Annotated in this window: 56 protein-coding genes and 1 riboswitch (2 of these 57 only partly in view); of the genes, 28 read left to right on the top strand and 28 right to left on the bottom strand. The window is 70.2% G+C overall.

Features of this window, described 5'->3' with window-relative positions; genetic code table 11:
• Positions 1 to 144 carry the start of an SAV_6107 family HEPN domain-containing protein gene (locus tag ACQ7HM_RS16735; RefSeq protein WP_434217352.1) on the bottom strand. Its footprint begins 342 nt before the window's first position, so only the first 144 of its 486 coding nucleotides appear in the window; the start codon lies at positions 142 to 144; its stop codon lies beyond the left edge, outside the window.
• 303 nt (positions 145 to 447) lie between these two features.
• Here ACQ7HM_RS16735 and ACQ7HM_RS16730 point away from each other — a divergent pair, with 303 nt between their 5' ends.
• Genes ACQ7HM_RS16730 through ACQ7HM_RS16710 form a run of 5 tightly spaced genes read left to right on the top strand, consistent with a single transcriptional unit; the run spans position 448 to position 5512 of the window.
• Positions 448 to 1056 carry a GNAT family N-acetyltransferase gene (locus ACQ7HM_RS16730; RefSeq protein ID WP_434217351.1) on the top strand — a complete coding sequence of 203 codons (609 nt, stop codon included), beginning with the start codon at positions 448 to 450 and terminating at the stop codon, positions 1054 to 1056.
• Positions 1040 to 2719 (top strand): phytoene desaturase family protein, encoded by a 1680-nt coding sequence (locus ACQ7HM_RS16725; protein WP_434217350.1) that lies wholly within the window; start codon positions 1040 to 1042, stop codon positions 2717 to 2719. The genes ACQ7HM_RS16730 and ACQ7HM_RS16725 overlap by 17 nt, the downstream gene beginning before the upstream one ends.
• Positions 2716 to 3579: a carotenoid biosynthesis protein gene (locus ACQ7HM_RS16720; protein WP_434217349.1), complete on the top strand. Its 864-nt coding sequence runs from the start codon at positions 2716 to 2718 to the stop codon at positions 3577 to 3579. The genes ACQ7HM_RS16725 and ACQ7HM_RS16720 overlap by 4 nt, the downstream gene beginning before the upstream one ends.
• A gap of 26 nt (positions 3580 to 3605) precedes the next feature.
• A complete protein-coding gene (locus ACQ7HM_RS16715; RefSeq protein WP_434217348.1) occupies positions 3606 to 4322 on the top strand; it encodes an LppM family (lipo)protein in 717 nt (238 codons plus the stop codon).
• Between the two features lie 2 nt (positions 4323 to 4324).
• Positions 4325 to 5512 (top strand): glycosyltransferase, encoded by a 1188-nt coding sequence (locus ACQ7HM_RS16710; protein WP_434217347.1) that lies wholly within the window; start codon positions 4325 to 4327, stop codon positions 5510 to 5512.
• Positions 5513 to 5566: 54 nt separating this feature from the next.
• On the opposite strand, the gene ACQ7HM_RS16705 is transcribed toward ACQ7HM_RS16710, so the two are convergent.
• Complete coding sequence (locus ACQ7HM_RS16705; RefSeq protein ID WP_434217346.1) at positions 5567 to 6502, bottom strand: methylenetetrahydrofolate reductase; 936 nt, start codon at positions 6500 to 6502, stop codon at positions 5567 to 5569.
• 104 nt (positions 6503 to 6606) lie between these two features.
• Between ACQ7HM_RS16705 and ACQ7HM_RS16700 the strand changes: the two genes are divergently transcribed.
• From ACQ7HM_RS16700 to ACQ7HM_RS16685, 4 genes are read left to right on the top strand one after another with little or no spacing between them, the layout of a single operon-like run.
• A complete protein-coding gene (locus tag ACQ7HM_RS16700) occupies positions 6607 to 7740 on the top strand; it encodes a polyprenyl synthetase family protein (RefSeq protein WP_434217345.1) in 1134 nt (377 codons plus the stop codon).
• A gap of 14 nt (positions 7741 to 7754) precedes the next feature.
• Positions 7755 to 9275 carry a phytoene desaturase family protein gene (gene crtI, locus ACQ7HM_RS16695; RefSeq protein WP_434217344.1) on the top strand — a complete coding sequence of 507 codons (1521 nt, stop codon included), beginning with the start codon at positions 7755 to 7757 and terminating at the stop codon, positions 9273 to 9275.
• On the top strand, positions 9272 to 10861 hold the full coding sequence (locus ACQ7HM_RS16690) for an alpha-(1->6)-mannopyranosyltransferase A (protein WP_434217343.1): 1590 nt from the start codon (positions 9272 to 9274) through the stop codon (positions 10859 to 10861). Before crtI ends, ACQ7HM_RS16690 begins: the two co-directional genes overlap by 4 nt.
• On the top strand, positions 10858 to 11760 hold the full coding sequence (locus ACQ7HM_RS16685) for a phytoene/squalene synthase family protein (RefSeq protein WP_434217342.1): 903 nt from the start codon (positions 10858 to 10860) through the stop codon (positions 11758 to 11760). The genes ACQ7HM_RS16690 and ACQ7HM_RS16685 overlap by 4 nt, the downstream gene beginning before the upstream one ends.
• Here ACQ7HM_RS16685 and ACQ7HM_RS16680 read toward each other — a convergent pair.
• Together ACQ7HM_RS16680 and ACQ7HM_RS16675 are read right to left on the bottom strand one after the other, a co-directional pair.
• Complete coding sequence (locus ACQ7HM_RS16680; protein WP_434217341.1) at positions 11747 to 12649, bottom strand: cutinase family protein; 903 nt, start codon at positions 12647 to 12649, stop codon at positions 11747 to 11749. The two genes, ACQ7HM_RS16685 and ACQ7HM_RS16680, sit on opposite strands and share 14 nt — an antisense overlap.
• A gap of 44 nt (positions 12650 to 12693) precedes the next feature.
• Entirely contained in the window at positions 12694 to 13059 is a 366-nt protein-coding gene (locus tag ACQ7HM_RS16675) for an Rv2175c family DNA-binding protein (protein ID WP_434217340.1), read from the bottom strand.
• A gap of 111 nt (positions 13060 to 13170) precedes the next feature.
• Between ACQ7HM_RS16675 and ACQ7HM_RS16670 the strand changes: the two genes are divergently transcribed.
• Positions 13171 to 14391 (top strand): protein kinase domain-containing protein, encoded by a 1221-nt coding sequence (locus tag ACQ7HM_RS16670; RefSeq protein WP_434217339.1) that lies wholly within the window; start codon positions 13171 to 13173, stop codon positions 14389 to 14391.
• A 6-nt stretch (positions 14392 to 14397) separates the two neighbouring features.
• Here the strand turns inward: ACQ7HM_RS16670 and ACQ7HM_RS16665 are convergent, their stop codons facing one another.
• Both ACQ7HM_RS16665 and ACQ7HM_RS16660 read right to left on the bottom strand, forming a co-directional pair.
• Positions 14398 to 15798 carry a class II 3-deoxy-7-phosphoheptulonate synthase gene (locus ACQ7HM_RS16665; protein WP_434217338.1) on the bottom strand — a complete coding sequence of 467 codons (1401 nt, stop codon included), beginning with the start codon at positions 15796 to 15798 and terminating at the stop codon, positions 14398 to 14400.
• A 53-nt stretch (positions 15799 to 15851) separates the two neighbouring features.
• Positions 15852 to 16334 carry a polyadenylate-specific 3'-exoribonuclease AS gene (locus ACQ7HM_RS16660; protein WP_434217337.1) on the bottom strand — a complete coding sequence of 161 codons (483 nt, stop codon included), beginning with the start codon at positions 16332 to 16334 and terminating at the stop codon, positions 15852 to 15854.
• A gap of 33 nt (positions 16335 to 16367) precedes the next feature.
• On the opposite strand from ACQ7HM_RS16660, the gene ACQ7HM_RS16655 reads away from it, so the two are divergent.
• Positions 16368 to 17609, top strand: coding sequence for a glycosyltransferase 87 family protein (locus ACQ7HM_RS16655; protein WP_434217336.1), 1242 nt, complete (start codon positions 16368 to 16370; stop codon positions 17607 to 17609).
• Here ACQ7HM_RS16655 and ACQ7HM_RS16650 read toward each other — a convergent pair.
• The 11 genes from ACQ7HM_RS16650 to ACQ7HM_RS16600 form a co-directional block, all read right to left on the bottom strand.
• Positions 17531 to 18253 carry a lysophospholipid acyltransferase family protein gene (locus ACQ7HM_RS16650; protein ID WP_434217335.1) on the bottom strand — a complete coding sequence of 241 codons (723 nt, stop codon included), beginning with the start codon at positions 18251 to 18253 and terminating at the stop codon, positions 17531 to 17533. The two genes, ACQ7HM_RS16655 and ACQ7HM_RS16650, sit on opposite strands and share 79 nt — an antisense overlap.
• Positions 18254 to 18323: 70 nt before the next feature.
• Positions 18324 to 19301, bottom strand: coding sequence for an ROK family protein (locus ACQ7HM_RS16645; RefSeq protein ID WP_434217334.1), 978 nt, complete (start codon positions 19299 to 19301; stop codon positions 18324 to 18326).
• Entirely contained in the window at positions 19298 to 19678 is a 381-nt protein-coding gene (locus tag ACQ7HM_RS16640) for a hypothetical protein (protein WP_434217333.1), read from the bottom strand. The genes ACQ7HM_RS16645 and ACQ7HM_RS16640 overlap by 4 nt, the downstream gene beginning before the upstream one ends.
• Before the next feature lie 96 nt (positions 19679 to 19774).
• A complete protein-coding gene (locus ACQ7HM_RS16635; protein WP_434217504.1) occupies positions 19775 to 20920 on the bottom strand; it encodes an ArsA-related P-loop ATPase in 1146 nt (381 codons plus the stop codon).
• Between the two features lie 23 nt (positions 20921 to 20943).
• Complete coding sequence (locus ACQ7HM_RS16630) at positions 20944 to 21381, bottom strand: SRPBCC family protein (protein WP_434217332.1); 438 nt, start codon at positions 21379 to 21381, stop codon at positions 20944 to 20946.
• Positions 21382 to 21385: 4 nt separating this feature from the next.
• The gene (locus ACQ7HM_RS16625; RefSeq protein ID WP_434217331.1) at positions 21386 to 21799 is read right to left on the bottom strand and encodes a hypothetical protein; all 414 of its coding nucleotides are present in this window, start codon (positions 21797 to 21799) and stop codon (positions 21386 to 21388) included.
• Between the two features lie 111 nt (positions 21800 to 21910).
• Positions 21911 to 23029, bottom strand: a complete 1119-nt coding sequence (locus ACQ7HM_RS16620; protein ID WP_434217330.1) for a glycosyltransferase family 4 protein — start codon at positions 23027 to 23029, stop codon at positions 21911 to 21913.
• 14 nt (positions 23030 to 23043) lie between these two features.
• The gene (locus ACQ7HM_RS16615; RefSeq protein ID WP_434217329.1) at positions 23044 to 24351 is read right to left on the bottom strand and encodes a hypothetical protein; all 1308 of its coding nucleotides are present in this window, start codon (positions 24349 to 24351) and stop codon (positions 23044 to 23046) included.
• 29 nt (positions 24352 to 24380) lie between these two features.
• Positions 24381 to 25409, bottom strand: a complete 1029-nt coding sequence (locus ACQ7HM_RS16610; RefSeq protein WP_434217328.1) for an NlpC/P60 family protein — start codon at positions 25407 to 25409, stop codon at positions 24381 to 24383.
• Between the two features lie 199 nt (positions 25410 to 25608).
• Positions 25609 to 26202, bottom strand: a complete 594-nt coding sequence (locus ACQ7HM_RS16605) for a C40 family peptidase (protein ID WP_055789961.1) — start codon at positions 26200 to 26202, stop codon at positions 25609 to 25611.
• Between the two features lie 15 nt (positions 26203 to 26217).
• A riboswitch (cyclic di-AMP (ydaO/yuaA leader) is annotated at positions 26218 to 26418 on the bottom strand.
• 110 nt (positions 26419 to 26528) lie between these two features.
• On the bottom strand, positions 26529 to 26822 hold the full coding sequence (locus ACQ7HM_RS16600) for a hypothetical protein (protein ID WP_434217327.1): 294 nt from the start codon (positions 26820 to 26822) through the stop codon (positions 26529 to 26531).
• 219 nt (positions 26823 to 27041) lie between these two features.
• On the opposite strand from ACQ7HM_RS16600, the gene ACQ7HM_RS16595 reads away from it, so the two are divergent.
• On the top strand, positions 27042 to 28805 hold the full coding sequence (locus ACQ7HM_RS16595; RefSeq protein WP_434217326.1) for a DEDD exonuclease domain-containing protein: 1764 nt from the start codon (positions 27042 to 27044) through the stop codon (positions 28803 to 28805).
• A 49-nt stretch (positions 28806 to 28854) separates the two neighbouring features.
• Positions 28855 to 29130 (top strand): Lrp/AsnC family transcriptional regulator, encoded by a 276-nt coding sequence (locus tag ACQ7HM_RS16590; RefSeq protein ID WP_045823103.1) that lies wholly within the window; start codon positions 28855 to 28857, stop codon positions 29128 to 29130.
• 21 nt (positions 29131 to 29151) lie between these two features.
• Here the strand turns inward: ACQ7HM_RS16590 and trpD are convergent, their stop codons facing one another.
• Both trpD and ACQ7HM_RS16580 read right to left on the bottom strand, forming a co-directional pair.
• Positions 29152 to 30252: an anthranilate phosphoribosyltransferase gene (gene trpD, locus ACQ7HM_RS16585; protein ID WP_434217503.1), complete on the bottom strand. Its 1101-nt coding sequence runs from the start codon at positions 30250 to 30252 to the stop codon at positions 29152 to 29154.
• A gap of 82 nt (positions 30253 to 30334) precedes the next feature.
• Positions 30335 to 30805, bottom strand: a complete 471-nt coding sequence (locus ACQ7HM_RS16580; RefSeq protein WP_434217325.1) for a hypothetical protein — start codon at positions 30803 to 30805, stop codon at positions 30335 to 30337.
• 80 nt (positions 30806 to 30885) lie between these two features.
• Here ACQ7HM_RS16580 and ctaE point away from each other — a divergent pair, with 80 nt between their 5' ends.
• The 4 genes from ctaE (at position 30886) to qcrB (ending at position 35345) form a co-directional block, all read left to right on the top strand.
• The gene (gene ctaE / locus ACQ7HM_RS16575) at positions 30886 to 31497 is read left to right on the top strand and encodes an aa3-type cytochrome oxidase subunit III (protein ID WP_434217324.1); all 612 of its coding nucleotides are present in this window, start codon (positions 30886 to 30888) and stop codon (positions 31495 to 31497) included.
• A gap of 67 nt (positions 31498 to 31564) precedes the next feature.
• The gene (qcrC, locus tag ACQ7HM_RS16570; RefSeq protein WP_434217323.1) at positions 31565 to 32494 is read left to right on the top strand and encodes a cytochrome bc1 complex diheme cytochrome c subunit; all 930 of its coding nucleotides are present in this window, start codon (positions 31565 to 31567) and stop codon (positions 32492 to 32494) included.
• A gap of 35 nt (positions 32495 to 32529) precedes the next feature.
• Positions 32530 to 33720, top strand: a complete 1191-nt coding sequence (gene qcrA, locus ACQ7HM_RS16565) for a cytochrome bc1 complex Rieske iron-sulfur subunit (RefSeq protein WP_434217502.1) — start codon at positions 32530 to 32532, stop codon at positions 33718 to 33720.
• A complete protein-coding gene (gene qcrB, locus ACQ7HM_RS16560) occupies positions 33717 to 35345 on the top strand; it encodes a cytochrome bc1 complex cytochrome b subunit (RefSeq protein ID WP_434217322.1) in 1629 nt (542 codons plus the stop codon). The genes qcrA and qcrB overlap by 4 nt, the downstream gene beginning before the upstream one ends.
• 188 nt (positions 35346 to 35533) lie before the next feature.
• Here the strand turns inward: qcrB and ACQ7HM_RS16555 are convergent, their stop codons facing one another.
• Genes ACQ7HM_RS16555 through ctaC form a run of 3 tightly spaced genes read right to left on the bottom strand, consistent with a single transcriptional unit; the run spans position 35534 to position 37698 of the window.
• On the bottom strand, positions 35534 to 36127 hold the full coding sequence (locus ACQ7HM_RS16555; protein WP_434217321.1) for a GNAT family N-acetyltransferase: 594 nt from the start codon (positions 36125 to 36127) through the stop codon (positions 35534 to 35536).
• Positions 36128 to 36142: 15 nt separating this feature from the next.
• Positions 36143 to 36559, bottom strand: a complete 417-nt coding sequence (locus ACQ7HM_RS16550; RefSeq protein ID WP_045823108.1) for a cytochrome c oxidase subunit 4 — start codon at positions 36557 to 36559, stop codon at positions 36143 to 36145.
• Complete coding sequence (ctaC, locus tag ACQ7HM_RS16545; RefSeq protein ID WP_434217320.1) at positions 36556 to 37698, bottom strand: aa3-type cytochrome oxidase subunit II; 1143 nt, start codon at positions 37696 to 37698, stop codon at positions 36556 to 36558. Before ctaC ends, ACQ7HM_RS16550 begins: the two co-directional genes overlap by 4 nt.
• 267 nt (positions 37699 to 37965) lie before the next feature.
• Here ctaC and asnB point away from each other — a divergent pair, with 267 nt between their 5' ends.
• Positions 37966 to 39894 (top strand): asparagine synthase (glutamine-hydrolyzing), encoded by a 1929-nt coding sequence (gene asnB, locus ACQ7HM_RS16540; protein WP_434217319.1) that lies wholly within the window; start codon positions 37966 to 37968, stop codon positions 39892 to 39894.
• A 74-nt stretch (positions 39895 to 39968) separates the two neighbouring features.
• On the opposite strand, the gene ACQ7HM_RS16535 is transcribed toward asnB, so the two are convergent.
• The 3 genes from ACQ7HM_RS16535 to ACQ7HM_RS16525 all read right to left on the bottom strand — a co-directional run bounded on the left by ACQ7HM_RS16535 (position 39969) and on the right by ACQ7HM_RS16525 (position 42754).
• Positions 39969 to 40943, bottom strand: coding sequence for a carbohydrate kinase family protein (locus tag ACQ7HM_RS16535; RefSeq protein WP_434217318.1), 975 nt, complete (start codon positions 40941 to 40943; stop codon positions 39969 to 39971).
• Positions 40944 to 41131: 188 nt separating this feature from the next.
• A complete protein-coding gene (locus ACQ7HM_RS16530; protein WP_434217317.1) occupies positions 41132 to 41500 on the bottom strand; it encodes a HesB/IscA family protein in 369 nt (122 codons plus the stop codon).
• A gap of 141 nt (positions 41501 to 41641) precedes the next feature.
• Positions 41642 to 42754, bottom strand: coding sequence for a glycerate kinase family protein (locus ACQ7HM_RS16525; RefSeq protein WP_434217316.1), 1113 nt, complete (start codon positions 42752 to 42754; stop codon positions 41642 to 41644).
• A gap of 116 nt (positions 42755 to 42870) precedes the next feature.
• Between ACQ7HM_RS16525 and ACQ7HM_RS16520 the strand changes: the two genes are divergently transcribed.
• From ACQ7HM_RS16520 to ACQ7HM_RS16510, 3 genes are read left to right on the top strand one after another with little or no spacing between them, the layout of a single operon-like run.
• Positions 42871 to 43572 (top strand): DUF3043 domain-containing protein, encoded by a 702-nt coding sequence (locus ACQ7HM_RS16520; protein ID WP_434217315.1) that lies wholly within the window; start codon positions 42871 to 42873, stop codon positions 43570 to 43572.
• A 5-nt stretch (positions 43573 to 43577) separates the two neighbouring features.
• Positions 43578 to 45335 carry a nicotinate-nucleotide--dimethylbenzimidazole phosphoribosyltransferase gene (gene cobT, locus ACQ7HM_RS16515; RefSeq protein ID WP_434217314.1) on the top strand — a complete coding sequence of 586 codons (1758 nt, stop codon included), beginning with the start codon at positions 43578 to 43580 and terminating at the stop codon, positions 45333 to 45335.
• Positions 45332 to 46090: an adenosylcobinamide-GDP ribazoletransferase gene (locus ACQ7HM_RS16510; protein WP_434217313.1), complete on the top strand. Its 759-nt coding sequence runs from the start codon at positions 45332 to 45334 to the stop codon at positions 46088 to 46090. The genes cobT and ACQ7HM_RS16510 overlap by 4 nt, the downstream gene beginning before the upstream one ends.
• 34 nt (positions 46091 to 46124) lie before the next feature.
• On the opposite strand, the gene ACQ7HM_RS16505 is transcribed toward ACQ7HM_RS16510, so the two are convergent.
• Together ACQ7HM_RS16505 and gcvT are read right to left on the bottom strand one after the other, a co-directional pair.
• Positions 46125 to 47228 (bottom strand): branched-chain amino acid aminotransferase, encoded by a 1104-nt coding sequence (locus ACQ7HM_RS16505; RefSeq protein ID WP_434217312.1) that lies wholly within the window; start codon positions 47226 to 47228, stop codon positions 46125 to 46127.
• Positions 47229 to 47316: 88 nt separating this feature from the next.
• A complete protein-coding gene (gene gcvT, locus ACQ7HM_RS16500) occupies positions 47317 to 48429 on the bottom strand; it encodes a glycine cleavage system aminomethyltransferase GcvT (protein ID WP_434217311.1) in 1113 nt (370 codons plus the stop codon).
• Positions 48430 to 48540: 111 nt separating this feature from the next.
• On the opposite strand from gcvT, the gene ACQ7HM_RS16495 reads away from it, so the two are divergent.
• The 6 genes from ACQ7HM_RS16495 (at position 48541) to ACQ7HM_RS16470 (ending at position 55721) form a co-directional block, all read left to right on the top strand.
• The gene (locus ACQ7HM_RS16495) at positions 48541 to 50079 is read left to right on the top strand and encodes a leucyl aminopeptidase (protein WP_434217310.1); all 1539 of its coding nucleotides are present in this window, start codon (positions 48541 to 48543) and stop codon (positions 50077 to 50079) included.
• A 216-nt stretch (positions 50080 to 50295) separates the two neighbouring features.
• On the top strand, positions 50296 to 52170 hold the full coding sequence (sucB, locus tag ACQ7HM_RS16490) for a 2-oxoglutarate dehydrogenase, E2 component, dihydrolipoamide succinyltransferase (RefSeq protein WP_434217309.1): 1875 nt from the start codon (positions 50296 to 50298) through the stop codon (positions 52168 to 52170).
• Positions 52170 to 53084 (top strand): TIGR01777 family oxidoreductase, encoded by a 915-nt coding sequence (locus ACQ7HM_RS16485; RefSeq protein WP_434217308.1) that lies wholly within the window; start codon positions 52170 to 52172, stop codon positions 53082 to 53084. Before sucB ends, ACQ7HM_RS16485 begins: the two co-directional genes overlap by 1 nt.
• On the top strand, positions 53077 to 53847 hold the full coding sequence (gene lipB, locus ACQ7HM_RS16480) for a lipoyl(octanoyl) transferase LipB (protein ID WP_434217307.1): 771 nt from the start codon (positions 53077 to 53079) through the stop codon (positions 53845 to 53847). Before ACQ7HM_RS16485 ends, lipB begins: the two co-directional genes overlap by 8 nt.
• On the top strand, positions 53844 to 54911 hold the full coding sequence (gene lipA / locus ACQ7HM_RS16475) for a lipoyl synthase (RefSeq protein ID WP_434217306.1): 1068 nt from the start codon (positions 53844 to 53846) through the stop codon (positions 54909 to 54911). Before lipB ends, lipA begins: the two co-directional genes overlap by 4 nt.
• A gap of 72 nt (positions 54912 to 54983) precedes the next feature.
• A complete protein-coding gene (locus ACQ7HM_RS16470) occupies positions 54984 to 55721 on the top strand; it encodes a DUF4191 domain-containing protein (RefSeq protein WP_434217305.1) in 738 nt (245 codons plus the stop codon).
• Positions 55722 to 55746: 25 nt separating this feature from the next.
• On the opposite strand, the gene ACQ7HM_RS16465 is transcribed toward ACQ7HM_RS16470, so the two are convergent.
• Complete coding sequence (locus tag ACQ7HM_RS16465; RefSeq protein WP_434217304.1) at positions 55747 to 56208, bottom strand: RDD family protein; 462 nt, start codon at positions 56206 to 56208, stop codon at positions 55747 to 55749.
• Between the two features lie 119 nt (positions 56209 to 56327).
• On the opposite strand from ACQ7HM_RS16465, the gene glnA reads away from it, so the two are divergent.
• Positions 56328 to 56819, top strand: the start of a protein-coding gene (gene glnA / locus ACQ7HM_RS16460; RefSeq protein ID WP_055790003.1) for a type I glutamate--ammonia ligase. 942 nt of this gene lie beyond the right edge of the window; the window shows 492 of its 1434 coding nt (coding positions 1–492); it begins with the start codon at positions 56328 to 56330; its stop codon lies off the right edge, out of view.

The raw sequence follows: 56819 nt of genomic DNA, 5'->3' as shown, positions 1-56819 counted from the left end.
CGCCCGCAGCTGCTCCGTCGGTTCCGGTGCGTCGGTCGCGTGGGCCGCCATGGCCTCCGCCCGACCGAGCAGTTCACGAGCCCGCAGCGCGAGTCGTGGGTCGACCGTGGCGGTGCGTCGTGTCGTCGAACGTGTCCCGGTCATCGTCACACCCCTCTCGTGGTCTCTTCGTGTACCTGTGGAGGTTCAACCCCATCGGACGGATCAGTCATACCGGCGCCCACCGACAACGTGAGCAACAGAACAACCGCTGCCCACCGGAATCGGAGCGTGCCGAACGACGATCGGGCCGGCCCGGCCGCAGACGCTTCCCTCGTCCACCGCCGAACCGGCCGTCGGTCGTCGGGTCACGATGAGACTCGTCGCGGAGGTTGAGTACTCGAACACCCGTTCGACCTATTCAATATAGCTACCCCCCGACAAGGTCTCAAGAGGAGGCGGAGAACGGTGTCTGTTCGCCTGGTCGGCCTCGTCCCCGACGACGCCCAGGACTGGTTGAACCCCGCTCTCGACGTCTACGTCGAGGCCATGGGGTACCCCAGGGGGACCCAGACACACCGCTCCCCCCTGTGGCGCGATCACATGCGACGACCCGGGTGGACCGCGGTCGGCGCCTACCGCTCCCCCGACGACGCGACGGACGGATCACCGACGGGCGGGTCGCTGGTCGGCATCGCCTACGGCTACACCGGCGCCGGCGACCAGTGGTGGCACCAACAACTCTGCGCCGGTCTTCGGCACGGTGGGTACACCCGTGAGCAGATCGACGAGATCACCCGCGACTACTTCGAACTGACCGAGCTCCACGTGCACCCCCGACTGCAGGGCCACCGCATCGGCGAGGCGCTGCTCGCGCGACTCCTCGAGGGCCGCACCGAGAAGAGCGTGCTCCTCTCCACACCGGAGGTGCCCGCCGACGACAACCGCGCGTGGCGTCTCTACCGGCGGGTCGGTTTCGCCGACCTGCTCCGCCACTTCAGCTTCGCGGGCGACCCGCGACCGTTCGCCGTACTCGGACGCCGACTACCGATGGGCCCCCATGACGACCAGCAGTGACGCCCGCATCCACGACACGATCGTGGTGGGCGCCGGACACAACGGACTCGTCGCGGCGACGTACCTCGCCCAGGCGGGTCTCGACGTGGCCGTGGTCGAACGCGACACCATCCCCGGCGGCGCCGTGTCCACGGTGGCCCGGTTCCCGGGTTACCGGGTGGACCGGGGTTCCTCGGCCCACATCATGATCCGGCACACCTCGATCATCGACGACCTGTCGCTGGGAGCACACGGTCTGCGCTACATCGACTGCGACCCATGGGCGTTCGCGCCGGCCGTCGGCGATTCGCCGGCGATCGTCTTCCGCACCGATCTCGACGCGACCTGCGCCTCCATCGAGGCGGCGTGCGGCGCACGCGAGGCCGATGCCTACCGACGGTTCGTCGCGGTCTGGGGTCCGCGTTCGGCGGCGGTGATGCGGATGTTCGCCCACCGCCCGACCATCGGCGGCTTCGCGCGCTCGTTCTGGGGCATGCCGACCCGTGACGGCGTCACCGGCCGGGCCGCCGGGGCGAATCTGGCCCAGGAGTTCCTCCGCTCGGGAGATGCCCTGCTCGACAGCTGGTTCGACTCCGAGCGCCTCAGGGCCGCGCTGGCGTGGTTCGGCGCGCAGTCGGGGCCACCGATGAGCGAACCCGGTACCGCCCCGATGGTCGGCATCGCGGCGCTCATGCACACGGTGCCGCCCGGTCGCGCGGTCGGTGGCAGCGGCGCCCTCACCGAGGCACTCGTCTCGGCCCTGCGCTCGCACGGCGGCGAACTCGTCCTCGACGCGCCGGTCGAATCGCTGGCGTGGACCGGTGACCACTGGCGGGTGACGTCGACCGGTGGCGCGGTCCGCCGCGCGCGGTCGGTCGTCGCGGCCTGCCACATCCTCACCACCCTCGACGCGCTCGCCGCCGGCGGTGTCGCGCCCGAGCAGGTGCGCCGATGGCAGAGCCGGATCGAGGTCGGCCCGGGCATCGGCAGTGCGGTGCGCATCGGCGCCACCGCACTCCCCGACTACCCCGGTCTGCCCGCCGACCTCCCCGCCCACCGCGTCCACTCCGGCCTGGGACTCCTGGTCTCCGACCGGGCCCACCTGGCCGCGGCCTACGGCGACGCCCGCGCCGGGCAGCTCCCCCGCCGCCCGGCCCTGGTGGCCATGAGCTACTCCGCCATCGATCCGGGACTGGCTCCACCAGAACGGCATTCGATCACCCTGTGGTCGCAGTGGCACCCGCGGCACCTCGCCGAGAACCGCTCGTGGACCGACCTCGCGCACCGGGCCGGCGACGACATCGTCGCCGAGATGGATCGACAGGCCCCCGGGTTCTCGTCGACCATCGAACACGTGCACGTACAGACCCCCGACCGGATCGAGGACGAACTGGGCCTCGTCGGCGGCAACGTGATGCATGTCGAGATGTCGATGGACCAGATGTTCGCCTTCCGGCCCCATCCCGACCTCGGCGGCCATCGGGTGCCCGGCGTACCGGGCCTCTACCTCGCCGGCGCCTCGACCCATCCCGGCGGCGGCGTGAGCGGCATCAGCGGGGCGCTCGCCGCCGACCTCGTGCTCTCCGACCGCGCCGGACGCGCCGACGGCGTGCGCGAGGCACTGGGCTCGGCGTGGACGGCGGTGCGCCGCCGAGCACCGCTGGTCGGCAGGCCCCGGACGTGACCGCGCCGACGGCCGCGCGCGCCACCACCGGCACCGCCCGCGCGGTGTCGCTGGTCGCGGTCGCGGCCTGGGTGCTCGCCCAGATCGTCTACTCGCTCGTCGAGGGATCGGCACGCGACACCGCGACGATGGTCGTGCTGTGTGCGGGGTCGATCGCGATGATCGTCGACGTCATCGGACGCCGGGGCGTGGGTCGCGGTGTGACCGTCATCGCCGCGGTGTCGGCCATCGTCTTCGCCGCCGAGGTCGTCGGCACCCGGACGGGATTCCCCTTCGGCGCGTACGGCTACGCCACCGACCGCATCGGCCCGGCCGTGGCCGACGTCCCGATCCTCATCACCGCCGCCTGGTTCATGGGGGCGTACGCGGTCTGGCGGGTGGCGGCCCACGTGGTGCCGACTGCGCGGGCGGGACGTGTCGCGATCGGCGTCGTGGGCCTGGTGAGCTGGGATCTCTACCTCGATCCGCAGATGGTCGCGGCGGGGCTCTGGCGCTGGGACTCCACGGACTCGGGTCTGCCGGGGATGGAGGCGATCCCACTGACCAACTTCGCCGGATGGGCGGTGGTCGGACTCGTGGTCATGGGGGTGTTCGAACTCCTCGATCCGCCCGACCCCGCGCGGGGCGCGGCACCGGTCGTCCCGCTGGTGTGGCTGTGGTGGACCTGGGCGGGATCGGCGTTCGCCCAGATCGCCCTGCTCGAGAACGGCGCGCTGCGGTCGGGCGTCGCCTACGGCATCGTCGGCATGGGCGTGCTGGCGGTACCCGCGATCGTCACCGTCGTGACGTCGCGACGCCGCCACACCCCCCGCCCCACGACACGCACCGACGCACCGCACGCGGCGGGTCGTCGTCGGTGACCCACTCGACCTGGCACGATGTCGTGGTGCCCGCCTCTCCGGTCCTCTCGCCCCCGCGACCCGCCGTGCGGATCCGCGCACGCCGCCGCGCCGTCCGCACCGCGGCGGCCCTGTTGCTGATGCTCGTCGGCGTGCTGTCGCTGTCGTCCTGCATGGAACGCTCGCCCTACGTCGGCGACCGACTCTGGGGTGAGCTCGTGGTGGCCGCGAAGGCCTCCGGCGACAGCAAGGGCCCCCAGATCGAGATCCCGCAGTCGATGGCGGGCAGCGTCGTCGCCGACGCCTACTCCGACAACGGCATGGTCGGTACCCGGGTCACCTACAGCGCGCTCCCGGTCGGCCAGTTCAACGAGCTGGGCGACCTGCTGCTCGAGGCGTACCCGAACAGTCCGGTGAGCATGGACCTCAGCACCAAACGCAACGGCGACGTGGTGCGGTTCCGCGGTTCGACCGACCTGAGCAGCCTGACCGCCGGTCAGGACCTGGTGTCGTTGACCGTGCAGTTCGCCGGACCCATCAGCGCCACCAACGGCAAGCAGTCCTCCGACGACACCGTCACGTGGACACCGGATTCGGGCAAGGTGAGCGACCTGAGTGCGGAGGCCAACTATGCCGATCCCGGCACCGCGGCGTTCGGTGACTGGACGTGGCTGCTGGCCGGGATCACCCTCGCGGTCGTACTCATCATCGGCGGCATCGCCTACACGACGCGCGACGCGTCGCCGCGCGCCGGCCGAACCTGACGGTGCGGCGCAGGACGGTCCGACGTCGCCGACGACCGTCGGCCGTCGTCGACGCCTTCGCCCTCGCTCTCGCCGGTTCCGGCCTGGGGATGGCCGTGGTCAACGCCCGCCACGTGCACCCGCTGCGCGCTCCGACACACCCGGTGACGGGCCCGGTCGTGGTGCTCGTGCCCGCCCGGGACGAGGCCGAGGTCATCGCCGACGTCGTCGCCGACCTCAGGGCCCAGCGCGGTGTGGCCGACCTGCGGGTACTCATCTACGACGACGAGTCCGGCGACGGGACGGCCGAGGTCGCCCGACGCGCGATCGACGGCGACGACCGGGTCGTCGTGATCGACGGCGCCCTGACACCGAAGTCCCCCGGATGGACCGGCAAGGCGTGGGGGTTGCACCGGTTGACCGCCGAGCTGTCGGACGACGCGCCCGACACCCGAGTGTGTCTCGTCGACGCCGACGTGCGCCTGGCCCCGGACGCCATCGCCGCGGCGGTCGCGGTGTTCGACTCCCTCACCGACGCGCCGGGACCGCCGCCGGGGCTGCTGTCGGTGTGGCCCGCGCAGATCGTCGGGTCCACGCTCGAACGCATGGTGCAGCCGTTGCTGTTCTGGTCGTGGTTCTCGATGCTGCCGCAGGCGATCACCGAACAGCAGTTGCGGACCTCGACCGCCGTCGCGAACGGGCAGTTCCTGACGACGCGACTCGGGGTCTACCGCGACGTCGGAGGGCACCGTTCGGTGGCCGCCGAACCCGCCGACGACATCGCGTTGGCACGGGTGTTCCGCCGAGCCGGGATGCGGACCGTCAACCGCAGTGGCGGACACCTCGTGCGGTGCCGGATGTATCGCTCGGGCGCCGACCTTCGGGGCGGGTACCGGCGCTGGACAGCAACGGAATTCGGTGGGGCGCGCGGATCCTGGGCGGTCGTGGCCGCACTGCTCGTGGGTCACGTGGGCCCGGTCGCGCGGACCGTGCTCGGTCCACGACGCACACCCGCGACGCTCGCGCTCACGATGGGGGCGGTCGGGCGGATCATCGCGCGCCGTGTCGAGACCGATTCCCTCGCACCGTCGGACGTGATCGACGCGATGGCACACCCGGTGTCGATGGCCGCGGCCGCCGCACTCATCGCCGACAGCGCCGTGCACACGCGTGCCGGCCGGCTGGAGTGGAAGGGCCGGTCGATCAGCTGAGCGCTGCGACGCCGCTTATCGAACAGATCATCAGGGGACTCGTCGAACAGATCGTCAGGGGACGAGCACGTTCATGCCGAGGCGATCGAGCACCTCGGTGGTGGCACGCGCGAAGTTCAGGCTGCAGAAGTGCAGACAGGGCGCACCCTCGGCGATGAGTCGCTCCGACATCTCGGTCGCGAGATCGATGCCGACCGCGCGGATCGCCTCGCGGTTGGCCTCCTCGTCGTTGCCTGCGGCCGCGGTGAGGCGGGCATCGACGTCGGCGGGCAACGTCGACCCCGACAACTCGAGCATGCGGCGCACCGACGCCAGCGACGTGATCGGCATGATGCCGGGGATGATCGGCTTCGCACCCTGCTCGGGGTCGGCGGCGACCACGCGGTCGCGCAGACGGAAGTAGTCCTCGACGTCGAAGAACATCTGCGTGATCGAGTACTCCGCACCGGCGCGCAGCTTGCCGAGCAGGAAGCGGGTGTCCTCCTCGAGCGTCGGGGACCGGTGGTGTCCCTCGGGGAACGAGGCGACGCCGACCTGGAAGTCACCGAGCTCGCCGACCAGGCGGACGAGTTCCTCGGCGTAGGCGACACCCTCGGGGTGGCGGACCCACTCGCCCATCGGGTTGCCGGGCGGGTCGCCGCGCAGTGCGAGGACGTTCGTGATGCCCTGATCGGCATACGAACCGACCATCGCGCGCAGCTCGTCGAGGCTGTGGTTGACCGCGGTGAGGTGGGCGACGGTGGTCAGGGTGGTCTCGCGCGCGAGCTCCCCGGCGATCCGCACGGTCCGGTCGCGGGTGCCACCACCCGCGCCGTAGGTGAGCGACACGAACGCGGGGCGCAGTCGCTCGAAGATACGGACGGCGCGCCACAGGCGTTCCTCGGCGGGCGCGTCCTTCGGCGGGAAGAACTCGACCGAGAACGGCACGGGGCCGCTGTGCGGCTCGGACAACCGTGAGACGACGGTGGGCGAGGCGATCGGTGAGGTCACACCGCGATCATACGGTGGGCGTCCCCGCCTGCGACGTGCCCGGATCGTCGGGTCGGTAATGTCGAGGTCATGGTGTGCACCGGTGAGACCTGCGGGGGAGATCGGTGACCGGTGCGCCGGGCGCCGAGCTCGCCGCCACCCCGACCGTCGGCGACGCGCTGCCGGTGTCGTTGCGCGACGTCCCGTCCGCGGCCGAGGCACGGCTCCGTCGGGTGTTCGCCGCCCGCCGCGAGCAGACCGCGGCCATCGCGCCCGAGGTCGCCGACCTCACCGATCTGGTCACCACGTTCACCCTCAGCGGGGGCAAACGCGTCCGCCCGGTGTTCGCATGGGCGGGATACCGCTGTGGCGGAGGAGTTCTCGACACCTCTGACGCGGTCGCCGCCCTCGACGTGTGCGCGGCTCTGGAACTCATCCAGGCCTGCGCCCTGATCCACGACGACGTGATCGACCTGTCGGACACCCGTCGCGGGAACCCCACCGTGCATCGGTCGGTCACCGCGACCCATCGTCACCGTGCGTGGTCCGGCGACGCCGACCACTTCGGCATGTCGACGGCGATCCTGCTGGGCGATCTGGCTCTGAGCTGGGCCGACGACCTGGTCATCGCCGCCGATCTGGGCCCCGGGGTCCGTGAACGCCTGGGTCCGGTGTGGTCGGCGATGCGCACCGAGGTCCTCGCCGGACAGATCCTCGACGTCGTCGGCGAGGCGGGTGACGACGAATCGGTCGACGCCGCGTTCCGGGTGATGCGTTTCAAGACCGCCGGCTACACCGTCGCCCGGCCGCTGCAACTCGGCGCCGTCGCCGCCGACGCACCCGACGACCTCGTCGCCACGCTCGGTCAGGTCGGTGACGGCCTGGGTATCGCCTTCCAGCTCCGCGACGATCTGCTGGGCGTGTTCGGCGACCCGGAGCGGACGGGCAAGCCCTCCGGCGACGACCTCGTCGCGGGCAAGCGGACCGCCTTGCTCGCCCTGGCGTTGCAGAACGCCGACGCCGATGCACCCCGGGTCGCGGCCGAACTCCGCGGTCTCGTCGGACGCCCGCTCGACGCACGCGAACTCGACCGGGCGCGCGCCATCCTCCACGAGGTCGGCGCGGTGCGCGCCGTCGAGGACCACATCACTCGCCTCGTCGACGAATCGGTCGACATCCTCGCCTCGGCCCCCGTCGAGGCGACGGCGCGTACGGAACTGGTGGCGTACGCCACCGCGATCGCCGGGAGGCGCATGTGACCGGAGACCGCAGGGTGACCGGGCCCGTCGAGCACGTCGTCGTGGTGGGCGCCGGCCTGTCCGGGCTGTCGGCCGCGCTGTATCTGCGCGGTCAGGGCCTGCGGGTCACCGTCGTGGAGTCGCAACACACCCCGGGTGGGCGGGTGCGCACCGAGAAGCTCGGCGACTCGCTGTTCGACACCGGCGCCTCGGTGTTGACGATGCCGTCGCTCATCGAGGCCCCGATGGCCGCGGTCGGCATCTCGGCCGCGAGTGCGCGGGCGATGCTCGACCTGATCCCGCTCGACCCCAGCTATCACCTGCGCTACGCCGACGGCACCGACTTCGCCGTCCCGCGCGACACCGACGAACTGGCCACCGCGATCGGCAAGACGTTCGGCCCCGACCAGGAGGCGGGGTATCTCCGCCTGCGCACCTGGCTGCAGCGGCTCTACGACGTCGAGTTCGACGACTTCATGGACCAGAACACCGACGGCCTCCTCGACTACGTGACCACGCGCCGGATGCGCACCGGCGTCAAGGATCTCGTCACGATGGGCGCCGTGCGACGACTCACCCCGGCGATCAACCGGTTCGTCACCGACAGCCGACTGCAACGTGCGTTCACCTTCCAGGCCCTCTACGCGGGCGTCCCGCCGTCGCAGGCACCGGCGATCTACGCCGTCATCTCGCACATGGACATCGGCATGGGCGTCTCCTACCCGCGCGGCGGTATGGGCCGCGTCGGCGCGGTGATGGCCCGTGCACTCACCGAGGCCGGGGGCGCGGTGCTCTACGACGCGCCGGTACAGACCGTGAGGTTCGACCGCAGCGCCCCGGGCGGACCGCGCGCCGTGGCGGTGGTGACCGACGCCGGCGAGATCGCCTGCGACGCCGTGGTGATGACGACCGACACCCCGGTGACCGATCGGTTGCTCGCGCAGGCCGGCGCCCCGACACGGCGACGTCGCATCCGGCACTCCCCCAGCGCCGTGGTGGCGCACCTGCGGGTACCCGCCGACCTGACCGCGGTCTGGCCCGGCGGTCACCACACCATCGACTTCGGCGAGGCGTGGACGGAGACCTTCCGCGAACTGACCACCCGCTCGGGTCGACTGATGACCGACCCGTCGCTGCTGATGAACCGGCCGGCGATCAGCGACCCCGGCAACTTCGTCGTCGCCGGCATGGAGTCGGTCACCGTGCTGGCGCCGTGCCCCAACCTCGACAGCGCAAATCTGCCGTGGGGTGCGCTGGCGGGTCCGTATGTCGCCGAGACCCTCTCGGTCCTCGAGAGCCGCGGCTACCGCGGGATCGCCGAGCACGCCGAGGTCATGCGCATCGACGATCCCGCCGTGTGGGCGCGGTCGGGGATGTCGGCGGGCACGCCGTTCGCCGCCGCGCACACCCTCTCGCAGACCGGACCGCTGCGTACCCAGAACCTGTGGCCCGGCGCGGCGAACGTGGTTCTGGCGGGCAGCTCCACCGTCCCCGGTGTCGGCATCCCGCCGGTGCTGGTGTCGGGACGGCTCGCCGCCGAACGCATCACCGGGTGAGTCCGGTGTCCGCCGACGCGGTGGCCAGCGCCACACCACCCACGACCGCCTCGCACCGGCCGGTCGTGACGTCCCTGCGGCTCGGTCTCGTGGGGTCGATCCTCATCACGCTGGGCAGCTACGGGGTGGGCGACATCCCGCGCGCCGACACGTGGCTGCAGGACGCGTCGATGGCGTGGGTCACCTACGGGCATGGCAAATCGGTTGCCGGCCTGCTGTTCTGGGCCGGCGTGGCGCTCATGGCGTGGGCCTGGGTGCGCGTGGGACGAGTGTTCCTGGCGCGTCGGCCCACCCCCGGCGACGCCGACCCACCCACCGCCGACCCGACGGTCGACGGCGAGGTGTCGGCGCTGCGCTGGTGGGCCGTCGCGTGGGCCCTGCCGTTCATGCTGGCGGTCCCGATCTACAGCCGCGACGTGTACGCCTACCTCGCCCAGGCCGCCCTGCTCCGCGACGGTCTCAACCCCTACGCCGACGGACCGGCCACCTCCCCCGGGCCCCTGCTCGACTCGATGGCTCAGGTGTGGGCCACCACCACCGCGCCCTACGGTCCGTTCTTCGTCGAGATCGCCCGCGGGGTCACCGAGGTCACGGGCGACAACCCGGTCGCGGGGGTTTTCGCGATGCGCCTGGTGATGCTGCCGGGATGGCTCCTCGCGATCTGGGCGGTACCCGCCCTCGCACGACGACTCGGACGGGATCCGCGGATCGCGTTGTGGCTGGCGGTCTTCAACCCCATGCTCGTCATCCACCTCGTCGGCGGACCGCACGTCGAGATGCTGATGGCGGGACTCCTCGTGGCCGGTGTCGCGCTGGTCGTCGCGCGACACCATGTCACCGGACTGTTGGTGTTGGCCGTCGCGGTGTCGATCAAGATCACGGCAGGCATCGCCATCCCCTTCGTGCTCTGGATCTGGTTGTCGCACATCCGGTCGCAGCGTCCGGTGCGTCCGCGCGACGCCCTCGCGATCGTGGCGACGATCGTCGCGATCACCGGCGTGGTGTTCGCCGCGGCGACAGTAATCGTCGGCCACGGCCTCGGATGGCTGACGGGGCTGGGCTATGCCGACCGAATCGTCAACTGGCTCACCGTCCCCACCGCCGTCGCGCATCTCGTCACCGTCGTGGCGGCACCGTTCACCGCCCTCCCCCTCCCACCGGTGCTCTCCGTCGCGCGGACGGTCGGGGCCGTCGCACTCGCGGTGATCCTGGTCGCGACGTGGTGGCGGTTCCGTCACGACGAGCGGACGGCGGTCGTGGGGATCGCGGTGGCGATGGCCGCGGTCCTGGCCCTCGAACCGTCCACGCTGCCCTGGTATTACAGCTGGGCGCTGGTGTTCGCCGGCGCAGCCGTGCTCGGCCGACGCTCACTCGCCGCGATCGTCGGCGCGTGCACATTCGCGCTGATCGTGTTCCAGCCCGACGACTCGATCCTGCTCTACGAACCGGTCGACCTCGTGGTCGCGCTGGCGATCGGCGGATTCGCGGGCTGGTCGCTGGTGCGGAAAGATGCGTGGCGACCACGGATCCCCGCACGACCGAGCCGACCCACCGACCGCCAGGCAGAGAAGACAGGAGCGTCATGACCGTCGCCGAGCGCACCGAGCGCGGCTACGAACGCGGACTGGAGGCGACCGCGACGCACGGTCGGACCTACTACCTCGGCACACGGCTGTTGCCCGCGGATCGCCGGCGAGGGGTCTACGCGCTCTACGGTTTCGCCCGCATGGTCGACGACATCGTCGACGTGCCGGGCCACCCTGATCCGGTCGCCGGCGTCGACGCGATCGACGAGCAGTTGTCCCGTGCGCTGCGACCCTCCGCGACCGACGACCTCGCCGACGTCGACGAGGTGGTGCTGGCCCTCGCCGACACCATCGCCCGATTCGACATCCCCGAGTCGTACTTCACCGCGTTCCTCGCCTCGATGCGGATGGATCTCCCCCAGAGCCCGCTGTTCCGGTCGCGCTACCGCACCTTTGCCGAGATCGGTGAGTACATGTGGGGGTCGGCCGCGGTCATCGGTCTGCAGATGCTGCCCATCATCGGCACGCTCGATCCCGACGCGGCCCGCGAACCCGCCATCGCCCTCGGCGAGGCGTTCCAGCTGACGAACTTCATCCGCGACATCGGTGAGGACCTCGACCGCGACCGGATCTACCTCCCCACCGAGGAACTCGCCTCCTTCGGGGTCGACGAGGCGATGCTGTTCGAGGCCCGCAGGACCGGTGTCACCCCGCAGGAGGTGCGACGGGCACTGGCGCACTGCATCGCGGTCACGCGCGCCCGCTACCGCGACGCCGAGCCGGGCATCGCACTGATCGAGTCGCGCAGCCGTCCGGGCATCCGTGCGGCGTTCGAGCTCTACCGGGACATCCTCGATCGCATCGAGGCCGTCGACCACCGGATCCTCGACCACCGTGTGGTGGTGCCGAACCGTCGTCGTGCGCGTCGCGCCCTGGGGGCGTTGATCACCCGACGGTGATGCGGCCCGCGCTCCTCGACGCGGTGCGCAGGAAGCCCCGCAGCACCGAGACCGCCTCCTGCAGTTCGGTACGCGACGACGCGGGCCGCCCTGCCGCCGGCACGTATCGCAGCCCGGCGCGGAGGTAGTTCACGTGCTGCTGCCCCAGGAGATCGGCCCCGGGCCCGAAGCCGCACACCGGGTCACCACCGTGGCACAGCGACCACCGGGCGATGCCGGGCAGCCGGTAATAGGTGTCGGCGCCGATGTTGTCGACAACGGAGACCGCGGCGGTGACGTCGTTGCGCCAGATCCCCGTGCCCGTCGAACCGGCGCCGTGCACGCCGTCGCCGCCCGGGATCTGCAGCGGATCGCCGAACAGCATGACCGCGCCCACCACACCGCGCGGCGCCAACTGCCGGGCCACCGTTCGCACCACCGCGGCACCCTGGGAGTAACCGAGCAGGACCGCCGTCGGACGGCAGCCGGGGCCGCCTGCAGCGGCCACGCTGTCGTAGCGGGCGATGAGAGCAGAGACCCCCGAGGCGATCGACACACCGAAAGACCGGTTGCGCGTACCGTTCTCGATCGATACGGCCTGATAGCCCGGGCCCGTGGTGACCACGGGCACCGCGGCCACGTCGGCAGGCGCACCGGCATAGGTCGCCGCCAGCAGGGTGCCGAACAGCGGCCCCTCGTAGCCGTCGGACGACACCCGCCCGTAGCGCTGGGGTGCGAGGACCGGGTCGCCGCTGCCCCGCGCGGGCATCACCACCGCGGCCGGGCAGGCCGACGACGCGGCCGGTGCGGTCTGTGCGCCCGCGGCGACCGAACCCCCGACCGCGCCCGTCATCACCATGAGCGCCGATCCGCCGAGCGCCAGCACCGACCGTCGAACCACTGAGATCATGAGGTGATGATGCCCCAGAGGCGGGGCCGGGCGGGAGAGACGGGTCAGAACCCGAGTGCCTGTGCCCGTCGGATCATCTCGCGGGCGGAGTGTCCGTGCAGCGCGCGTGCCGGGTACTCGCCCAGATCGTCGTGCACGGTGAACAGCCAGCGCATGACCCCGTCGCGGTCGAACCCGCCGTCGTAGAGCACCGCGATGAGTCCCGTGAGGTGCTTGGCGATCCCGTCGTCGTCGAAGAAGACCTCCGGGATCATCGGCTGACCGTCGACGTTGACCGCGAGCAACTCGTGCTCGGCGACCATCGTCCGGATCTTGCCCGCCGAGAGCCCGAGGCGCCTGGCTGCGCCGGAGATGTCGTACAACGGCTCGCCGTCGGGCAGGTCGACGACGGTCATCGGTAGGGAGGCCACGGGGAGAGACCCTACCGAAACGTGACGTCGGCACGAACACGCCTGCACCGGTCGGACACCGGTGGCTCGCTAGGCTGACCGGATGGACATCGCAGAGCCGGACGTGCGCACGTGAGTGCGGTGCGCGACGTCCTGCTGGGCGCGCGGCTCGAACGGCGCTACCGGATCGACGCGCTCATCGCGCGCGGCGGGATGAGCAGCGTGTACCTCGGTATGGATCTTCGCCTCGACCGGCCGGTGGCGGTGAAGGTGATGGATCCGCGATACAGCGCCGACCCGCAGTTCCTGTCGCGGTTCGAGTTCGAGGCACGCTCGGTCGCCCGCCTCAAGGACCCCGGTCTGGTCCCGGTCTACGACCAGGGCGTGGACGGCGAGTACGCGTTCCTCGTGATGGAACTCGTCGAGGGCGGGACCCTGCGCGAGTTGCTCACCGAACGCGGCCCGATGCCCCCACACGCGGTGGCGGCCGTCGCCGTGCCCGTGCTCGGTGGGCTGGGCGCGGCACACGCGCACGGCCTCGTCCACCGCGACGTCAAACCGGAGAACGTGTTGATCTCCGACAGCGGCGACGTGAAGGTCGTCGATTTCGGTCTGGTGCGCGCGATCGCCGCGGCGGGCATCACCTCCGACAGCGTCATCCTCGGGACCGCGGCGTACCTGTCGCCCGAGCAGGTGGAGTCGGCCGATTCCGACGCCCGCAGCGACATCTACTCGATGGGCATCCTCGTCTACGAGATGCTGACCGGGACAACGCCGTTCACCGGCGACACGTCGCTGGCGCTGGCGTACGCGCGGTTGCAGCGCGATGTCGGGCCGCCGAGTCGGGTCATCGCCGGGGTACCACGGGAGTTCGACGACCTCGTGCTCACCGCCACCGCGCGCGACCCCTCGGCGCGTTTCGCCGATGGTGACGACATGCTCGACGCCCTCGAGTCGATCATCGACGACCTGCGTCTGCCGCCGTTCACCGTTCCCGCCCCCGCACGCTCGGCCGAGCGCGAGACGGTGGTCGCCTACCGCAACGGCCGTGCCCCCGTGGCCCCGCCGCCCTCACGGGGTCCGGTGCCGCGCACCGACACACGGATGATGGACTCGGGTCCGGTCGGTCCGCCGCCGGGCGCGCAGACCCGGGTCGACGACCGGGACGATCGGCGCGAGGATCCCCGATTCGACGACGACCGTGCGCGTCCGCGGCTGGCCGCGCACGCCGCGCAGTTCACCGAGGCACGTCTACGGGCCCGTCGACGCGCGCGGGTTCTGGTGCTGCTGCTCGCGATACTGGCCGTGGCCCTGGCCGTCGGCGGCTGGTGGCTCGGGACGCAGTTCGCCTGAACGGCGTCAGCCGCGCAACATCTCCGCGACGAGGAACGCCAGCTCGAGTGACTGCTGGGTGTTGAGCCGGGGATCGCAGGCGGTCTCGTAGCGACCGGCCAGGTCGAGGTCGGAGATGTCCTGTGCCCCACCGAGACACTCGGTGACGTCCTCACCGGTGAGCTCGATGTGTACGCCTCCCGGGTGCGAACCGAGGGCGCGATGGACCTCGAAGAATCCCTGGACCTCGTCGACGATGCGGTCGAAGTGCCGGGTCTTGAAGCCGGTCGACGCCTCGTGGGTGTTGCCGTGCATCGGGTCGCACTGCCAGATCACCTTGTGTCCGGTCGCCTCGACGGCCGCGACGATCGGTGGGAGCACGTCGCGCACGTTGCCGTTGCCCATCCGGGCCACCAGGGTCAGGCGCCCGTCGACGCGGTGCGGATCGAGACGCTCGACGTACTCGACGGCCTGCTCGGGCGTCGTGGTCGGCCCGATCTTCACGCCGATGGGGTTCGAGATGAGCTCGGCCAGCGCGATGTGCGCCCCGTCGAGCTGACGGGTCCGCTCGCCGATCCACAGGAAGTGCGCCGACAGGTCGAAGAGCACCGGGTCGCCCTCGGGGTCGGCCGGGTTCTCGGCCAGGCGCAGCAGTCCGCGCTCGTAGTCGAGGACCAATGCCTCGTGAGAGGCGAAGATGTTCGCCGACTCCAGGTTCGAGTCACGCACCTCGCACGCGTCCATGAATCGCAGGGCGCGGTCGATCTCCGAGGCCAGTGCCTCGTAGCGGGCGCCGGCGGGCGACGTGCGCACGAACTCACGGTTCCAGTCGTGGACGCGGTGCAGATCGGCCAGGCCCGCACCGGTCAGGGCGCGCACCAGATTCATGGCGGCGCTCGCGTTCGCGTAGGCGCGCACCAGGCGGGACGGATCGTGGGCGCGCACCGCCTCGTCGGCGACGAACCCGTTGACCATGTCACCGCGGTACGAGGGGAGCCCGAGGGCATCGGTGTTCGACGAGCGCGGCTTGGCGTACTGCCCCGCGATGCGGGCGACCTTCACCACCGGCATGCTCGCGCCGTAGGTGAGCACCACGGCCATCTGCAGCAGCGTGCGGATGTTGCCCTTGATGTGCGGTTCGGTGTTGTCAACGAAGGTCTCGGCACAGTCGCCGCCCTGCAGCAGGAACGCCTCGCCGCGGGCGACCTGGGCCAGCTGCCCCGACAGGCGGTGCACCTCCTCGGGCATGCAGATCGGCGGCACGCTCTCGAGCACGGTGCGCATCGCGCGGGCCTTGTCCTCGGGCCAGCTCGGCTGCTGCAGCGCGGGCCGTTCGAGCGCCGCGGCGAAGCGATCGGCCAGAGCGCCGGGAAGCGGGGGCAGCTCGGGCAGTTCGTCGAGCGGTACGTCTACGGTCCAGTTCACCACCGGCCCAGCTTAGTGCCCGCGCCCCGCTGCCCCTCGGAGCGGTCGTGCGCAGGTCAGGTACCGAGCTCGGTCATGGCCTTCCACCGGGCCAGATTGTGGCGCGCGTCGACGAGGGCGTCGTGGGCGTCGGCGGGCGACGGCGGGAGCGGCGGACGGCCCAGCGCCTCCCAGTGCTGGCGGAGCTCGCGGGTGAAACGCGGGATCGGCCGAGGCAGCGCCGTCATCGATCCCCAGAGCTGACACAGCACGACGTGGTCATAGGCGCCGATCCACGCCCAGAGTTCGATGTCGCCCTCCGACGCGGTCAAGAAGTTCAGCAGATCGTCACGTATCTGTCGCCTGCTGCGCCATACCTTCGACGACGGCGACGGCAAGTGTGGCAACACATGAGCCCTGACCCAGTCCCCGGCGCGCTCGGGATCGAACTCCGAGGAGACCGCGTAGAACTCCCGACCGTCCTCGGCGACGACACCGATCGAGACCAGCTCGATGGTTCGTCCGTCTTCGATGAACTCGGAGTCGTAGAAGAAGCGCATTCGGAAAAGCCTAGGCGCATCGCACCACGTGCGGTGACCGCCGCGGTCGTCGCGGCGTTCACCGTCACCGCTCTCCTCCGGGTGGTGGGGATGCCCCTGACCCACTCGTTCGGCGACTTCTCGCGCATCGACATCGACGTGTACCGGCTCGGTGCCCAGCTGTGGCGCAACGGCGGATCGCTCTACGCCGCGGGGTCGATGCCGTTCACGACCGACGGGATCTGGCTGCCGTTCACCTATCCCCCGTTCGCGGCGCTGTCGTTCCTGCCGTTCACGGTGGTCCCTCTCGTCGTGGCGGGCGCGGCCATCGCGCTCGCCACGGTCGCGGCGACGGTGGTCGTGTCACGCATCGTCGTGACGCGACTGCGGATCGGGCCCGTGGCCCGCCGCGGGACGCTCGCGCTCGCCGTGGCCACCGCGGCGCTGTGGACCAACCCCTACTGGATGACACTCGGCTTCGGACAGGTCAACGTGCTTCTGATGCTGCTCGTCACCGTCGACCTGCTGGTGCTGCCGAGGGACTCGCGGTGGCGCGGAACGCTGATCGGGGTGGCGGCGGCGATCAAGCTGACCCCGCTCGCGTTCGTGCTGTTCCTGATCGTGCGTCGCGAGTGGCGGGCGACGGTGCGCGCGATCGGCGTGTTCGTCGGACTGGCCCTGCTCGGGTTGGTGTGGGCGCCGGTGGATTCGGTGCGCTACTGGAGCCACACCGTGTTCCACACCGACCGGATCGGTGACCTGTCCGGCGGTATCAACCAGAGCGTCAACGGATTCTGGATCCGGGTGCTCGGGTGGTCGGGACCGGCCGAGCAGGTGGTGTGGGCGCTGTCGGTGATCGGGTTGACCGTGCTGGCCGTGGTCGCGGTGCGGCAGTGCGACCGTCTCGGCGGCGACGTGCTCGCGGTGTCGGTGGTCGCGGTGTGGGCGGTGATGGTCTCTCCGACATCGTGGGCGCATCACTGGGTGTGGGCGGTCCCGGCGATCATCGCCCTGACCGTGGTCGCCACGCGCACCGACGACGTGGTCGTGCGGCGTTCGTATGCGGCACTCGCCGGCGTCGGCGCCCTGGTGATGGTGGCCGGGCCGTTCCAGTTCCTGCCCGTCCACGCCTCACGCTGGTCGGTGGTCGACGCCGTCGCGGGCAACGCGTTCTGCCTGTGGGGGCTCGCGGTCCTGGTGACGATCGCCGTGGTCGGTCAGGCGGCGGGTTCCGACCGTTCCCCGGGGATCGCCGGGGCGGCACCCTCGGGGGCGTTCTTCAGGCTGGCGGCGTAGATGTCGACGTACTTCTGACCGCTCAGACGCATCAGTTCGTACATGATCTCGTCGGTCACCGCGCGCTCGATGAAACGGTTGCCGTTCATGCCCTCGTAGCGCGAGAAGTCCAGCGGCTTGCCGATTCTCACGGTGATCTGCGCACGCCGGGGGATGGTGGTCCCGGGCGGGTTGAGTTTGTCGGTGTTGATCATCGCGACCGGGATCACCGGGACGCCGGTCTCCATCGCGATACGCGCGAGACCGGTCTTGCCCTTGAACAACCGTCCGTCGGGTGAGCGTGTGCCCTCGGGGTACATGCCCATCAACTCACCGGACTCGAGCTTGCGTCGCGCGGAGATCAACGCGTTCTCGGCGGCGTCGGCACCGCTGCGGTCGATCGGGATCTGGCCCACCGCGGTGAAGAACCATCGCTGGAAACCACCCTTGAGGCCGGTGCCGGTGAAGTACTCGCTCTTGGCGAGAAAATAGATGCGCCGCGGGACCGCCATCGGGAGATAGAAGCTGTCGACGACGGCGAGGTGGTTGCTGGCGAGGATCGCCGGGCCACGCGACGGCAGGTTCTCGAGGCCCTCGACACGGGGGCGACCGACCAGCTTGAGGATCGGCCCCAACAGGACGTACTTGAACAGCCAGTACCACATACCCCAGCAACTCCGATCGACCCGACGTGCCCCGAATCCGCAACCACTCGCAACCTGCGGACGACTCTACTCACCCACGCAGTGCGGGGACACCGCCGGCGAGATCGGATCTGGCGACGGCGGCGGCACCGATCATCCCGGCGGCCTCGCCGAGCTGGGTGCTGCGGATGCGGGCCAGCCGTCGGTGACCGCTGCCGGTCACCATCGCGCCGTAGTGTTCGCGCGCCTCGTCGAGGAAGAGACCGCCCGCGGCACCGACACCGCCGGCCAACACGATGAGATCGGGGTCGAAGATGTCGGCGATCATCGCCATGCCCTGACCGAGCCAGCGGGCGAAGTCGGCGAACGCGGCCACCGCCACGGGATCGCCGTCGTGTGCGGCGGCGGCCACCCGTCGACCCGTGAGCGATCCCGGGTCGTCGGCGATCTCACGCGCCAGGGCACTCGTCGGTATTCTCCCGTCGGCGACGATCTCGACGACGTTGTCGACGAGAGCCGTTCCGCTGCAATACCTCTCCCAGCACCCACGTTTGCCGCACGAGCAGGGACGGCCGTCGACGACGACCTGCAGATGCCCGAGTTCCGGCGCCACGCCGTGGCTCCCGCGGTAGATCTCCCCCTCGAGGAGGAATCCGACGCCGATACCGGTACCGATGGCCAGGACGATGGTGTTGTGGCCGCCGGCGGCCGCACCGAAGCGTCGCTCGGCGATCGCGGCGGCGTTCGCATCGTGTTCGCACGACACGGGAAGTCCTGTGCGCGACGACATCTCGGCCGCAACCGCGGTCTCACGCCAGGGCAGATGCGGGGCGAAGCGGACCACCGACCGGTCGGGGGTCAGGAAACCGGCGATCGCGAGTCCGACGGCGACGATCTCCGACCGCGATCGCAGTCGGTCGACCATGTGGTCCAGGCACTTCTCGAGTGCACCCGCGGTGGCGGGCGTCTGGGCGCGCGCGGTGTCGACGATCTGACCGCGTTCGTCGACGACCGCGGCACGGATGCTGGTGCCGCCGATGTCGATCCCGATGGTCAGATCGCCGGTCACAGCTGCGGTTCCCCGGTCTCGACCTCGACGGCGATCGGCACGAATCCCGTCGTGTGCGACGGCCGGGCGGTCGCGGTGCGTGTTGCACGTTCTCCGACGGCTTCGGTGAGGCCCGCCGAGATGGCCTCCAGGACGGCGATGGCCGCGGCGATGAGGCGGGTCACGATGTCACCGATCTCGGCGATCATCTGATCGACGGCCTGTCGGATGACGGGACCGATGTCGGCCGACGTCCGGTCGCCGTGGGCGACCGGTCCCCCGTCACGATCGCTGACGACGGTGGTCGCGAACTGTTCGATCCGATCGAGCATCGCGAGGACGAGTGCACGCATCGGATCCGCGTCGGGAGGTCTCTCCCCGCGGGCCGATTCGTCCATTCCTTCTCCCTGGCGCGCTCGTCGACACGTGTCGACGGGACACGCGTCATCGATCGGTCGTTGTCGTCGGTTGCGCTCACCCGACGACGGCGGATGTCAGTCGACACCCTGCCCGGTCCGGGGCCAGACCCGAGGATCGGGCTGGAACCGGATGTTCAGCATGCCATCCTCCCATCGGGCGTCGGTCACCGTGCACCGGCGCAGCACCGACGGGAGCGACACGCGGTGGCGGACGCCGCTCAGCGTGACCAACAGGTCGTCACCGCTGCGACCGAGCGCCAGAGATCGCGGATCGGGAAGCGGTTGCCGCCACGACAGTCGATAGGTCGCGGTGACCCCGGTGCCGGAGAGGTGCTCGACCTCCGCAGCCCGGCTCCCGACCGCGGTGCCCGGTCGGTCGGAGACCGAGACGCCGAGCTTGCGAAGGGCGGCGACGGTGCGCGGCGGAGCCGGAAGCGACTGCACGACAGTCGGATCGAGACCCTCGCGGGGCGGCACGGTGTCGATGTCGGTCGGCGGTTCCGCTGCGGCGACACCGGGATTGCGGAAGACCTGGGCGGTGCCGATGCCCATGAGGTCGAGCACGGCCACGTGGCGCTGCGCCATCTCGGTGCCGTGGACACCGGTCGCCACGACGACGTGGGCGTGCACACAGGTCGGGTCGACCAACAGGTCGACGATGTCGAGACAGTCGGCTACCAGCGCGTCGACGACCGCTGCACCACCGGTGAGTCGGGGGTTCTCCGCCGCGCCGGCGAGCCGGCGGTGTCGCGGCCAGAGTCGCTCCACGTAGGCGGCCACCATCGCCGGGACACCGAGGAAGCCCGGGGCGTCCATCCCGCCGGAGCAGTCGAGCACGATCCGCGACCACCGGCCGGACACAGCCTCGTCGCGAATACGGCGCCACGCGAGGAGTTCGGCGATGCCGGGGAGCCCGGTCAGCTCCTCGGGATCGATGTCACCGAGGCCCTCGGTGAACGTGCCGCCGGCGACCGCGACCGGGGCGCGCAGACCCGACCACGCCTCGCCCAGCAGTGCGAGGGTGTCGATCTCGAGCAGCGCCGCGCCCTGCGAGATCGGAACGGCAACGCCGGGAGTCGAATACACACCGAACACCCGCGACGCCTGCCGGAACCGGTCGAGAGTGATCAGGAGTGCGCTTCCGTCGGAGCCACCCCGCACCGGCGCCACTGCGGCCGCCGCGGCGATGGTCGACACACCCGCTCCCCCCGGTCCCAGCACGACGTGGACCGGCGCCACGTCGATCAGCCCTCGACCCGCTTCTTGAGTTCCTTCAGCGCGACATCGGTGATCGCCTTCTCGGCACGCCGCTTCAACGCCCCGATGATCGGGATGGCCAGGTCGACCATGAGTTCATAGGTGACCTTCGTCGAGCCCGAGGTCTGCTGGACGAGGGAGTAGCGACCCTGCTGCGCGGTCTGCAGTTCGCTGCTGATCAGATCCCACTCGACGGCGTCGCCCGTGGGGGCCCACCGGTAGGACAGCTCGTAGGTGTCACGCAGGACCCCGGCGTCGAGGCGGAACCGCACCTGCTTGGCCCGGGCGCCGTCGCCGGGATCGGTGACGGTGACCTCGTCGGCCGCCGACACCCATTCCGGGTAGCGCGCGAAGTCGGCGATGACCGCCATGATCGCCTCGGCGTCGGCGTTGATGACTATCGATTGTTCGGTGCGGTCGGCCATCGACTCACCCTCTCCCCACGGCCGGTTCCCCGGCCGCTCGTCCGGCTTCGAGGCGGTCCTTCACCTCGGTGGACATCGCACGTCCGGCGACGCGACGACGGTGGTTGGCCGAGGCCAGCCGTGTGGCGCGGCGGCGCGCCGATCCCTCGGCGAGGTCATCACCGTCCTCGGCGGGCTCGGCGTGCATGAAGTAGTGCAGGACGAAACCGTCGAGCACCTCCTCGATCCAGACCTCCATGGTGCCGTTCGCGCCACCGGAGATCGACCACCGCATCCCCTGTTCCCGGCGGTCCTCGACCACGGTCAGGAGCAGGTCGGGCCACCATCGCCGCCAGCGGGACCGGTCGGCGAGGACGTGAGGAGCGTCGTGCGGCGACGCGGCGACGAACGTCTCGTCGGCCACCTGGATGCTGCTCACCGCACTAGCTTCACACATCGACCCCGGCGCACACACCGCAGAGTGCCGCATCGTGGCCACGATCGGCGACAGGTCGGCGCGCCCCTGCGTGTCCGCTCGCGGTCCATGGTTCTACAGCAGCTGCATCAGGCGCGCGGCCATGGAATCCCACTGCCAGTCCGACACGACGACGTCGCGCCCCGCCGCACCCATCTGCGCCGCGTGGACCCGATCGGACAGGATCGCGCAGATCGCCAGGGCGACCGCCGCGACATCACGACCGTCCACCACGGTGCCGGTCACGCCCTCGCGCACGGTCTCGGGTGCGCCGCCGGAGTCACCGGCGACGACCGGCACACCGCACGCCGACGCCTCGAGGTAGACGATCCCCAGGCCCTCGACGTCCAGCCCGCCCCCGCGGGTGCGCGTCGGCATGGCGAAGACGTCGGCGGCCGCGTGATACCGCGGCACGTCCTCCGACGCGACCGACCCGGTGAACACCACGTGCTCGGCGACACCCGCCTCGCGTGCACGCCGTTCGAGCTTCTCGCGGTACGGGCCACCACCGACGACGAGCAACCGGGTACCGGCGACCTTGCGCCGGATGTCGGCGAGTGCGTCGATCAGCGCGTCCTGTCCCTTGCGGGGGACCAGTCGCGACAGGCACAGCACGACCGGCGCGTCGCCCAGGTCGTGTCGGTCGCGGATGTGTTCGCGCGCAATGGGATCGGGAACGAAGCGACCGCTGTCGACTCCGGGCGGGAGGTGTTCGAGCGCGGCGTCGGCACCGAAGGCCGCGGCGAACCGGTTGCGGGTGTACCGACTGACGTAGGTCACCACGTCGGAGTGGGTCCCGATGTGACCGAGCACCTGTCGCGCCACGGGGAGCATCGACCACCCCACCTCGTGGCCGTGTGTACTGGCCACGATCCGTCGGGCACCACCGGAACGCAGGTGCGGGGCGAGCACCGCCAACGGCGCCGCCGCACCGAACCAGACCGTGTGGATGTCGTGTTCGGCGATCAGCGAGCGGGCCCGTCGTGCGACCGCGGGAGTCGGCAGCATCAGGCTGGTGCGGTGGCGTACGACGGTGAACGGAAGCGCTGCGTCGAAGGCCTCGCAGTCGCGCCATCGCGGCGCGTAGACGACGATGTCGCGTGCGGGCATCCGCTGGACCAGATCGAGGAGATAGGACTGGATACCGCCGGGACGGGGCGGGAAGTCGTTGGTGACCAGCAGGGTTCGGTTCATCGACGGCGCACGCGTCACCGTCGGGCGGCGTCGCGCAGCCACTGCTGCCAGCCGGAGATCACCGCGGCGCCGGGACCACCGAGTGCCGCGGTCATGGCCTGCGCCTGTTGGGCGGGCGTGCTGGGGCCACCCGCGAGGGACAGGTAGAGCTTCTTCAGATCGGCCGTCCCGTGCGTCTGCGCGACGTAGGCCGCGAACGACCATGCCGTCTGGTAGGCCACCGGCGCCGCTGCCCCGGACACGGTGAAGGCGCTGTCGGCGGGCAGTCCGGTCGGCACCGACCCGGCCGCGACCTCGGCCATCAGATCGGGCGCGGCGTCGCTGATCGATCGGTAGGTGCCCGCGCGTCCGACGTACTCGGCGACGCCCTCGGTCACCCAGGTCGCCGCGGTCGGCTTGGTCGACGTGCGGGCCGCGACGTGGGTCAGTTCGTGTCGCAGCACCACGTCGAGTGCGGGTCCGGGCAGGCCGGTGATCGCGCCAGGGGTGAACACCACCCGTTGGCCCACCGTGTAGCCGCCCACCGCTGCGTCGGAGGCCGAGACGGTCGCGGCGGCGGCCGCGCTCGCGTCGGCCGCGGCGCTGTTCGACAGGGCGGAGAAGACCGTCGTCGAGTCGGTCGCCACGACGACGGTGCGGCGTGGCCAATCGGGCCCCCAGAACGCCGCGACCGCGGCGACCGCTCCGGGCATGGCCGACTGCAGGCGTGCACCCAGCGCACGACTGCCCGGATAGTCGAGGACGACGGACTGTTTGCCGCCGGTCGCGACGCGCCGCGCGGCGACGCCCGGGAAGTCGAAGAACTGTGGCGGCGGGGCGGCGGAGGTCCCGAGCAACGGTCCCGCCTGGCCGACGATCTTCCAGTCGTCGCCGTAGCGGGCGAAGACGAGGGGGTCGGTGACGGTGACCGGCGGCTCGTCGACGCCCGCGACGGCGTACCGCAGCACGGTGGGTACGACCCAGGAGTCGGAGCTGCCCGCGTCGTCGAGCCGGGACTGGACCGGTTCGGGGAGCAGTTGTTCGCCGAGACCACCCGAGCTCGTCGGGTCGATGCGGTAGTCGAGGGTGGACAGACCCACGTCGTGGATCGCCGTGCCCTCCGCGATCAGGGTCTGTCGGAACCGGGGGTCGGCGGTCGGGTCGATCAGGGCGGCGATCGCGGAGCCGTCACCGGCCCGCTGCGCGGTGGCCAACCGGTCGAGGGCCGCGCGCACACCGTCGGTGCGCTGCTGCTCGTAGACGTTCTGGGTCGACGACGTCGATGCCGTGTCCGCGCTGCCGCCGTTTCCGCAGGCGGCGAGCGCGACCAGTGCGGCCGCCATCGGGACCACACCCCAGTGGCGTCGCACCGTCAGTAGCGCCGGGCGGAGTTGTACGGGCCGGCCTGGTCGATCGGGACGACCTTGACCGGGACGCCGAACGTGGAGGCGTGCACCACGTACCCGTCGCCCACGTACATGCCGACGTGGGTCGCGTCGGGGTAGTAGATGATCAGGTCACCGGGCCGCAGATCCTTGCGGTCGACCGGGGTCCCGCCGGAGAGCTGGGACTCGCTCGATCGCGGCAACGTCTCACCTGCCTGCTTGAACGCCCACACCATGAGCCCCGAGCAGTCGAACTGGGCGGGGCCGGTCGCGCCCCAGACGTACGGGTCGCCGATGCGGGTCAGAGCGGCCTGCACCGCGACGACGGCCGCGGCGGTGCCCTTCGGGATGAGCGAGGCGTCGAAATCGATGTTCGGTCCGCGCAGGGCGGCGAGCTGCTTGCCGGTGAGCGACTCGTAGATGGCCTTGACCTGGGCGATCTGCAACTGCAGGTCACTCTGCTTGGCCTGTAGGTCGCCGCGGGTCTTGTCGACGGCGGCGAGCGCCTTCGCGGCGGAGTCCCGCGCGGCGACGGCCTCGGCACGCGCCGCGGTCGCCGAGGCGCTGGCCTTCTTGTAGGCCCGCAGGTCGGCCGACGTCTGCCGCGACACCATCTCGAGGCCCGACATCTGGTCGAGCAGTGATTGCGGGGAATCGGAGACGAGCACGGCGTAGAGGCGGTTCACGCGCGCACCGCGGTAACTGGCGCGCACGAGCGCGTCGACACGATTCTGCAGTTCGTCGAGTCGTGAGGAGAGACCGTCGAGGGTGGCGGTCGCCGTGGCGGCGCGGGCGTCGGCCGCGGCGACGTCGCGGCGTCGCTGCCCGAGTTGCTCCTCGGCACGGTGCATGGCCTCGGCCGACTGCTCGGCCTCACGACCGAGCGAGGTGTAGCGGGTCAGCAGCTGGTCGGGCGAGCGCGGCTCGGCGGCGGCCGGTGCGGCGAGAGTGACGGCGAGGACGAGCGCGACCGTGAGCACGAGAGCCATCTGGATCGCCGTGATCGCACGCGCCATCGCGTTGTCCGTCACCACGCGCATTCGTCGAATCACCACTTCCACCACACCGGTTCCCGGTTCACGACGCCCGATGGGCAGTCGGCGCGACCGGGAGAATTCCTGCCACCCACCGGCGTCCGCCGGAACGATACGCCGTCATCGGACCCCCGCGAGGGGCGTTCGGTGACAGTCGGTTCGACCGAGGGCCGGGTGTCGCTCAGTAACGCCGAGCGGCGTAGAAATCCATCGACTTGAGGCTGGCCTTCTGCACGGGCACACCTTCGGTGCTCGAGTGCACGATGGTGCCGTTGCCGATGTACAGGCCTGCATGCGAACCGCCGTTGAAGATGACCACGTCGCCGGGGCGCAGGTCGCTCTCGGCCACGGGACGACCGCCGCCGAGCTGGCCGTAGCTGTCACGCGGGATGGTCTTGCCGGCCTGCTTGAACGACCAGTAGACGAGTCCGGAGCAGTCGAAGGCGCGCGGGCCCGCGGCGCCGTAGACGTACGGCGAGCCGATGCGGGTGAGTGCGGCCGACGCGGCGCGCTGACCGAGTGCGCCGTTGCGTCCGAAGAGGTCGGGCGACGACTCGGGGCCGTTCGGCTTCGGCTTGGCCTTGAACTGCGGCGGGATCTGGTTCTCGGTGATGCCGGGGATCTCGAACGTCCCGATGCCGGGGACGGTCACCGGGGCCGCCAGCGCGGGTCCTGCCCCCATCGCCACGGTGCCCAGCGTGATCGACCCTGCGATCACTGCTCCTCGCGCCGTCTTGAGACCGGTGCTCGGCTGTTCCAAACGATGTTTCGCCACGAAGCGAGTTCTCCTCAGATCTTCCTCGACCGCCTACCGGGTTAGCTGTCGGATTCGGGCCGGAAGACTTGGCCCTACCCCCGTGACGACGCGCGGACGTGCGAGATCTGATCCCGACCGGCCGCTCGAACACACGGAGGATTCACCCCGATCGGACTGGGTCCGAAGTGATGGTTCCCCGATTCGCCCCGAGGGGCGATTGAGCGGTGACCTCGCGATCCGCGACTGTGCGTCGCGGGACACCCCGCAAGGTCTCGGAAAGGTTACGAAACCGTACGTCGATCTGTCCACCGGGACACGAGTTCGGCGCGTTGCCGCGCGGAAGGTCACCCTGCGCGGAGTTCTCGCACGTCAGCGAGGTGCTGGGGGTCGTGACCACCGGTTTCGGTGACGATCGGTTCGCGCCTCGCCGACGGGCCCACGAGGCCCAGTCCGATGAACACCTCGACGGCGTCGCGGACCGCGTCGACGTCGAGGGCGGCCGGCGAGGGCACCGAGCGCAGCCCATCGGCGCTGTTCACCGCGGTGGGCAGACCGACGAAGACGGTCATCATGCAGCCGTCGCAGGAGCGGGGACGACCGGGACACGTCGCGCAGTCGATGTGCATTGTGATCTCCATCTCATTTGTGTCGGGAGGGCGTTCGGGCGGAATGCAACAGCGTCGAGCTGTCCGATCCGCGGTCTCTCACCGGTGTCAGCCGGTACGACGGGGACGCTAGACACCCCCTCCGACAACCCGCCCCGGGTCGCGGGCCGGGCGGACGTTGTCGGGGCGTCGAACTAACGTTCGCCTCATGCGTCACCCTCATCACTCGGGCCCCGTCGACACGGCGACGTCGTGACCGCCGACATCGGCGTCGAAGAGCACGGCGTGCAACTCGCGTTCGACGAGATCGGCGACCTCGGCAACGACACCCCGCTCCGGGAGACCACCTTCGTCGTGGTCGACCTCGAGACGACCGGCGGCAGCCCCGTCGCCGATCGCATCACCGAGATCGGCGCGGTCAAGGTGCGCGGGGGCGAGATCCTCGGCGAGTTCGCCACATTGATCGACCCGGGATGCGCCATCCCGCGGCACATCGTCGCCCTCACCGGCATCACCGAGGCGATGGTCTACCGGGCCCCCGGGATCGAGGAGGTGTTGCCCGCGTTCCTCGAGTTCGCCGACGGCTGCGTCCTCGTGGCGCACAACGCCCGCTTCGACACCGGCTTCCTGCGCGCCGCCGCGACCGCCCAGGGTCGCCCGTGGCGGTTCCGTCGGGTGCTGTGCACGGTCACCCTCGCCCGCCGCGTGCTGCCCCGCGACGAGGCGCCGACGGTGAAGCTCTCCGCCCTCGCCCGCCTGTTCGCCGTCGGCACCACCCCGACCCACCGCGCCCTCGACGACGCCCGCGCGACCGTCGAGGTGATGCACGCCCTGTTCGAGCGGGTCGGCAACCTCGGCGTCCACACCTATCGCGAGCTCGTCGAGTTCCTGCCCGGTCTGACCACGGCCCAGCGCGCGAAACGCACCATCACCGACGGCCTGCCGACCCGCCCCGGGGTCTATCTCTTCCGCGGCCCGTCCGGCGAGGTCCTCTATGTCGGTACCGCCACCGATCTGCGCCGCCGCACACGGCAGTACTTCACCGGCTCGGAGACCAGGCCGCGGATGCGCGAGATGATCTCGCTGGCCACCCGCGTCGACCACGTCGAATGTGCCCACCGGCTCGAGGCCGGCGTGCGGGAGCTGCGGCTGCTCGCCGCCCACACCCCCGCCTACAACCGCCGATCGAAGACACCGCACGCCGGGTGGTGGGTGGTCCTCACCGAAGAGGCGTTCCCCCGCTTCACCGTCAGCCGCCGCCCCGGCGCGGTGTCGGTGGGACCGGTGCGGGTGCGTTCCGACGCCGCCGCCCTGGCCGACCTGGTGGCCGACGTGTGCGGGCTACGGACGTGCACCCGGCGGATCGGGGCGTCGGGGCACCATTCCTGCGGCCTCACCGATGCCGGACGACGACCGGTCGGCGGGTGTCGGGGCGCCGGCGCCGAACCGATGAGCGCTGCGGACTACGCACCGATCGCGGCCCGCGCCCGGGCTGTCCTCCTCGGCGACGACGACTCGCCGCTCGAGTCGGTTCTGGACCGCCTCGAGATTCTGGCCACGGCGGAGATGTTCGAGACCGCGGCGCGGTTGCGCGACCAGTTGTCGACCACGCTGTCGGCACTGGAGCGATGCCAGCGGCTGGCGTCACTGTGTGCGATCGCCGAGCTGGTCGCCGCGCGATCCGACGGCGCGGGCGGTTGGGAGCTCGCGGTGATCCGACACGGCCGACTCGCCGCGGCGGGTGTCGCGGTGCGCGGCGCCCCACCGGTCGCGATCGCCGAGGCGTTGGCGGCGTCGGCCGAGACTGTGCTGCCCGGCCCGGGACCGCTGCGTGGCGCGGCGGCCGAGGAGGCCGCGCTGGTGCACGCGTGGCTCGTGACGCCGGGCACCCGGATCGTCTGCAGCACCGAGGGTTTCGTGATGCCGGTGCGATCGACGGCCCGGTGGTCGCAGTGGCGTGACCGCGCGGGCGTCGCGCGGTCACGGTCGAGGGAACTGCTCACCCTCGCGGGCTGATCGCGTCGTCGGCACCGATCGACGCGACCGTCGCCATAGACTCGGACAGATGATCACGGCCATCGTCCTCATATCCGCCGACGTCCACGCCATCGACGAGACCGCGCAGGCCGTCGCCGACGTCGAGGGCGTGCGTGAGGTCTATTCGTGCGCCGGCGACGTCGACCTCATCGCGACGGTCGCCGTCCGCGACCACGAGCAGATCGCGGCGGTCGTCACCGGCACCATCAACAAGCTGCCCGGGGTGCGCCACACCGCGACGCACATCGCCTTCAAGACGTTCTCCAGCTCCGACGTCGACGCCGGGTTCTCGATCGGCGAGTGACGCCCGCGCGCCGGTGACGGATCAGGAGAACGCCGCCCACCGGGTCAGCAGATCGGCGGCGGCGCCGCTGTCGATCGCGGCCGCCGCATGCGTCATCGCCGACTCCATGCGCCCGTAGAGGTCGCCGTCGCCGAGGGCGACGGGATCGGACGCGTCGTCGGCCGCGAGATCGTGGGCGGCGAGATCGTGGGCGACGATCGCCCCCGCGGCGTTGAGCAGCACCGCATCGCGCACCGGACCGGGGACCCCGGCGACCAGGTCGCGAGCCACCCCGGCGTTGTGGTCGGCGTCGCCGCCACGGAGTTCGGCCGGGTCGCAGCGCGCCACCCCGATGCGGGTCGGGTCGAACGTGGACACCTGCACCGTCCCGTGCGAGGCGGCCCACACCGTCGACGTCGTCGTGGTGGTCAGTTCGTCGAGACCGTCGTCGCCCCGGACGACCAGGACGGAGTTGCCCCGCCGTGCGAAGGCCTCGGCGACCACCGGCGCCAGATCGGCGAACGCACACCCCACCAGTCCGCTGGAGGGCTGCGCGGGGTTGGTCAGCGGGCCCAACACGTTGAACACCGTCGGGATGCCGATCTCCTTGCGCGGCGCCGAGGCGAACCGGAGTGCCGGGTGGAACACGGGCGCGAAGCAGAAGCCGATGCCGAGGGTCGCGACGCTGCGGGCGACGTCGGCGGCGCGCAAGGTGATGTCGACCCCGAGGCTCTCCAGCACGTCGGCACCGCCGCTGCGCGACGACGCCGACCGGTTGCCGTGCTTGACGACCGCGACCCCCGCCGCGGCGACCACGATCGACGCCATCGTCGATATGTTGACGGTGTTCGACCGGTCGCCGCCGGTCCCGACGATGTCGACCGCGGGCCCGTCCACCGCGACCCGCACCGAGTGCGCCAGCATCTCCGCCGCCAGCGCGTTGAGTTCCTCGGCCACGGGACCCTTGATCTTGAGAGCCACACCGAACGCCGCGATCTGGGCGGCGGTCGCGTTGTCGGACATGATCTCGTTCATCGCCCAGCGCGCACGGTCGGCCGACAGGTCGCCGCCGTCGGCGAGTGCGCCGAGGACCGACGGCCAGGTCGCGACGGTGGTCTCCACGACACCGGACCGATCGGCCATCCTGCGGTCACCACGGGGATTCATGACGGTGAGCGTATTCGCCCTCCCGGGCGCCCTGCGCGCACCGGTTGGGCGAACGGGGTCAGGCCACCGGCCGCTGCAACACCTGCCATCCGAGCACGGTGCCGTCGTGGCGGGCACCGAGGCCCGCCATGCGGGAACGCTCCTGCGAACAGTGCAACGCGTCGACGAGCTGCGTGCGCGCCAACGCGACGCGCGTCATGCCCGGCCCCGGTTCGGCGGTCGGACCGTCGATGTCGCCCGCGTCGACGACCTCGTAGCCGTCCTGCGCGGCGGTGTCGGCCACGGCGTCGATCTGATCCGACGGGATCTCCAACAGGTGTCGCAGCACCGCCTGGTCGGACTCGCGCCAGGCCGAGTCCGCGAGCACCGTCGAGGCCGCCGCGGTGTCGTCGAAACACTCCGCGACGACGACGAGATCGGAATCACCGGGCACCGGTTCCGACGCCGCCCCCGAACCGCCCCGCAGGCGTCCGAACAGGCGTTGCAGACCCCCGGTCGCGACGGGGTGTCCGTTCAGGTCACGGGCCATGAGCAGCACTCCTCGATCATTTGTGACATTTTCTCCCACCCAGCTGGTAATCGGTTACTACGAACCGTCATACTTCCTAGGTGACTAGCGCTGCAGGTACCTCGGGCACAGCCATCACCTCGAGGGTGCACTCTCTGAACCGTCCCAACATGGTCAGTGTCGGCACCATCGTCTGGCTGTCCAGTGAGCTCATGTTCTTCGCGGGTTTGTTCGCGATGTATTTCGTCGCACGCGCGAACTCGGGTGGCAACTGGCCCCCGGAACCGACGGAGCTGAACCTCTTCCTGGCCATCCCGGTCACGGCGGTGCTCATCCTGTCGTCGGTGACCTGCCAGATGGGTGTGTTCGCCGCCGAACGCGGTGACGTCTTCGGCCTCCGCCGCTGGTACATCCTCACCTTCGTCATGGGCGCGTTCTTCGTCGCCGGACAGGGCTACGAGTACTACCACCTGGTGCACGAGGGCACGACGCTGTCGTCGAGTGCCTACGGGTCGGTGTTCTACATGGCCACCGGTTTCCACGGTCTGCACGTCATCGGCGGTCTGGTCGCCTTCATCTTCCTGCTGATCCGCACCAAGCTCAGCAAGTTCACCCCGGCACAGGCCACCGCCGCGATCGTCGTGTCCTACTACTGGCACTTCGTCGACATCGTGTGGATCGGCCTCTTCGCGACCATCTACTTCATCCGGTGATCCGACGCCGACCAGCCTCGGCCGACGATCGCACGCTCGCAGCCCGCAACCACCAGAGAGAGCAGAGATGAGTTCTTCTCCCCCGCCCACCACGGCCGACGACTCGGTCGACGGGGTCGGCGCCGGCAGCCCCGGCACCCAGCGCACCGATGCCCGGCGCGCCAAGTCGCGTCGCAAGCTCCGTCGTCGCGCGACCGGCGCCCTGCTCCTGCTCGCGGGCCTGATGGTGGCCGGCGGACTCGCCACGGCGATCACCCCGACCCCCCAGGTCGCCACCGCCGATGCGCAGACCAACGCCGCCCTGATCCAGGACGGCAAGAAGCTCTACGAGACCTCGTGCATCACCTGCCACGGTCGCAACCTCGACGGTGTCCAGGACCGCGGGCCCTCGCTCGTCGGTGTCGGTGACGCGTCGGTCTACTTCCAGGTGTCCTCGGGCCGTATGCCCGCGGTGCGCGGTGAGGCCCAGGCCGCCCGCAAGCCGGCCAAGTTCACCGAGGCCCAGGTCGACCAGCTCGGCGCCTACGTCCAGTCGGTCGGCGGCGGTCCGTCGGTCGTCTACGAGCACAACGCCGACGGCACCGTGAAGGTGGAGAACGGCTACCCCGTGAAGGCCCAGGGCGAGCTGCGCGGCAACGACATCGGTCGCGGCAGCGAGCTGTTCCGCCTGAACTGCGCGTCGTGCCACAACTTCACCGGTCGGGGCGGAGCCCTGTCCTCGGGCAAGTACGCGCCCACCCTCGACCCGGCGAACGAGCAGCAGATCTACACCGCGATGCTCACCGGCCCGCAGAACATGCCGAAGTTCTCCGATCGTCAGCTCACCGAGGACGAGAAGAAGGACATCATCGGCTACGTGAAGTACGCCAGCGAGACCAACCCGCAGGGCGGCTACGCGCTCGGCGGCTTCGGACCGGTGTCGGAGGGTATGGCGATGTGGGTCGTCGGCGTCATCGCCGTCGTCGCATCGGCGATGTGGATTGGATCGCGTTCATGAGCGACGAGCAGAAGCCGAAGGATCCCGACGAGGAGATGACCCCCCAGAACGCGGAGGGCACCGATCATCCGCCGACCTTCACCCGCGACGAGCTCGACAAGATGAGCAACGACGACCTGGTGAAGCTCGGCACGAACCTCGACGGCGTGGAGATCATCCACCGCCGCGAGCGGTTCCCCGTCCCGGGGACCAAGGCCGAGAAGCGCGCCGAGCGTTCGGTCGCTATCTGGTTCGCCCTCTCGGGCATCCTCGCCGTCGCCTGCTTCGTGATCTTCCTGTTCAACCACTGGCACTTCGTGCTGCCGGGCGGCGAGAACTACTTCCTCTACACGCTCAACACGCCGTTGCTGGGCATCACGTTCGGTGGCTCGATCCTCGCGATCGGCATCGGCCTCGTGCAGTACACGAAGAAGTTCATCCCCGAGGAGATCTCGGTCCAGGACCGTCACGACGGCGGCTCCAACGACGTCGACCGCGCGACCACCGTCGCGTTGCTGTCGAACGCCGGCAGCACCTCGACCATCGGTCGTCGCAAGCTGATCATCGGCTCGGCCGCGTTCGGTGTCGGTGCGTTCGCACTGACCGGCGTCGTCGCGCTGCTCGGCGGCATCGTGAAGAACCCGTGGGCCAAGGGCAAGGACTCCGATCTCTGGCACACCGGATGGTCGCCGATCTACAACGACCCGAAGTCGCCGAACGAGACCGTGTTCCTGCGTCGCGACACCGGTGACCCGAATCAGGTCGTCCTGGTGCGTCCGGAGGATCTCGACGCCGGCGCGATGGAGACGGTGTTCCCGTGGCGTGTCTCCGACGGTTTCGGTGAGACCGAAGAGTCACGTGAGAAGTTGCACAAGGGCCTGCGACTGGTCCGCAACCCCGTCATGTTGATCCGCCTGCGCCCCACCGACACCGCCAAGGTGATCAAGCGCAAGGAGCAGGAGAGCTTCAACTACGGCGACTATTTCGCCTACACAAAGGTGTGTTCGCACCTCGGATGCCCCACGTCGCTGTACGAGCAGCAGACCAACCGCATCCTGTGCCCGTGCCACCAGAGCCAGTTCAACGCGTTGGAGTACGGCAAGCCGATCTTCGGACCCGCTGCGCGGGCACTGGCGCAGCTCCCGATAACGGTGAACAATCAGGGATACATGGTTGCAGCAGGTGACTACATCGAGCCCGTCGGACCCGCCTTCTGGGAGCGGGGCCAGGGGAAGGACAAGCCATGAGCGTCATAGCTGATCGCGCGGCCACACAGGCCAACGAGGTCGACTCCCGTTACCACCTCGCCGCCGGCGTCCGGCGACAGATCAACAAGGTGTTCCCGACGCACTGGTCGTTCCTCCTCGGAGAGATCGCCCTGTACAGCTTCGTGATCCTGTTGATCTCGGGTGTCTACCTCACCCTGTTCTTCGACCCGTCGATGGCGGAGGTGACCTACAACGGGTCCTACCAGCCGCTGAACGGCGTCGAGATGAGCAAGGCCTATGCCACCGCCCTCGACATCTCGTTCGACGTGCGCGGCGGCCTGTTCGTCCGACAGATCCACCACTGGGCGGCACTGCTGTTCGCCGCGGCGATCATCGTGCACATGGCCCGCATCTTCTTCACCGGTGCGTTCCGTCGCCCGCGTGAGGCCAACTGGGTCATCGGTTGCTTCCTGCTCCTGCTGGCCATGTTCGAGGGCTTCTTCGGCTACTCGCTCCCCGACGACCTGCTCTCGGGCACCGGCGTCCGCGCCGCGATGTCGGGCATCGTGATGGGGATCCCGGTGGTCGGCACCTGGATCCACTGGGCTCTCTTCGGCGGCGACTTCCCGGGCGAGATCATCATCCCGCGGCTGTACATCCTCCACGTGCTGCTGTTCCCGGGCATCATCCTCGCCCTGATCGGCGCGCACCTGGCGCTGGTCTGGTACCAGAAGCACACCCAGTTCCCCGGCCCCGGCCGCACCGAGAAGAACGTGGTGGGTGTCCGCATCCTCCCGGTCTTCGCGGTCAAGTCCGGCGCGTTCTTCGCCGTCACCTTCGGCATCCTCGCCATCATGGCGGGCGTCTTCCAGATCAACCCGATCTGGGTGCTGGGTCCGTACAACCCGGCGCACGTCTCGGCCGGTTCACAGCCCGACATCTACATGATGTGGACCGACGGCATGGCGCGACTGATGCCGGCGTGGGAGATCTACTTCGGCAACACGTACACGATCCCGGCGATCTTCTGGGTCGTCGCGATCATCGGTGTGATCATCACCGTGATGGTGGCCTACCCGTGGATCGAGAAGCGCCTCACCGGCGACGACGCGCATCACAACCTGTTGCAGCGTCCGCGTGACGTCCCGGTGCGCACCGCGATCGGCGCGATGGCACTGGCGTTCTACGTGGTCCTGACGCTGTCGTGCATGAACGACATCATCGCGCTGAAGTTCCACATCTCGCTCAACGCGACCACATGGATGGGTCGTATCGGCCTGATCGTCGTGCCGCCGCTGGCGTACTTCATCGCCTACCGCTGGGCGCTGGCACTGCAGCGCAGTGACCGCGCGGTCCTCGAGCACGGCATCGAGACCGGCATCATCAAGCGGATGCCGCAGGGCGAGTACATCGAGGTGCACCAGCCCCTGGGCCCGGTCGACGGCCATGGACACCCGATCCCGCTCCCCTACGAGGGCGCGGCTCTGCCCAAGCGGATGAACAAGCTCGGTTCCGCCGGTGCGCCCGGTACGGGTTCGCTGATGGTGGCAGACCCGATCGAGGAGCAGAAGCGCAACGCAGAGATCGAGCACGAAGCCCATCGACAGGAGCACGAGGCACTCGCCAAGCTCCAGTCGCGCGGCGGGAACATGCTCGAGAAGTAGCGGTCCACTCCCCCACTCCGCGCGCCACGACGGCCGGTGAATCCCTCAGGGGTTCACCGGCCGTCGTCGTTGCACCCCCATCGCGTCGCACGCCGCATGCCTTGAGGACTGAGCGGCTCGGACATCTGCCCGGTCGGTGCGTCGAGGTGCCCGATCGACGCGTGTAAGTGCCCGATCGGCGGGTCAGGTCACCAGGGGTCGCCGCGACGTCGATCGGCCACGAGGACGGCGCCGAGGTCGATCGTGTGCTCGCGGACCGGTGTCCCGAACACCAGGACGCTGTCCCGGTCGTCGGGCGTATCCACGACACCCTCGGCGCCGACGGCCCGCAGAGCGCCCTCCCACGGCACCCAGCCGCGCGAGCGATACAGCCGCATACCCGCCTCACTGGCCGCGAGAGCGCCGAGATCGTAGGCGGCGGCCACGATGTCCTCCACCGCCTCCATGAGCCCCGCACCGACGCCCTGTCGCTGCGCCGCGGTCGACACCGCGACCGCCTCGACGTAGCCGACACGGAACACGCGGTCTCCTGCGACGAGCTGGCGCTGCACCACCGCTGCGTGTCCGAGGACGTCGCCCGACGGCCCGTGCGCGATCACGTGTATCCCGCCCAGTGCGTGGTCGAAGTCGTCGTCGTCGAAGTCGCCGGCGAACGCGTCGGCCATCAGGGCGCGGATCGCGCCGAGGTCGGAGTCGGCGAGGTCCGCGGTGTGGGCACGACGAAGGGCAGGTGCCGTGGCACCTGCCCTGTCGGTGTTGCGTTCGTGCGGCTCAGCCGGCACGAGAGGTGGTGGTGATCAGTGCTTCTCGGCCCCGACGTGGTACTCGAAGACCAGTCCGCCGACAGCCATGATGATCGCGACGACCGCGGTGGCGGCCAGCCAGAAGTTCACCGTGGCCATGGCGACGGCCAGCAGGGCCGCGCCGAGGGCGATGGCGATGGGCCACCAGCTGCCCGGGCTGAAGAAGCCCAGTTCGCCGGTGCCGTCCTCGATCTCGGCCTCCTCGTAGTCCTCGGGCCGGATGTCGACACGTCGGGCCACGAAGCGGAAGTAGGTGCCGATGATGAGCGTCAGGCCGCCGGTCATCACCATGCCGGTGATGCCCACCCACTCGACGTTCTTGCTCGACAAGCCGGTGCAGACGCCGTAGAGGATCGCCGCGCCGAAGAAGAAGATCGTCAGGATCTCGAAGAGACGAGCCTCGATTTTCACTGCTGAGCTCCTACCGTGCAGCCGGGGATCGATGTGTTGTTCGCGTCGCCGTTCGTCTGCGGGGTCGTCGTCCCGTCAGTGCTGCGACGGGTGTCGAACGGGTGCGTCGTGATCGAGACCGGGGTCTCGCAGATGCTCTGCAGCGCCTGGGCGTTGGTCGCCGTCGGGTTGGCCGCGCGGTACGAGATGTAGGTGTCGAACTTGGCCTTGCTCACCGCACGGACCTCGAAGTTCATCATCGAGTGGTACGTGCCGCACATCTCCGCACACCGGCCGACGAACGCACCCGGACGGTCGATGGAGCTGACCTGCCAGCGGTTGTCGGTGTGGTTCTGCTTCGGGAACGGCATGACGTCGCGCTTGAACAGGAACTCGGGAACCCAGAACGAGTGGATCACGTCGGCGGAGGCCTGCTCGAACTCGATGCGCTCACCCACCGGGAGCACCAGCACCGGGATCTCGTCGGATGTGCCGACGGTCTCGATGCGGTCGAACTTCAGGTAGTTGCGGATGTCGTCGTCGCGGCCGTTGGCGGGCAGCGGGACCTCTTCGCCCTCTTTGTTCTCGCGCGGCAGCTGCTCCTCGTAGGGGCTGCCGTTGCGCAGGAAGCCCTCGTACTTCTGGCCGTTGCCCATCTCGACAGAGCGGTAGCCGAACTTCCAGTTCCACTGGAAGGCGGTGATGTCGACGACGACCTTCGGATCGGACTTCTTCGCCTCGACGCTGTTCTGCACGATGATCGTGAAGTAGAACAGCACGGCGATGATCACGAACGGGATCGCGGTGTATGTCAGCTCCAGCGGCACGTTGTAGGCCGTCTGACGCGGGAACTCCTCGTCGGCGCTGAGCTTGCCGGTGCCCTTGCGGCGGTGGAACGAGATCGTCCAGAAGGTGAGCGCCCACACGATGATGCCCATCACGAGGGCGGCGATCACCGACCAGGTCCACAGGTGCCGCATGTCCTCGGCCTCGGGCGTGACGCCCTCGGGCCACCCGAAACGCATCGCCTCCGAGGCGCTGCATCCCGACATCAGCAGTGCGCCCACTCCCAGCAGGAGCAACGCATAGACCCTCTTGGCCCTGCGACGACCGCTACCGGTCGCCGTCAGCCGTGGTCGTCCACCGTGTGTCACTGTCACGCCTTCCCGCATGTGGAACACCATCTCGCGGATGTCCTGCGCCGGTCCGCGGTGAGCGTTCGCGGCGTGATGCATCCAGTACTACGCAGCGTAGACCAAGTCTCGCCGTCTTTTGTGATCGGGTTTGGTGGCACGGGACACGCCCCGCGAGTGCGGCATACTCGACGGCGTCCGAGCGGTCGCCGTCCACTCGTCTCCGGCCCCTCGGGGGGTCGGATCGCGGGGCCCGACGGCACCGATTCCCGACCTCGATCGGAGTGTTCTCACGTGTGTGGCCTGGTGGGCTTGCTGACCAGCGACGGCTCCGGCCGCCGCCTGCGCGAAGGGTTCCCCACGGCGCTGCACTGCATGCGACACCGGGGCCCCGACGAGCCCGGCGGCACGTGGAGCGACGACGATCTCGTGCTCGGGTTCAACCGTCTCGCCTTCATCGACATCGAGCACTCGCATCAGCCGCTGCGGTGGGGCCCGCCCGAGTCCCCGGACCGCTACGCGCTGACCTACAACGGCGAGGTCTACAACTATCTCGAGCTCCGGGCGCAGCTCGCCGCCGACGAGGGCGCGGTGTTCCACACCGAGGGTGACGGTGAGGCCGTCGTCGCGGCGTTCCACTACTGGGGCCCCGGGGCGGTGGCCCGGCTGCGCGGCATGTTCGCGTTCGCGATCTGGGACACCGAGACGCGGACCCTGTTCCTCGCCCGCGACCCGTTCGGCATCAAGCCGCTGTTCATGGCGACCGGCCCCGGGGGCACCGCCTTCGGCAGCGAGAAGAAGAGCATCCTCGCGCTGCTCGACACCGTCGGCGGCGACCGCGACCTCGATCCCCGTGCCATCGAGCACTACACCGTCCTGCAGTACGTGCCCGAGCCCGAGACGCTGCACCGCAACATCACCCGTCTCGAGTCCGGGTGCCACGCCACGCTGACGCCCGGATCGGCACCCCGGATCCAGCGCTACTTCACCCCGCAGTTCGACATCAAGCCGTTCACCTCCGGCGGCGAGCAGCGGCGCTACGACGAGATCGCCGAGGTGCTCTCGGACTCGGTCGCCAAGCACATGCGGGCCGACGTCACCGTCGGCTCGTTCCTGTCCGGTGGGATCGACTCCACCGCGATCGCCGCGCTGGCCATCCGCCACAACCCGGACCTCATCACCTTCACCACCGGATTCGAACGCGAGGGCTACTCCGAGGTCGACGTCGCGGCGGAGTCGGCCGCGGCGATCGGCGCGCGCCACATCGTGAAGGTGGTCGGGCCGGCCGAGTTCGCCTCGGCGATCCCCGAGATCGTCTGGTACCTCGACGATCCCGTCGCCGACCCGGCGTTGGTGCCGCTGTACTTCGTCGCCCAGGAAGCCCGCAAACACGTCAAGGTCGTGTTGTCCGGCGAGGGTGCCGACGAGCTGTTCGGCGGGTACACCATCTACCGGGAACCGTTGTCGCTCAAGCCGTTCGACCGTCTGCCCGGCGGACTGCGTTCCGCGGCGGGGAGGCTGTCGGCGCGCATCCCCGAGGGCACCCGCGGCAAGAGCCTGCTCCACCGTGGGTCGATGACCCTCGAGGAGCGCTACTACGGCAACGCCCGTTCGTTCGACGACGCACGACTGCGCGCGGTGTTGCGGGGATACCGACCCGAGTGGACCCACACCGACGTCACCGCCGACCTCTACGCGACGACACGCGGGTGGGATCCGGTGGCACGCATGCAGCACATCGACCTGTTCACGTGGCTACGGGGCGACATCCTCGTCAAGGCCGACAAGATGACGATGGCGAACTCGTTGGAGCTGCGCGTGCCGTTCCTCGACCCGGAGGTCTTCGAGGTCGCGCAACGACTGCCCACCGACCAGAAGCTGGCCCACGGGACCACGAAGTACGCGCTGCGTCGCGCGCTCGAGCAGATCGTCCCCGCGCACGTCCTGCATCGGAAGAAGCTGGGTTTCCCGGTGCCGCTGCGACATTGGCTCGCCGGTACCGAGTTGCACGACTGGGCGCGCGAGACGATCGCGCACTCGCAGACCGATCAGATCTTCGACAAGACCGCGGTGCTCGCCATGCTCGACGAGCATCGCGCGGGCACCGTCGACAACAGCCGGCGGCTCTGGACGGTGCTGGTCTTCATGGTGTGGCACGGGATCTTCGTCGAGGGGTCGATCACGCCGACCATCGCCGATCGCGAGTACCCGGTCACCCTGTAGCCCCCACCGACGCCACACGCCGCCCGCGGGAAATGGTTCCCGCGGGCGGCGTGTGGCGTCGGTGGGGCGGTGCGTCAGGCGACGACGGCGCCGATCTCGGTGGCCGCGTCCTCGCCGTAGGCATCGGCGATGCGCTTGAGCGCCGAGTCGCGGTCCCATGTCCAGTCCTGGGGGGCGACGGTCTCGAGGACCAGGACGGCGACGAGCGAACCGAGCTGCGCCGACCGCTCGAAGCTGAGCCCGGCGGCGTTGCCGACGAGGAAACCGGCACGGAAGCCGTCGCCGACACCGGTCGGGTCGACCTTCTTCGTCTCGGGGACCACCGCGATGTGCGTGCGGGTGCCGTCGCGCTCGACGATCTCCGCGCCGTCCTTGCCCAGGGTGGTGATGCGGGTCTGCACCTGCTCGGCGACCTGCTCGGGGGTCAGATCGGCCTTCTTCTGCAGCAGGCCCCACTCGTACTCGTTGGTGAACAGGTAGGTGGCACCGGCGATCAGCTTCCGGATCTGCTCACCGTCGAGCAGCGCGAGCTGCTGCGACGGATCGGCGGCGAACGGGATCTCCAGATCGCGGCAGGCCTGGCTGTGGCGGACCATCGCCTCGGGGTCGTCGGCGCCGATCAGGACGAGTTCGGGCTTGCCGACCTCGTCGGACAGGTCCGACAGCGAGATCTGCCGGGCCTCGGCCATCGCGCCGACGTAGAAGCTGGCCAGCTGGGCCATGTCGTCGTCGGTGGTGCACATGAACCGTGCGGTGTGGGCGTTGCGCGAGACCCGGACGCCGCTGCAGTCGACACCCTTGCCCTCGAGCCACGACCGGTACTCGTCGAAATCGCTGCCGACCGCGCCCACGAGCAGCGGGGAGGCACCGAGGACACCCATGCCGTAGGAGATGTTGCCGGCGACGCCGCCGCGGCGGATGACGAGTTCCTCCACCAGGAAGCTCAGTGAGATGTGATGCAGGTGCTCGGCGAGGAGCTGCTCGGAGAACTTTCCCTTGAACCGCATCAGGTGATCGGTCGCGATCGACCCGCAAATGGCGATGGCCACGGCAGTCAAACCCTTTCGTCTGCGTTTATCGGCCCACCCCCGAGCACGCACGACGCCCCCGGGGTTCGTGGCCGAACCCGGGCCCAACGCTACAGCGCGCCCCACACACAGCTGTGGCCCGCACCGAACTCGGTGCGGGCCACAGGGGACGGCCGATCGTCGTGGCGGTGATCACACCGCCGTCGACGTCAGTTGAACGAGTCGCCGCAGGCGCAGCTGCCGGTCGCGTTCGGGTTGTCGATGGTGAAGCCCTGCTTCTCGATGGTGTCGACGAAGTCGATGGACGCGCCCTGGACGTAGGGCGAGCTCATGCGGTCGACGGCGAGCTTCACGCCACCGAAGTCGGAGATCTCGTCGCCGTCGAGGCTGCGGTCGTCGAAGAAGAGCTGGTAGCGCAGGCCGGCACAGCCGCCGGGCTGGACGGCGATACGCAGGGACAGGTCGTCACGACCCTCCTGGTCGAGCAGCGCCTTGGCCTTGCTCGCGGCGGCGTCGGTCAGCCGGACGCCACCGGTGGTGGTGGCGGTGTCGGCGGTGGCCTGGTTGTCGACAGTCATAGCGGTCTCCTTGGTGTGCAGACAGTTGTACGAGCGAGCGATGTTCTCGATGCGGTGCCGATGACGGGCGGTTCTCCGCCTCACACCGATGTCGCGCGGGTGTCGTCGTACTCCTCGGCATCAACGGTACCCCCACCACCGCTATTCCGACGGTCCGCCGGGGGCCGTGTGCCGCGCCGTCCACCCGCGCGCGACGTCGGCGACGAGTCGTTCGAGCAGCGGCCCCGCCTCGCCCATCGCGTGCTCGGTCGAATCGGCGATGTCGACGATCGCGTGCGCCGCCGCGATGCCGGCGTCGGCGATCGCCGAACGCTCCAGGGTGACCTGCCCGGCCACCACCAGGACCGGCACCGAGTGCCCGGCCGCGGCGGCAGCGGCGGCCGCGACGACCTTTCCGCGCAGTGTCTGGGTGTCGAACCTGCCCTCACCGGTGATGAGGACGTCGGACGCGGTGACCAGCGCCTCGAAATCGATCGCGTCGGCGATGACCGTGGCCCCGGACACCCGCCGACCGCCGAGGGCGAGCAGGGCCGCACCGAGCCCCCCGGCCGCACCCGCGCCCGGTTCGTCGGCCACCGCGCGCCCGGCCAGCGCGGTCAGGCGTTCGTTCACCTGCTCCATCCGGGCCTCCAGACGCACGACGGTGTCGGCGTCGGCGCCCTTCTGTGGCCCGAAGACGTGCGCCGCGCCCGATTCCCCGAGCAGCGGGTTCTCCACATCGGACGCCACGATCAGGTCCAGGGGCGCGGCGAGGTCGGCTGCGGCGGCGAGATCCGCGCCGGTCGCCCCGGCCGCGGCGGCCAGCGCCTCGAGCATCCCGACGCCACCGTCGGTGGTGGAACTGCCACCCAATCCCACGACGACGGTCGTCGCGCCCTGCGCCAGGGCCGCGACGACGAGTTCGCCGACCCCGTGGGTGGAAGCCGCCCACGCGGTGTCAGGGCTCGGGTGCCCCACCTGGTGCAGGCCGCAGGCCTGCGCACACTCGATGTACGCGGTCACCCGCCCGGCGGTCTCGTGCCGCAACCATCGGGCGTCGACCGGATCGTCGAGCGGGCCACGCACGGTGGTGGTGACCACCTCACCGAATCGGGTGGCGAGCACGTCGACGAACCCGGGACCGCCATCGGACAGCGGCGCGCGGACCACCTCGTCCCCGGGCCGACCGAGCATCCATCCGGCGGCGATCGCGTCGGCGGCGGCCACCGCCGTGAGGGTGTCGCCGAACGAATCCGGAGAGATCAGGGCCCGCATGGCCGAAGTATAGGAACGCCGCATCCACTCGGCAGTCCGAGCCGAGACCGGCCGGTGAGAACGGCCAGTTCTCACCGGATGGCGGCGCCGGCGCCGCGATCAAATATCCTGACGGGGTGAAGCTGCCCTGGAGCAAGGAAGACGCCGGTAACGGCGACGGACGCGAGACCGACGGCGCCGGAGGCGGGGCCGACGGCAACGGGGCGGACCGTTCGACCACCGCGACCGCATCGGTCACCGCACCCAAGCGGACCGAGGGCAAGGGTCGACCGACGCCCACGCGCCGCGAGGCCGAGGGTCGACGCCGCGGGCCGGTCGCCCCGGCCCCGTTGACGCGGGCCGAGGCGCGTGCCCGCAAGAAGACGGTCGGCGGGCCGAAGCTGAGCCGCGTCGAGAAGAAGGCTCAGTCCGACACCCGTCGCTCCGCCCGCGCCGAGCAGCGTCAGCGGATGATGGACGGCGACGAGAAGTACCTCATGCCGCGCGACAAGGGCCCGGTCCGCAAGTACGCGCGCGACGTCGTCGACTCCCGGCGCAACTTCGCCGGTCTGTTCATGCCGTTCGCGATCCTGCTCATCGTCGTCATGTTCCTCCCCGCCATCGCGGTGTACGCGACCCTGATCATGCTGATCTTCGCCCTGTTCCTCGCCGTCGACGGCGTGATCCTCGGCCGCATCGTCAACAACCGTGTGCGCGAACGGTTCCCGGACACCCCCGACGGCGGCTTCAAGCTCGGGTGGTACTCGTTCAGCCGGTCGATGCAGATGCGGTTCATGCGTGCGCCCCGTCCCCAGGTCAAGCCCGGCGACGCGGTCTGACGTCGGTGCGCACGTTGGTTCTGGGCGGGATCCGCTCGGGTAAGTCGGCGTACGCCGAACAGATCATCTCCGCCGGCTCCGACGCCGTCCGCTACCTCGCCACCGCGGCGACGCCCGCGACCGGCGACCCGGACTGGATGTCGCGCATCGACGCCCATCGCGATCGGCGTCCGTCGACGTGGACCACCGTCGAGTCCGCCGACGTGGCCGGCGCACTGCGGTCGGATCCGGCGACGCCGACCCTGGTCGACGACCTCGGCAGCTGGGTCACGACCTATCTCGACGAGATCGGCGGATGGGACGACCCGTCGGTCGACCTGTCGGCGCGCACCTCCGAACTGTGTGACGCACTCGCGGCCAGCACCGGGGACGTCGTACTGGTGAGCCCTGAGGTCGGCCTGTCGCTGGTGGCACCGACACCGGCCGGACGCCGTTTCCAGGACGAACTGGGGGCGGTCAACACCGCCGTCGCCGCCGTGTGCGACCGCGTGGTGCTGCTGGTCGCCGGGCGGGTCATCGAGCTCGACGATCCCGAGACCGTGTCGGTCGTCGCCGAGGCACCGCCACGCGAGTTCGCTTCGGACACCGCACCTCCCGCGGTCACGACGGCGGCCGAACCCACGACACCCGCTCCGGTCCCGGCGACGCCGGCCGAGGACCTGACGCCGAGTGCGGTCGGCGATCACCACGACGCCGCCGACGAGTTCGACATCGTGCCGTCGCCGGATCACACCATCGGCGACGAGGCCCGCGGTCGACACTTGATCCTCACCAAGCCTGCCGGTTCGCTCGGTCGGCTCGAGGAGATCTCCATCTGGGCGTCGGCATGTCAGGGTGTCTGCCCGCCTGCGCTCTTCGCGCACCCGACCGTCGTCGTGTTCGCCGGCGACCACGGTGTCGCCCACGCGGGGGTGTCGGCGTATCCCCCCGAGGTGACCGGCCAGATGGTCGCCAACATCCTCGGCGGTGGTGCCGCGGTGAACGTGCTGGCCCGTCAGGCCGGGGTGGCCGTCCGCGTGGAGGACATCGGTGTCGACGCCGACACCGACGAGTCGGTGCGGCGGTTCAAGGTCCGGCGTGGTTGCGGCGACCTGCGCACCACCGACACCCTCACCGCCGCCGAGACCAACGCCGCTCTCGCCAACGGTCGTGCGATCGCCGATGAGCTCATCGACTCCGGCGCCGATCTGCTGATCGCCGGCGACCTCGGCATCGGCAACACCACGCCGGCCGCGGTGCTGGTGGGCACCATCACCGACACCGAGCCGGTCGTCGTGGTGGGCCGCGGCACGGGTATCGACGACGCAGGCTGGATCCGCAAGACCGCCGCGATCCGCGACGGCATGCGGCGGGCCCGTGCGGTGTCGCGCTCCCCCATCGCGCTGTTGGCCGCGGTGGCCGGGGCCGATCTGACCGCGATGGCCGGTTTTCTCGCCCAGGCCGCCCAGCGGCGCACGCCCGTGGTGCTCGACGGCCTCGTGGTCACCGCGGCCGCACTCGTCGCCGAGGACCTCGCCCCCGGTGCGGCGCAGTGGTGGATCGCCGGTCACCGCTCGGCCGAGCCGGCGCATGCGATCGCACTACAACACCTCGCGCTCGAACCGGTGCTCGAGTTCTCCATGCGGCTCGGCGAGGGCAGCGGCGCACTGACCGCCGTGCCGATAGTGCAGGCCGCGGTCGCCACCCTCGCCTCGATGGCCACGTTCGGCGACTCCGGGGTGAGCGAGCGATCCGCCGAGGCGGCGTCGGCCGGCGGACGGTGACCGCGACCCGCCCGCTGCGCTCGGTGTGGCTGGCGGTGTCCTGGCTGACCGTGGTCCCGGTGCCGCAGCCGCGCACCGAGATCGACCGCGCGGCGGGTGCAGGCGCCATCGCGGCCAGCCCGCTCGTCGGGATCGGACTCGGAGGTGTCGCCGCGGGTGTGGCGGCCCTGGTGTCGTCGACGGCGTTGCCGTCGATCGTCGTCGGCGCACTCGTCGTCGCCGTGCTCGGAGTGCTCACGCGCGGGATGCACATCGACGGCCTCGCCGACACCGTCGACGGTCTCGGGTGTTACGGCCCTCCCGAACGCGCCCGGGAGGTGATGCGCAGCGGCGGGGTGGGCCCGTTCGGTGCGGCCTCTCTCGTCGTGGTGCTGCTGGTGCAGGCCGGTGCCGTCGGCGCACTGGCCGACGGTCACCACTGGTACGCGGTGGCTGCGGCCGTCGCCCTCGGTCGACTCACCGTCCCGATCGCGTGCCGCCGCGGACTACCCGCTGCGACAGGCGGTTTCGGAGAACTGGTCGCGAGCAGTCAACGGTGGTCGATCGCGGTGTGGACGGCACTCGCCGTGGGGTGCGCGGTGTCGGTCGACCTCGACGCCTGGTGGCGCGGGGTCGTCACGGCGCTCGTGATCGGTGCCGGGGCATGGGTCCTGTCGGCCCACTGCGCCCGACGCCTGGGTGGGATCAGCGGCGACGTGCTCGGCGCCGGGATCGAGCTGGGAACCACCGTGGCCCTGGTCGCCCTCCTGCTCTGAGCGCACCACCGCCGGGCACGGCCGGCGAGACCGGTCAGCCGCGGTGGAGCTCGGTCATCCAGCCGTGGGTGTCGGCGAACGTGCCGCGCTGGATGCCGGTGAGGGTGTCGCGCAGCGCGGTGGTGACCTCCCCGGGTCCGCCGTCGCCGATGCGGTAGTCGTCGGTGTCGCTCTTCACGCGACCGACCGGGGTGATCACCGCGGCGGTCCCGCAGGCGAAGACCTCGGTGATGTCCCCCGACGCGACACCCTTGCGCAGTTCCTCGCTGCTGACCTTGCGTTCCTCCACCGAGATGCCCGCGTCGACCGACAACGACAGCAGCGAGTCGCGGGTGACACCGGGCAGAAGCGACCCCGACAGTTCCGGGGTCACGAGGCGGGCGTCGGCACCCGATCCGAAGACGAAGAACAGGTTCATCCCGCCCATCTCCTCGATGAAGCGCCGCTCGATGGCATCGAGCCACACCACCTGCTCGCAGCCGTGCTCGGCGGCCTGCGCCTGCGCGAGCAGCGATGCGGCGTAGTTGCCGCCGGTCTTGGCGTCACCGATGCCACCCGGTGCGGCACGCACGTACTCCGACGACAGCCACACGCTGACCGGCTTGACCCCCTGGGCGAAGTAGGCGCCCGCGGGTGAGGCGATCACGACGTAGCGGTAGGTCTTCGAGGGGCGGACGCCGAGCGCGGCCTCGGTCGCGAACATGAAGGGCCGGATGTAGAGCGAGTCCTCGCCGCCGGCCGTCGGGACCCAGGCGTTGTCGGCGTCGAGCAGGGCCCGCAGCGAGGCGATGAAGTCCTCCTCGGGCAACTCGGGCATGGCCAGCCGGCGCGCCGAGGAGTTGAGCCGACGCGCGTTGGCGTCGGGGCGGAACGAGGCGATCGACCCGTCGGGCTGCCGGTAGGCCTTGAGACCCTCGAAGATCTCCTGCGCGTAGTGCAGCACCATCGCCGACGGGTCGAGGGCGATGGGGCCGTAGGGCAGCACCTGCGCCGAATGCCAACCGCGGTCGGCATCGAAGTCGACGCTCACCATGTTGTCGGTGAACCAGTTGCCGAAGCCGGGCGCCGCCAGGATCTCGGCACGGCGTGCCTCCGACACCGGATGCGGGTGCTCGGTGCGGGTGAACTCCATGGTCATCGGGCAATCGTAGCGCGTGGCACCTGCGCGTCGGCGCCGTCACCCGCGGCCACGCGCGGAGTCATCGGACGCGCCCGCAGGCGACGTCTCAGCTGGTGCTGGTCTCCACGAACGGCGGTGCGACGACCTCGCATTCGAGATCGCGACCGCGCACGTCGACGATCACGCGGTCACCGTCGGCGACACCGGGAGCGGTGTCGATCAACGCCAACGCGATGCCCTGCTTCAACGTCGGCGAGAAGGTACCCGAGGTGCACAGGCCGACGGCCGTACCCGAGGCGTCGCGCACCACGCAATCCGCGCGCGGGACGCCGCGACCGATCGCCTTGAGACCACGAAGGCGCCGTGTCGGTCCGGACTCCTTCTCGGCGAGAAGTGCGTCGCGGCCGAAGAACTCGTCCTTCTTCCACCCGACGGCCCAACCGCACCGCGCCTGCAGCGGACTGATGTCGAGTGACAGCTCGTGCCCGTGCAGCGGGTACCCCATCTCGGTGCGCAGGGTGTCGCGGGCGCCGAGACCCGCGGGCAGCCCGCCCGCCTCGGTCACCGCGGCGAGAACGACCTCGAACACCTCGGCGGTGTCGTCCCACGCCGGCAGGAGCTCGAATCCGCGCTCACCGGTGTAGCCGGTGCGGCACACCCGGATCGTGCGTGTGCGTCCGGCGATGGCGAGTTCGGCGTCGACGTAGGACATGTACCCCATCTCGGTGGGCAACCCGATCGCGGTCAGGACCTCCGCTGAGCGCGGCCCCTGCACGGCGAGGACACCGTAGTCACGGTGGGAGTCACGGACCTCGATCTCGGCGGGCGCCGCCGCGGCCAGCGCTGCGACGACAGCGGCGGTGTTGGCGGCGTTGGGGACGAGGAACACCTCGTCGTCGGACACCCAGTAGGCGATGAGATCGTCGATCACGCCGCCGGACTCGTCGGTGCACAGGGTGTACTGCGCGCGGCCCGGTTCGATCTTCCTCAGATCGTTGGTGAGACAACGGTTCACGAACTCCGCGGCACCCGGTCCGGTCACCGACGCCTTGCCGAGGTGGCTCACGTCGAACACGCCGACCACCTCGCGCACGGCGGCGTGTTCGGCCACCGTGCCCGAATACGACACCGGCATCGACCATCCGCCGAACTCGGCGAACGCGGCGCCGATCCGCTCGTGGACGGCATGGATCGGTCCGTGCAGGGGTGCGTCACTCATGGCAGACAACCTATCTGCCCCGCCCGTGGCCGTCACCGCCGCAGCCGTGCACGCCCACTAGGCTCGATCGGAGATCCCCGAACGGAAGACCCGAACGAAAGAGATGCCCGCATGAGCAGCGCACCGGACCGACAGCTCGGACCCGATCTGGCCATCGCGACCTCGATCGGCGACGCCGCCGACGTGCTCGTCATCGGGCTCGTGAGCGGCCCCGGGAGCTCCGACGGTCCCGACGCCGACGCGACGCCGGTACCCGTGGTGGGTGACGGCATCCTCGACGACGCGCAGCTCGCCGAGATCTCGGCGTCACTGACCGCGGTCGGTGCCTCGGCCGGCGCCGGCGAGATCAGCCGGATCGTCGCACCCGCCTCGATCGGCGCGTCGAGCATCCTCGCCGTCGGCATGGGTGCACGGTCCGCACTCGACGACCCCGACACCGTGCGTCGGGCCGCGGGTGTCGCCGCACGGACCCTCACCGGCGTGGGTCGGGTGGTGACCACCCTCTCGACCGTCGATCTCGGTGCCGCCGCCGAGGGGTTCTTTCTCGGCGCCTACCGGTTCGAGGAATTCCGCTCGGACAAGACCCGCTCGACCAAGGCCCCGCTCGCGTCGGTCGCACTGCTGCCCGGCACCGCCGCCCGGGACGCAGCCGCCGAACTCGACCGTGCCCGATCGATCGCGACCGCCGTCGCCGTGGCCCGGGACTTCGTCAACACCCCACCGAGCCACCTCTATCCCGAGGAGTTCGCGAACCGTGCCCGCACGCTCGGCGAGACGGCCGGACTCGAGGTCGAGATCCTCGACGACACCGCCCTGATCGAGCAGGGGTACGGCGGCATCGTCGGTGTGGGCAAGGGCAGTTCGCGCCTGCCGCGACTGGTGCGTCTCGCCTACCGCAGTGGCGCGTCGGACGCGAAGAAAGTGGCACTCGTGGGCAAGGGTGTCACCTTCGACACCGGCGGCATCTCCATCAAGCCCGCCGCGGGCATGGAGAACATGACCTCCGACATGGGTGGTGCCGCCGCCGTGGTGGCCACGGTGGTGCTCGCCGCACAGCTCGGGGTGGGCGTCGACGTGACCGCGACGGTGCCGATGGCCGAGAACATGCCGTCGTCGACCGCGCAGCGGCCCGGTGACGTGCTCACCCAGTACGGCGGGATCACCGTGGAGGTGATCAACACCGACGCCGAGGGGCGGTTGATCCTCGCCGACGCGATCGTCCGCGCCTGCGCCGACGACCCCGACTACCTCATCGACACCGCCACGCTGACCGGAGCGCAGATGGTCGCGCTGGGCACCCGCACCCCGGGCGTCATGGGTACCGACGACTTCCGCGACCGCGTCGCCGGGATCTCGCGACGCATCGGCGAGAACGGTTGGGCCATGCCCTTCCCCGAGGAGCTGTCGGCAGACCTGAAGTCGCGCGTGGCCGACCTCGCGAACGTGACCAACCACCGCTGGGGCGGGATGCTCTCGGCCGGGATCTTTTTGCGCGAGTTCGTCGCCGACGGGGTCGAGTGGGCCCACATCGACGTCGCCGGTCCCGCCTTCAACACCGGCGGACCGTGGGGCTACACCCCCAAGGGCGGGACGGGCGTGCCGGTACGCACCATGATCAGCGTGATCGAGGACATCGCCGCACTCGGCTGAGTGCGCCCGACCCACCTGCGCGACGGGGACGATCGACGGGGGCGATCGATACCGACGAGCCGGTGGTCCACACCGCCCCCGCGGACGCCGAACCTACGGGTAGGGTTTCGACACGGAGGCGTTCACACCTCCACCGACCTGCTGCCTGTGAGCCACACCCGCTGCGAACAGGTTCGCGACCGAACCACCGGAACACGAGTCGAGGAGTCGACAATCATGGCCTTCTCCGTCCAGATGCCCGCCCTGGGTGAAAGCGTCACCGAGGGAACAGTCACCCGGTGGCTCAAGCAGGAGGGCGACGAGGTCACCGAGGACGAGCCGTTGCTCGAGGTCTCGACCGACAAGGTCGACACGGAGATCCCCGCTCCCACTTCCGGTGTGCTGACGAAGATCCTGGCGCAGGAGGACGACGTCGTCGAGGTCGGTGGCGCGCTCGCCGAGATCGGTGACGCCGACGAGGCGGGCGATTCGTCCGACGACTCCGGTTCCGACGACGCCGATGACGACTCCGGTTCCGACGACTCGTCCGACGAGGCCGGCGGAACCGCACCGGAGGACACCGACGGCGACTCCCCGGCCGACGAGCCCGAGCCGTCGGCCGACGCCGACGAGCCGGCGAAGAAGCCCACCGCGGGCGCGAAGTCCGGCGGCAGCTCCGAGGGCACCGACGTCACCATGCCCGAGCTCGGCGAGTCGGTCACCGAGGGCACCGTGACCAACTGGCTGAAGTCGGTCGGCGACGAGGTCGCCGAGGACGAGCCGTTGCTCGAGGTCTCCACCGACAAGGTCGACACCGAGATCCCGTCGCCGGTCGCCGGCACCCTGCTCGAGATCATCGCCGACGAGGACGATGTCGTCGAGGTCGGTGGACGTCTCGCCGTCATCGGTTCGGCCGACGCCGCCTCGTCGGGATCCGACGAGCCCGAACCCGAGCCCGAGTCCGAGAAGGAACCGGAGCCCGAGAAGGAACCGGAGCCGGAGGAGAAGCCCGAACCGAAGTCGGAGTCGACGAGCACGAAGACCGAGGAGTCCAAGCGCGAGCCCGAGACGCCGCCGTCGACGTCGGAGACCGGCGAGAAGCCCGAGCCCGACGCGAAGGCATCGGACTCCTCGTCCGAGGGCACCTCGTCGACGCCGTACGTGACTCCGCTGGTGCGCAAGCTCGCCGGCGAGAACAACGTCGACCTCGACTCGATCAAGGGAACCGGGGTCGGCGGCCGCATCCGCAAGCAGGACGTCCTCGCCGCGGCCGAGGCCGCGAAGGCCCCCGCCCAGGAGGAGTCGGCGCCCGCGGCGTCGGCACCCTCGGCCCCGTCGGCACCGGCGGCGAAGTCGGCACCCAAGGGTGTGCGTCCCGAGCTCGCCGAGCTGCGCGGGACCACGCAGAAGGTCAACCGGATCCGTCTCATCACGGCGAAGAAGACCCGCGAGTCCCTGCAGACCAGCGCTCAGCTGACGCAGGTCTTCGAGGTCGATCTGACCCGCGTCGTCGCGCTGCGCGCCGCGGCGAAGGCGTCGTTCAAGGCGTCCGAGGGTGTCAACCTGACCTACCTCCCCATCATCGCCAAGGCGACGGTCGAGGCACTCAAGGCCCATCCGAACGTCAACGCCAGCATCGACGAGGACGCCAAGGAGATCACCTACCACGGTTCGGTGAACCTCGGCATCGCCGTCGACACCGAGCAGGGGCTCCTGTCGCCGGTGATCCACAACGCCGACGACCTGTCGATCGCCGGGCTCGCCCGCGCCATCGCCGACATCGCATCGCGCGCACGGGAGAACAAGCTCAAGCCCGACGAGTTGGCCGGCGGAACGTTCACCATCACCAACATCGGCAGCCAGGGCGCGCTGTTCGACACCCCGATCCTGGTCCCGCCGCAGGCGGCGATGCTCGGTACGGGTGCCATCGTGAAGCGGCCCACGGTGATCACCGCCGAGGACGGTTCGGAGTCGATCGCCGTGCGCTCGATGTCGTTCCTGCCGTTGACCTATGACCACCGGCTGATCGACGGCGCCGACGCCGGCCGCTTCCTCACCACGGTCAAGCATCGTCTGGAAGAAGCGGCGTTCGGGGCGGACCTGGGAGTCTGATGCGGGTGGCGATCGCCGGCTCGTCCGGCCTGATCGGTACCGCACTCACCGCGTCACTGCGTTCCGACGGGCACGAGGTGCGGCGCCTGGTGCGTCACGAGCCGCGTACGGCCGACGAGATCGGTTGGGCGCCGGAGTCGTTCGGGTTGACCCCGGACGCTCTCGACGGTGTCGACGCCGTGGTCAACTTCTGCGGCGTCGGCATCGGCAACCGGCCGTGGTCGGGCGAGTTCAAGCAGAAACTGCGCGACAGTCGGATGGTGCCGACCCAGGTCCTCGCCGACGCGATCCTCGCGACCGGTGTCCCGGTCTTCGTCAGCTCCAGCGCCACCGGCATCTACGGCTTCGGGTCCGACGTAGACGGGGACCTCGGGAGCGGCGACGGCGCCTTCCCCGAGATGACCGAGGACAGCCCGGCGGGCAGCGGCTTCCTCGCCGAGCTGGCCAAGGATTGGGAACGCACCGCGGCCCTGGCGACCACCGCACGTGTCGTGGCCATCCGTACCGCGCCGGTGCTCTCGCCGTCGGGCGGGCTGCTGGGCAAGCTCCGGCCGCTGTTCAAGCTCGGTCTCGGCGGCCGACTCGGTGCCGGGCACCAGTACATGTCGTGGATCACCCTCACCGATCACGTGCGCGCGGTCCGGTTCGCCCTCGACGGCGACCTGTCGGGGCCGGTCAATCTCACTGCCCCGCAGCCGGTCACGAACACCGAGTTCACCGCCGCCTTCGGTCGTTCGGTCCATCGACCCGCCGTCCTCCCGGTGCCGGCTCCCCTGCTGCGGCTCGCCGGCGGCGAACTCGCGCGGGAGATGCTGCTCGGCGGGCAACGCGCGGTCCCGAAGGTGCTCACCGACGCCGGGTTCACGTTCGTCCACCCGACGATCGACGAGGGCATGGAGTACGCGAATGCCTGACGCGCGGTCGGTCAGCGCTCGTCGCGTCGCCACACCGATCGAGGTCCGGTCGTCGGGGCTCGTCGACTACGCCGAGGCCTTCGACAGCCAGCACCGCCTCGCGGCCGACCGCGCCGACGGGGTGCTCGACCACGACGTGTTGCTGTTGCTCGAACACCCGCCCGTCTACACCGCGGGCAAGCGGACGGCGCCGGAGGACCGACCGTCGGACGGCACGCCGGTCGTCGACGTCGACCGCGGCGGCAAGATCACCTGGCACGGCCCGGGGCAACTCGTGGGCTACCCCATCGTCGCGCTCGCCGAGCCGCTCGACGTCGTCGACTACGTGCGCCGCATCGAGGAGGCCATGATCTCGGTCTGCGCGTCGCTCGGCGTGACCGCGGGACGCGTCGAGGGACGGTCCGGGGCGTGGGTGGCCGCCGATCCGGTGACCGGACGTCCCGAACGCAAGGTCGGCGCGATCGGCATCCGCGTGGCGCGCGGTGTCGCCCTGCACGGGTTCGCGCTGAACTGTGAACCCGACCTGTCGGCGTTCGGCACCATCGTCCCGTGCGGGATCCCCGATGCCGGGGTGACCTCGCTCGCGGCCGAACTCGGTCGACCGGTGGCGGTCGACTCGGTCCGCGAGATGGTCGCCGAGGCGGTCGCCGCCGCACTCGACGGCACGCTCGCGGTGGGTACCGCCGGCGCCGAGCGCACCACCGCGACGGGCACCGCGCCCGACGTGCCGCTGGTCGGGCACGGCGTAGCATCGACACGGTGACTGTTCATCAGGACCATTCCCCGAACACCGCCCCGGCCACCACCGATGCGGCCGCCACGGCCCCGGCGGGCCGCAAGCTCCTGCGCCTCGAGGTGCGCAATGCGCAGACCCCGATCGAGCGCAAGCCGGAGTGGATCCGGACCCGCGCGACGATGGGCCCGGAGTTCACAGAACTGAAGAAGCTCGTCAAACGCGAGGGCCTGCACACGGTGTGCGAGGAGGCCGGCTGCCCCAACATCTACGAGTGCTGGGAGGACCGCGAGGCCACGTTCCTCATCGGCGGCGAGCAGTGCACCCGCCGATGCGACTTCTGCCAGATCGACACGGGCAAGCCCGACGACCTCGACCGCGACGAGCCCCGACGCGTCGCGGAGAGCGTGCAGGCGATGGGTCTGCGGTACTCGACCATCACCGGTGTCGCGCGCGACGACCTGCCCGACGGTGGCGCGTGGCTGTACGCCGAGACCGTGCGCGAGATCAAGCGACTCAACCCGGCCACGGGTGTCGAGCTCTTGATCCCCGACTTCAACAACGAGCCCGACCAGCTGGCCGAGGTGTTCGGTTCGCGCCCGGAGGTGTTGGCGCACAACGTCGAGACGGTGCCGCGCATCTTCAAGCGCATCCGTCCGGCCTTCCGCTACCAGCGCAGCCTCGACGTCATCACCGCCGCCCGCGACGCCGGTCTGGTCACCAAGTCGAACCTGATCCTCGGGATGGGCGAGACGCCCGACGAGGTGCGTGAGGGTCTCGCCGACCTGCACGACGCCGGGTGCGACATCATCACGGTCACCCAGTACCTGCGCCCCTCGCCGCGGCACCACCCGGTCGACCGGTGGGTCAAGCCCGAGGAGTTCGTGGAGCACTCCGATTTCGCCACCGAACTCGGTTTCGCCGGTGTGATGGCCGGCCCGTTGGTGCGGTCGTCGTACCGCGCCGGGCGGCTCTACGCGCAGGCGATGCGGCGTCACGGTCGGGAGCTGCCCGAGTCGATGGCGCACCTGGCGGACTCCTCGGGTGCCTCGCAGGAGGCCACCTCGGTGCTCTCCCGCCTCGCTGCCCGCTGACCCGGAGGCCGCGGACGGCGGATGTCGCCGCCCGCGGCGATCGGCGTCTGTGCCGCCAGTATCCTGAATCCCATGGCTAAGGCACAGGCGACCAAAGAAGCGAAGGCGGCTGCGAAGGCCGCGCGCAAGAAGGCGTCGCGCGACCGGCGCAAGCAGCTCTGGCAGGCGTTCCAGATGCAGCGCAAGGACGACAAACTGCTGCTGCCGCTGATGATCGGCAGCCTCGTCGCCAGCATCGCGGTGTTCACCGTCGTCGGTCTCGTCGTCGGTGCGCTGTTCTTCCTCATCCCGCTCGGCGTGGTGCTGGGACTGCTGATCGCGTTCATCATCTTCGGCCGCCGCGTGCAGAAGAGTGTGTTCGCCAAGGCCGAGGGTCAGGCCGGTGCCGCAGGGTGGGCGCTGGACAACCTGCGTGGTCAATGGCGCGTGAAGCAGGCCGTCACCGGCACCTCGCATCTCGACGCCGTGCACCGTGTCATCGGTCGCCCCGGCGTCATCCTCGTCGGCGAGGGCGCACCGTCGCGTGTGAAAGGCCTGCTGGCGCAGGAGAAGAAGAAGATCGCCCGCGTCGTCGGCGACACCCCGATCTACGACGTCATCGTCGGCAACGACGACGGGCAGGTCCCCCTCAAACGCCTCGAGCGGCATCTGAACAAGCTGCCGAAGAACATCAACGGCAAGCGGATGGACGCCCTCGAATCACGTCTGGCGGCACTCGGTGGCCGTCAGGGCGGCCCCGGTATCCCCAAGGGCCCGATGCCGGCCGGCGCCAAGATGCGCAACGTGCAGCGCTCGATGCGTCGTCGCTGAGCGATCGCGATCCCCGGTTCGGGGTTCAGCGGGAGCGGACGAGCGCGGTGCCGGTCGCGCGATCGTGCATGCCGCGGCCGACCGCGTCGTTGACCAGCGGCGGCACGATGAAGACGATCAGGATCTGCCGTGCGACGGCCCGGACGATGCCGACCGATCCCCCGCCGTCGACACGGGCGACCCGCATCCCGACGATGAACTGGCCCGGGGTGAACGAGAACAGGGTGACGGTCACGACGCCGACGACGAACCAGACGGCGAGCACCACGGTCGACAGGGACGGCGACAGGAACCCCACGAACAGCAGCGAGACGCCGTAACACATCACCCAGTCGACGAAGAGCCCGAGAACGCGCTGCCACGACGACACCAGCGAGCCGGGGCCGGACTCCGGCAGGCCCAGGGTCTCACCGCGATATGCCCCGACGTCGGTGTTGTCGAGGCCCGCCTGCGGACCCGACAGCCAAGAACCTGTTGTACGACCCATGAATGCATCATAGGCCGCCGATCAGCGCAGACGCGGCGGCTAGTGTATGGGGTGCGCAACACCCCGTACCCGGCCGTCTGCGACCGCAGCGGCCGACAGCATGAAGGAGTCACCGACAGGTGTACAACACACAGGAAGAACTTCTCGAAGGCATCAAGAGCGAAGGCGTCGAGTACGTCGACATCCGCTTCTGTGACCTCCCGGGAGTGATGCAGCACTTCTCGATCCCGGCCTCGGCCTTCGACGAGAGCGTGTTCGAAGACGGTCTCGCGTTCGACGGTTCGTCGGTTCGCGGGTTCCAGTCCATCGACGAGTCGGACATGATGCTGCTGCCCGACCCGGCGACCGCGCGGATCGATCCGTTCCGCAAGGCCAAGACGATGAACCTCAGCTTCTTCGTCCACGACCCGTTCACGCGCGAGGCCTACAGTCGCGACCCCCGCAACGTCGCCCGCAAGGCGCAGGACTACCTCGCCAGCACCGGCATCGCCGACACCTGCTTCTTCGGCGCCGAGGCCGAGTTCTACATCTTCGACTCCGTGTCGTTCAGCTCCGACATCAACTCGACCCACTACGAGGTCGAGTCGTCGTCGGGATGGTGGAACGCCGGA

The organism is Williamsia sp. MIQD14, from assembly GCF_051025635.1.
In the GTDB taxonomy this organism is placed as follows: domain Bacteria; phylum Actinomycetota; class Actinomycetes; order Mycobacteriales; family Mycobacteriaceae; genus Williamsia_A.
This window is presented reverse-complemented; position numbering and strand designations above follow the sequence as displayed.

Coding starts and splice junctions, on each gene's coding strand:
- ACQ7HM_RS16495 (WP_434217310.1), top strand. CDS start 48,541: ATGAGCAGCGCACCGGACCGACAGCTCGGACCCGATCTGGCCATCGCG.
- ACQ7HM_RS16680 (WP_434217341.1), bottom strand. CDS start 12,649: ATGATCTCAGTGGTTCGACGGTCGGTGCTGGCGCTCGGCGGATCGGCG.
- ACQ7HM_RS16615 (WP_434217329.1), bottom strand. CDS start 24,351: ATGGCGGCCGCACTGGTCGCGCTCGCCGCCTGCGGAAACGGCGGCAGC.
- ACQ7HM_RS16630 (WP_434217332.1), bottom strand. CDS start 21,381: ATGGCCGACCGCACCGAACAATCGATAGTCATCAACGCCGACGCCGAG.
- ACQ7HM_RS16505 (WP_434217312.1), bottom strand. CDS start 47,228: ATGACCATGGAGTTCACCCGCACCGAGCACCCGCATCCGGTGTCGGAG.
- qcrA (WP_434217502.1), top strand. CDS start 32,530: ATGACCCCCCAGAACGCGGAGGGCACCGATCATCCGCCGACCTTCACC.
- ACQ7HM_RS16620 (WP_434217330.1), bottom strand. CDS start 23,029: ATGAACCGAACCCTGCTGGTCACCAACGACTTCCCGCCCCGTCCCGGC.
- ACQ7HM_RS16610 (WP_434217328.1), bottom strand. CDS start 25,409: ATGGCGCGTGCGATCACGGCGATCCAGATGGCTCTCGTGCTCACGGTC.
- ACQ7HM_RS16525 (WP_434217316.1), bottom strand. CDS start 42,754: ATGCGGGCCCTGATCTCTCCGGATTCGTTCGGCGACACCCTCACGGCG.
- ACQ7HM_RS16465 (WP_434217304.1), bottom strand. CDS start 56,208: ATGGGTCGTACAACAGGTTCTTGGCTGTCGGGTCCGCAGGCGGGCCTC.
- qcrB (WP_434217322.1), top strand. CDS start 33,717: ATGAGCGTCATAGCTGATCGCGCGGCCACACAGGCCAACGAGGTCGAC.
- ACQ7HM_RS16650 (WP_434217335.1), bottom strand. CDS start 18,253: ATGTGGTACTGGCTGTTCAAGTACGTCCTGTTGGGGCCGATCCTCAAG.
- ACQ7HM_RS16580 (WP_434217325.1), bottom strand. CDS start 30,805: ATGGCCCGTGACCTGAACGGACACCCCGTCGCGACCGGGGGTCTGCAA.
- ACQ7HM_RS16470 (WP_434217305.1), top strand. CDS start 54,984: ATGGCTAAGGCACAGGCGACCAAAGAAGCGAAGGCGGCTGCGAAGGCC.
- sucB (WP_434217309.1), top strand. CDS start 50,296: ATGGCCTTCTCCGTCCAGATGCCCGCCCTGGGTGAAAGCGTCACCGAG.
- ACQ7HM_RS16530 (WP_434217317.1), bottom strand. CDS start 41,500: ATGACTGTCGACAACCAGGCCACCGCCGACACCGCCACCACCACCGGT.
- ACQ7HM_RS16600 (WP_434217327.1), bottom strand. CDS start 26,822: ATGGAGATCACAATGCACATCGACTGCGCGACGTGTCCCGGTCGTCCC.
- ACQ7HM_RS16590 (WP_045823103.1), top strand. CDS start 28,855: ATGATCACGGCCATCGTCCTCATATCCGCCGACGTCCACGCCATCGAC.
- lipB (WP_434217307.1), top strand. CDS start 53,077: ATGCCTGACGCGCGGTCGGTCAGCGCTCGTCGCGTCGCCACACCGATC.
- ACQ7HM_RS16640 (WP_434217333.1), bottom strand. CDS start 19,678: ATGGACGAATCGGCCCGCGGGGAGAGACCTCCCGACGCGGATCCGATG.
- trpD (WP_434217503.1), bottom strand. CDS start 30,252: ATGGCCGATCGGTCCGGTGTCGTGGAGACCACCGTCGCGACCTGGCCG.
- gcvT (WP_434217311.1), bottom strand. CDS start 48,429: ATGAGTGACGCACCCCTGCACGGACCGATCCATGCCGTCCACGAGCGG.
- ACQ7HM_RS16485 (WP_434217308.1), top strand. CDS start 52,170: ATGCGGGTGGCGATCGCCGGCTCGTCCGGCCTGATCGGTACCGCACTC.
- qcrC (WP_434217323.1), top strand. CDS start 31,565: ATGAGTTCTTCTCCCCCGCCCACCACGGCCGACGACTCGGTCGACGGG.
- ACQ7HM_RS16685 (WP_434217342.1), top strand. CDS start 10,858: ATGACCGTCGCCGAGCGCACCGAGCGCGGCTACGAACGCGGACTGGAG.
- ACQ7HM_RS16725 (WP_434217350.1), top strand. CDS start 1,040: ATGACGACCAGCAGTGACGCCCGCATCCACGACACGATCGTGGTGGGC.
- ACQ7HM_RS16660 (WP_434217337.1), bottom strand. CDS start 16,334: ATGCGCTTCTTCTACGACTCCGAGTTCATCGAAGACGGACGAACCATC.